This is a genomic window from Saccharothrix xinjiangensis, from assembly GCF_039527585.1.
Classification (GTDB): Bacteria; Actinomycetota; Actinomycetes; order Mycobacteriales; family Pseudonocardiaceae; genus Actinosynnema; species Actinosynnema xinjiangensis.
In genome coordinates this window covers 533013-577611 of sequence record NZ_BAAAKE010000002.1, presented here as the reverse complement: position 1 = coordinate 577611, position 44599 = coordinate 533013, and the positions used below count along the sequence as shown (strand labels likewise).

The window sequence follows — 44599 nt, the reverse complement described above, 5'->3', positions numbered from 1 at the left end:
CGAACCGGCGCCCTCGACGAACCGGCGCCCTCGACGAACCGGCGCCCTCGACGAACCGGCGCCCTCGACGAACCGGCGCCCTCGACGAACCGGCGCCCTCGACGAACCGGCGCCCCCGGCGAACCGGCCCTAGTCCGGCAGCACCACCGACACGATCCCGGCCAGGTGCGCCAACCGCGCCACCTCCGCCGCCCGGAACATCGGCCCCCCGGGCCGCCCCACCAGCAGCACCCGGTCCGGCTTGCCCAGCGGCGTGGCGGCCAGCTCCGTCCCCAGCTCGCGCCAGGTCTCCGGCACCCAGTCCTCGTCGCCGTCGAGCACGGTCGCCCGCGCCAGCGGCAGCCACGGCGGCGACGGCAGGCCCGCCTCCGGCGCGGCGGACGACGCGGTCAGCAGGCGCAGCGCCGCGCCGTCCCACGACACCACCACGGCCCACCCCGCCCGGATGATCTTCGGCACGCCCTCGGTGAACACCGCCAGCCCGTGCGCGGGCTCCTCCGCGACCTCCTCGACCAGCTCCAGCTCGCGGTGGGTGTCCAGCACACCCGCGTACGGCCGCACCGCGTCCACCTCGACGCCCTCGATGGACTCCGCCGCCGTGATGAGCACGTCCGGCAGCCTGCCGGACGGCAGCTCGACCACCAGGTCGTCGATGGCCAGCCCCGCGCCGCGCTCCACCACGTCCACGCTGAGTATGTCGGCCCCGATCTCGCCGAGCGCGGAGGCGACGGCTCCCAGGGTGCCGGGACGGTCCGGGAGTTGGACCCGGATCAGGAAGGACACGGTGCACGCCTCCAGGCTGGAACGGACTTGCCGGCCGCTGATTCTCGCAGACGCAGCTTCGCTTTCCGACCCACCAGGGGCGTTGCGCACCGGTAAAATCGCGCCCCCACGCGCGCGAGCGCGGGCAACCCGGTACGAGGCCGCCCTGACCAGCCAATAGACTCGGCAGGTCCAAAATCCGAGAAAACCAGACCCCCGGGGGTTGACGAGGTGCCCAGCATCTCCCGCGACGAGGTCGCGCACCTGGCCCGACTGGCGAGGCTCGCCGTCACCGACGACGAGCTGGACCTGTTCGCCGGCCAGTTGGACGTGATCCTCCAGTCGGTGGCCACGGTGGGCGACATCGCCACCGCGGACATCCCGCCCACTTCGCACGCCGTTCCGCTGACCAACGTGTTCCGCGAGGACGTGGTGCGTCCCAGCCTCGGTCAGCAGCAGGTGCTGGCGGGCGCCCCCGCGGCCGAGGAAGGCCGCTTCCGCGTCCCCCGCATCCTGGGTGAGGAAGCATGAGCGACTTGATCCGCAGCACCGCCGCCGAGCTGGCGGCCAAGATCGCGGGCCGCGAGGTCTCCGCGGTCGAGGTCGCGCGGGCCCACCTCGACCGGATCGGCGAGGTCGACGGCGCGGTGCACGCGTTCCTGCACGTCGACGCCGAGGGCGCGCTGGCCGCCGCGAAGAAGGTGGACGACGACGTCGCCGCCGGCGTCGAGGTCGGCCCGCTGGCCGGCGTGCCGCTGGCCCTGAAGGACGTGTTCGCCACCGAGGGCGTGCCCACCACGTGCGGCTCGAAGATCCTCGAAGGCTGGCGTCCGCCCTACGACGCCACGGTCACCCGCCGCCTCAAGGAGGCGGGCATCGTGATCCTCGGCAAGACGAACATGGACGAGTTCGCGATGGGCTCGTCGACCGAGAACTCGGCCTACGGCCCGACCCGCAACCCGTGGGACACCGACCGCGTCCCGGGCGGCTCCGGCGGCGGCTCGTCCGCCTCGCTCGCCGCGTTCGAGGCCCCGCTGGCGATCGGCACGGACACCGGCGGCTCGATCCGCCAGCCCGGCTCGGTCACCGGCACGGTCGGCGTGAAGCCCACCTACGGCGGCGTCTCCCGGTACGGCCTGGTCGCGTTCTCCTCCTCGCTGGACCAGGCGGGGCCGTGCGCGCGGACGGTGCTGGACGCGGCCCTGCTGCACGAGGTCATCGCCGGTCACGACCCGCTGGACTCGACCTCGGTCGACGCGCCGGTGCCGCCGGTCGTCGCGGCCGCCCGCGAGGGCGCGAACGGCGACCTGTCGGGCGTGCGCGTCGGCGTGGTCACGCAGTTCAGCGGCGAGGGCTACCAGCCGGGCGTGCTGCGCAGCTTCGAGGCGGCCGTGGCCCAGCTCAAGCAGCTCGGCGCGGAGGTCGTCGAGGTCTCCTGCCCGAGCTTCGACTACGCGCTGCCCGCCTACTACCTGATCGCGCCCAGCGAGGCGTCCTCGAACCTGGCCCGCTTCGACGCCATGCGCTACGGCCTGCGCGTCGGCGACGACGGCACGCGCAGCGCCGAGGAGGTCATGTCGCTGACCCGCGAGGCGGGCTTCGGGCCCGAGGTGAAGCGGCGCATCATGATCGGCACCTACGCGCTGTCGTCGGGCTACTACGACGCCTACTACGGGTCGGCGCAGAAGGTGCGGACGCTGATCTCGCGCGAGTTCGACCAGGCGTTCGCCACGGTGGACGTGCTGGTCTCGCCGACCACGCCGACCACGGCGTTCCGGATCGGCGAGCGCACCGGCGACCCGATGGCCATGTACAAGGCGGACCTGTGCACGATCCCCGCCAACCTGGCCGGCAACGCCGCCATGAGCGTCCCGAGTGGACTGTCCGACGAGGACGGGCTGCCGGTCGGCCTCCAGATCATGGCGCCGGCGCTCCAGGACCACCGCATGTACCGGGTGGCGGCGGCCTACGAGGTGGCCCGGGACGCGGCGGCCGGTTCGCCGCTGATCCTGGGCGCGCCGGAACCGGCGGGCGCGCGATGAAGAGGGCGCGGACGGTCCTGTCGCTGGTCGGCGCCGCGGGCGCGGCCACCAGCGCGTTCTCCACGTTGAAGTCCGCCCGCGGCAAGAACGACAAGCTGGCCCTGGCCAACGCGGCGGCGAGCATCCTGGTGGCGATCACGGGCGCGGCGCTGGCCGCGCGGGATCTGCGGAAGGGCGGGAAGGCATGACGTCGGTGGACGAGCTGATGGACTACGCCGAGGTCATCGAGCGCTTCGACCCGGTGCTGGGGCTGGAGGTGCACGTCGAGCTGCACACCAACACCAAGATGTTCTGCGGGTGCGCGAACCTGTTCGGCGGCGAGCCGAACACCCACGTGTGCCCGACGTGCCTGGGCATGCCGGGTTCGCTGCCGGTGGTCAACGGCAAGGCGGTGGAGTCGGCGATCCGCATCGGCCTGGCGCTGAACTGCGAGATCGCCGAGTGGTGCCGGTTCGCCCGGAAGAACTACTTCTACCCGGACATGCCGAAGAACTTCCAGACCTCGCAGTACGACGAGCCGATCGCCTTCAACGGCTGGCTCGACGTGGTGCTGGACGACGGCGAGGTCGTGCGGGTCGACATCGAGCGCGCGCACATGGAGGAGGACACCGGCAAGTCGCTGCACGTCGGCGGCGCGACGGGCCGCATCCACGGCGCCGAGCACTCGCTGCTGGACTACAACCGGGCGGGCGTGCCGCTGATCGAGATCGTCACCAAGCCGATCACCGGCACGGGCGAGCGCGCGCCGGAGGTGGCGCGGGCGTACGTGAGCGCGCTGCGCGACCTGCTCAAGGCGCTGGACGTGTCGGACGTGCGGATGGACCAGGGTTCGCTGCGGTGCGACGCGAACGTGTCGCTGATGGCGAAGGACGCGTCGGAGTTCGGCACCCGCACCGAGACGAAGAACGTGAACTCGCTGCGCAGCGTCGAGCGGGCCGTGCGGTTCGAGATGACGCGGCAGGCGGCGGTGCTGGCGGCCGGCGGCTCGATCACCCAGGAGACCCGCCACTTCGACGAGTCGACCGGCGGCACGTCGTCCGGTCGCACCAAGGAGACGGCCGAGGACTACCGGTACTTCCCGGAGCCCGACCTGGTGCCGATCGCGCCGTCGCGGGAGTGGGTCGAGGAGCTGCGCGGCACGCTGCCCGAGCTGCCGTGGGAGCTGCGCAGGCGCGTGCAGCAGGAGTGGGGCCTGACCGACGCCGAGCTGCGCGACCTGGTCAACACCGGCGCGCTGGACCTGGTGGCGGCGACCGTCGCGGCGGGTGCGACCCCGGTCGAGGCCCGGTCGTGGTGGGTGTCCTACCTGCCGCAGCAGGCCAACAACCGCGGCGTGGAGCTGGTCGGGCTGGCGATCACCCCGGCGCAGGTGGCGCGGGTGGTGGCCCTGGTGAACTCCGGTGAGCTGACCAACAAGCTCGCCCGCGAGGTCGTCAACGCGGTGCTCGACGGCGAGGGCGAGCCGGAGGCCGTGGTCGAGGCCCGCGGCCTGAAGGTGGTCTCGGACGACTCGGCGCTGGAGAAGGCGGTGGACGAGGCGCTGGCCGCGCAGCCGGACGTGGCCGCCAAGATCCGCGACGGCAAGGTCGCGGCGGCGGGCGCGATCGTCGGCGCGGTGATGAAGGCGACGAAGGGCCAGGCGGACGCCAAGCGCGTGCGGGAGCTGGTCATCGCGCGCTGCTCGTGAGCGGCGCCTCGTGAGCGGTGCGCGGAGGGGGCGGGACCCGACCGGGTCCCGCCCCCTCCGCGTCCCCGGCCGGGCCCCTTGGGACCCCGGCCCGCGGGCGGCGGGATTCCAGGCCGCGTGGGCCGGCCGGAGTACCCGTATTGCGGCTTCAGCACCACTGCATTCTGTTAACGCATTACACCGTTAGAGTGGTAACGCTTGCGGAACTTGGTTTCCGCTGCTGGTCAGACGTGGGCTTGATCACTAACTTTGTCGCTCTCGGTGAAGTTTTTCCTCCCGGCTGCGTCCGTCTGTGTCAGGCTTGGGCCCGTTCGGCCGGTCGGGGAGGACCGCCGGACATCCGCCGCCGGTGCCCCGTCCCGAGGGGCCGTTGCAGGGGAGGACAACGTCATGTCTGGTACCGATCCCAAGCTCATCGCCGAGATCAACGCCATCGAGGACGCGATCGAGGACGAGATCATCGACGCGGTCGTCGAGGAGGAGTTGCCGCCGGCGCCCGTCGTCGACGACCTCGACCCGCGGCTGCCGGACGAGGACCCCGTCGTCCTCCCGACCGGCGGGCCCTACAAGCCGACCGGCGACCCCGTGGTCACCCCGATGGGCGGGCCCTACAAGCCCACCGGCGACCCGGTCGAGACCAACGGCGGCCCGTACAAGCCGACCACCGACGAACCGGCGGCGGCCACCACCGTCAAGTGACGCCTCGGTGAAGGCGCGGCGGGCGCCCCCGGTCAGCCGGGGGCGCCCGCTTGCTCTGTGTGATCTCATATGAACGTGCCTGCGCATTCATCCGAGAGCGGAAGAAGCGGGAAGCGCGATTCCGACGACCCCGACAGAGCCGTCGCGGCCGCCCGCTCGCTGCACCGCGCCGCGCTGGACGCCGCGACCGCGGACCGCCACCCCTCCGCCATCCGGTGGATGCGCCGGGGCCTGGCCCTGCTGGAAGTCCCCGGCATCGACCCGCAGGAACGCCTCGAAGTCCGCATCCGGCTGCTGAACACCCTCGCGTTCTGCCTGGCCGAGACCGGCAACGTCGACGACGGCCTGACCCAGCTCGCGGGCGTGGACCAGGAACTGGCCGGCCTGCGCGACGAGGCGCTGCGGAGCGGGCTGTCCACCAAGGTCAACCTCAACCGCGCCGCCCTGCTGTGCCGCGTGGGCCGGGTCGACGAGGGCATCGCCCAGCTCGACCTGGAGGTCGAGCGCAGCGAGCGGAGCCTCGCGCGGCGCGCCGACCCCGACACCGAGGCCGTCGACCTGCTCGCGCTCGCGCTGTCCAACCGCGGCAACGCGCACGGCGAGGCGCACCGCGTCGACAAGGCGGTCCGCGACCTCGACCGCGCCGTGGCCCTCGCCCGCACCCACGACCTGCCGATGCGCGCGGCCATCGCCAAGCACGCCCTGGGCAACGTCGTGCAGCGCGCCGGCGACATCCCCGCCGCCCTGCGCCACTACGAGGAGGCCGGCCGCGCCTTCCAGGAGCTGGAACCCGGCCTGCTGCTGCGCCTGCGCATCGACCAGGCCGAGGCCATGATCAGCGTCGGCCTCGCCGACGAGGCGGGCCGGCTGCTCGACGAGGTGCTGCCGGAGCTGCGCCGCCAGCGCATCGGGCAGGACGTCGCCGAGGCCGAGCTGTTCCGCGCCGCCGCGGCCCTCCAGGACGGCGACCTCGTGCTGGCCAAGCGGACGGCGTGCGCGGCCCAGCGCAAGCTGCTGCGGCGCGGCAGCCCGGCGTGGGCGGCGGTGGCGGGCCTGATCGCGCTGCGCGTGGACGTGTCGCGGGCGCTGGAGTCGCGGCGGCCCTCCGCCGCGGTGGTGGCGCGGGCGGTCGCCCTGTCCGCCGAGCTGGCCGCGCTGAAACTGGCCGACCAGGCCGCGTTCGCGCTGGTGCTGGCCGCCCGCGTGGAGATCCGCCGCGGCGCGCCCGACCGCGCGGAGGAACTGCTCCGCGGCGTGCCGAAGACCCGCCGGATCACGCCGATCGACCACCGGATGCTGCTGCGGCTGTGCCGCGCCGAACTCGCCCTCGCCCGCGGCAACCCGCGGGTCGCGCTGGCGCAGGCCAAGGCCGGGCTCGCCGAGCTGGGCCGGGTGCGCGACCGGCTGGGCGGGCTCGAACTCGTGTCCGGCACCGCCGTGCACGGCCGCGAACTGGGCGAGCTGGCCGTGTGCCTGGTGCTCGCCGGCGGCGACTCCACCGCCAACGCCAGGCGCCTGTTCACCTGGCTGGAGCGCACCCGCGCCCAGCTCTACCGGTACGACCCGGTCGAGTCCACCACCGACTCCGAGCTGGGCGAGCGGATCGCCGAGGTGCGGCGGCTGAGCCGCGCCCTGCTGCGCGCCCGCCTGGACGGCCTGCCGACCGAGCGGCTGGAGGCGCTGCTCAAGGCGGGCAGGCGCGCCGCCAACCAGCTCGACTGGAGCGCCACACCGTGGGGCACGCCCCGCCCGGTCGTCACGGCCGCGGAGGTGCTGCCCCGCCTGGCCGGGCGCGCCATGGTCAGCTACGCCACCGCGGGCGACGAGCTGACCGCCGTGGTGCTGGTCGACGACCGGGTGCGGCTGGTGCGCCTCGGCTCCGCCGCCGCGGCCACCGAGGGCGCGCGCCGCCTGCACGCCGACCTCAACGCCCTCGCGCCCGACCACCTCCCGGCCCCGCTGGTCCAGGTCATCTCGGCGTCCGCGCGGCGCGAGGCGGAGAAGCTCGACCAGGCGCTGCTGCGCCCCCTGGCCCCGATGCTCGGCGACCGCGAACTGGTCGTCGTGCCCACCGGCGCGCTCTACGCGGTGCCGTGGGGCGTGCTGCCCACGTGCGCCAACCGCCCCACCGCGGCCGTGCCGTCGGCGACCGCCTGGGTGTCGGCCACGCGCGAGGACCGGCCGCCCGCGGGCGGGGTGCTGCTGGTGCGCGGCCCCGGCCTCCAGGCCGCGCAGGGCGAGATCGACCTGCTCGCGAGCTACCACGGCGACGCCGAGCTGCTCGGCGTCGCCGAGGCGAAGGTCGGCGCGGTGCTGGACGCGCTCGACGGCATCCGGCTCGCGCACATCGCCGCGCACGGCGAGCACGAGCCGGAGAACGCGCTGTTCTCGCGGCTGGAACTGGTGGACGGCGCGCTGTTCGCGCACGAGGTCGGCCGCGTGCGCCGCCCGCCGCACCAGGTGGTGCTGGCGGCGTGCGAGCTGGCGCTCAACCGCGTGCGGCCCGGTGACGAGCCCCTGGGGTTCGCGGGGGCGCTGCTGGCCAGCGGGGCGCGCACGGTGATCGCCGCGTCCAGCAAGGTGGGGGACCAGCCGTCGGCGGCGGCGATGGCCGACTTCCACCGCAACCTGTCGGGCGGCGCGTCACCCGCGGTGGCGCTGGCGGACGCGGTGGCCGTGGACCCGCTGCGCCGCCCGTTCGTGTGCCTGGGCTCCGGCTGACGCGTTCACGCGCCCCGGTCTCCCACCCGCCGTCGCGCCTGCCCGCCTTGGTGCCCGACCTTCTGCCCTCCCTCCTCCCTCTTTCCAGCCCTCGGCCCTTTGTCCCCTCGGCCCTTCCTCCTCCCGGGTCCCCTCCCCTCGATGCCGCCGTCTCCTCACCCTTCCCCTCCCTCCCGTCACTCCGTCGTGGACCTGACCAGCCTTTCGAACGGTTGACCGGCGAAGCGCCCACCCACTACCCAGGGAGGAGGTGAATTTCCCCGGTGATCGGAGGGCTCGGTGCGCTCACTGCTGCTGCTGCTGCTGACGGTGGTGTTGCTGGCCACGATGACCACACCCGCCACCGCCGCGCCCCCGGTCGGCCGGGGCGGCGAACCGGGCAACGGCCCGGAGCGCCACCTGGTCGCCGCCGTCGACCTGCCCCCGGCCACCACCGCCGCGCGGGGCGAGAACCGGCCCGAGGCCGTCCAGGGCTACCCGCGCCGCACGCTGCTGCGCGAGTTCCCCGAGCACCCCACCGACAGGTCGATCAAGCTCGGCCTCGCGCCGTACCACTCGCTCGCGCCGCGCCTGAACGACCTCCAGCGCCGCAGCGACCGCATCTCCGTCGAGGTGGTCGGCCAGTCCGCCGCGGGCCGCGACCTCTACCTGGTGACCCTCACCGCGCCCGAGACCCCGGCCGAGGCGCGGCGCCAGGACGCGTGGCGCGAGAAGATCGAGGACAACCCGGCGGCCGCGAGCCGCGACGTCCTGCTCCGCCACGCCTACAAGGCGCCCATCTGGATCAACGCCAACATCCACGGCGACGAGTGGGAGGGCACCGACGGCGCCCTGCGCGTGGTCGAGGACCTGGGCCTCACCCGCGACCGGTGGGCGCTGGAGCTCCTCAACCGCCACCGCGTGCACGTCAACCTCACCGCGAACCCGGACGGGCGCGTGGCCGGGACGCGCGCCAACGCGAACGGGTTCGACCTGAACCGGGACTTCGTGACCTCGTCGCAGCCCGAGTCGCGGGTGATGCGGGACCTCGTGCGGCGCGTCCAGCCCGTGCTGGTGCTCGACCAGCACGGGTACGTGGAGAACACGCTGATCGAGCCGACCACGCCGCCGCACGGCCAGAACTACGACTTCGACCTCTACATCGAGCACGGTTACGCGGGCGCGCTGCGCATGGAGCAGGCCGTGCGGGCCCTCGGCCACCCCGAGGCGGCACGTCCCGAGATCCCGTTCCGCGACTACGAACCGGGCGTGTGGGACGGCTGGGCGCCGATCTACACCGCCCAGTACGCGATGTACCACGGCGCCGTGTCCTACACGATCGAGATACCCATGAGGGTGAACCGGGGTGACTACGACTCACAGCCGGTGACCGAGCTGCGGCGGCGCTCCGGCATCAACACCGACGTCGTCGAGGCGACCATCCGCGGCGCGTTGTCGTACGCGCGCGACAACCGGGCGTCGATGGTGGACAACCAGGTCGAGGTGTTCCGGAGAGGGGCGGCGGGCGAGCCGCAGCGGCACGTGCCGGACGGGATCGTGCCGGGCTTCGGGCCGGAGGACAGGTACACCACCGAGTTCCCGCGCGCGTACGTCATCCCGGCAGGGGACCGGCAGCGCTCCGGCCCCGCCTCCGCGAGGCTGGTGGATCACCTGGTGGCGCACGACGTACGGGTGAAACGTGCCGACCACTCCTTCACGCTCAGTGGTCACCGCTACCCGGTCGGGACGTACGTGGTGGACATGCGCCAGCCGAAGCGCGCGCTGGCCAACGTGATGCTGGAAAGAGGACGGGACCTCTCCGCCGACGTGCCGACGATGTACGACATCTCGGCGTGGAGCCACCGACTGCTGTGGGGGGCGTCCGTGGACGTGGTCCGCTCGGGTCGGCTGGACGTGCCGGGCCGCGACGTGGTCGCCGCGTCACCCACCGGATCGGTGCCCGCCACCTCCGCGGCCGGCTTCGCCCTCACCCTCGTGGACGGCGAGGACGCCGCGGCCGCGAACGACCTCCTGGGCCACGGCGTCGAGCTCCGGCGGCACGACGACGGCACGATCGTGGCGCCGGCGGCGGCCCGCGCGACCGTGGAGGAGGTGGCCGACCGCCACGGCGTGCGGTTCACCCCCGGGAGGCCGGGAGGAACCCCGCTGCGCCCGGTGGCCGTGGCCGCGGCGGTGGCGGCCGACGAGCTGAAAGCACTGCGCGACATGGGTTTCAACGTCCGGCCGGTGTCGACCACCCTGCTCAACGACGGCTTCGACCTGTCGCGCGTGGACGTCCTGTTCGTGTCGTCGGGGTTGAGGTACGACCAACTGGACCAGGAGGCGCGGGCGGGGGTCGACGCGTTCCTCTCCCGGGGCGGCGTGGTGACCAGGGGCGCGACCGGCGCCCGTTTCGCCGCGGACACGGGCGTGCTCCCGGTCCGGGCGGTGGCGGGCAAAGAAGACGCGAACGGAGTGGTGGAGGTGAAAGACCCGAAGGGCCACCAATCCCACACGTTCGTGTACGCCCCGCACTGGTTCACCGACCCGGGGCCGGGCGTCGAGGTGGTGCAGCGCTACGGAAGCTTGGTGGCCGGGCACTGGACGACCCGCCCGGACGGCTCCGGCGGACAGGGAGAGGCGGAAGGACAAGCCGCAGTGGTGGCCGGCACATCACCACGCGGGACGAGGGCAGTGCTGTTCGGCACGGAACCCCTGTTCCGAGACCACCCGAAAGGGTTGTACCGGCAGGTGGCCGACGCCATCTACCGCACGGCACAATGATCTTGCACAACCCGCAGCCAGAACGGCTCCCACCAGCCGTCCCGGCACATGCCCGCCCCGCACTTTCGGGTGAAGATGGCCCGAAAATGTACGAAAACACCGTCACCGATCATCGGTTGGAAATGAAATGGAGCCGCCGACCACAACCACACCGACCCCCGCACCACCACTTCGACCTCTGCCGGCTCGGCCCCTGCCGGCTCGATCTCCGCCAGCCCGATCTCCGCCAGCCCGATCCCTGCCGAGCCCGAGCCCTGTTCAGCTCAACCCCTGCCGGCCCAGTCCTGGCTCGACTCCTGCCGCCGGCTCGACCCTGCCGGCTTGACCCTGCTAGCCCAGTCCCGGCTCGACTCCTGCCGCCGGCTCGACCCTGCCGGCTTGACCCTGCCGGCCCAGACCCGGCTCGACCCCTGCCAACTCGACCCTGCCGGCCAGTCCTGGCTCGACCCTTGTCGGGTCAGTCCCGGCCGCCGTTGCCGCCGCCCGTTTGGCGCACGAGGATCGCCACCCGGTCGTCGCTGGACACCGGTGAGCCGCCGGGGGCCTTGTTCACGGTGCCCACCAGCGCGGTCTGGTCGTCCAGCGCCACCATCGGACCGAGCCGCCCGAAGCCGTCCTCGCCGTCCATCGCCGCTTCCGGCTTGCCGGTGAAGCTGCCGTCGGGGCTCATCGGCAGGGAGAGGGTGCCCGGTGTCGCGGACGTCGCCAGCCACACCACGTCCGTCATCGCCGCGCACCCGCCCACGCCGGGGCGTTCGGGCCAGGACCACGCCGGGTCGCCCAGGGGCTTGCCGGCTTCCACGCGGTAGAGCAGGTCGGCTGACGTGCCGGCGTCGGTCACCCAGGTCTTCGTGCCGTCGCCCGACACGCAGAGGCCGCCGGGTGAGCGCAGGCCGCCGGTCAGCACCCGGGATCCCGCCGTCGGGTTGCCGCGCGCCGGTTGGCCGGAGCCGTCGATGCGGAGGACCTTCCCGGCCGGCGAGTTCGGGTCGGCGGCCAGCGCCGGGTTGCCCGCGTCGCCGGTCGCGACCAACAGCGCGCCGGTGCTGTCGTGGGCGAGGACGCCCCGGTTGCCCGACGGGCCCTTGGGGATGCCGGTCAGCACCGGTTTCGGCACGTCGCCCGGCGCCACCCGCATCACCCGGTTGTCGGTGGCGGTCGTCACGTAGACGTAGACCAGCTGGTCCTCGGAGTAGGTCGGCGACAGGGTCAGGCCGGTCAGCCCGCCGCCGGTGGTGGCGTCCACGTCGAACCGCGCCAGTTCGACCGGGTCCACGTCCTTGGTCACGCGCAGCAACCTGCCGGTCGCCCGTTCGGTCGCCAGGGCTGTCACCACACCGGTGGACTGGTTCACGTCGATCAGCGCCACGCCGGACAGCGGGTCCAGGCACGTCGCGACCACGGCCGGGCTGAAGTCCTTGCAACCCTCCGGCGGGGGCACGGGCGTCGCCGACTGGCCTGGTTGCTGGTCCTGGGGGCTGCGCGGCAGCTCGCCGGGCAGTTCGGGGCGCGGCCCCGCCTGCGGCGTCAGCTGCTGGGCCGCGCTCCACTCCGCCGGTGCGGGCTGCTCGGGGAAGCTCGCGCAGCCCGAGGCCAGCAGGCCCAGGGCCGAACCGATCAGCACTCCACGCAGTCGCGACACGCCACCCAGCCTAGGTGCGCGCTCGTGAACGCGAGGTGAGTGACCCGGAGAGCCCACAGGTGAACCGCCAGGAGAGGCGAACGACCGGGAGAGCGAGGAAGAGGGGGGAGGTGCGTGGCCACGAGAGGGCGGTCGAGGGGAGCCGACGTGCCGTAACGTGCCTGGTGTGACGCTGCTCCACCGTGGGACCGACAACGAGTTGACCGTGCTGGTGCCCGACGACCTGGGTGTTCGCGCGCTGTCCGAGGTGGAGGGCGTCCGGCCCGTCCGCTACGAGCCCGGCCACCCGCTGCCGGACGAGGCCGCGCGTGCCGAGGTGCTGGTGCCGAAGTTCCTCCAGGGCACCGACCCGACCGAGGTGTTCGCCCAGCTGCCGGCGCTCAAGCTGGTCCAACTGCTGTCGGCGGGCGCCGAGCGGTTCATCGGGGTGGTGCCCGACGGGGTGCTGCTGTCGACCTGCCGCGGCGCGCACGGCGGCAGCACGGCGGAGTGGGCGATCGGCGCGCTGCTCGCCGTCTACCGGGACTTCCCGGTGTTCGAGCGGGCCCGGCAGGAGCGGCGCTGGGACTACCACCGGACGGAGACGTTGCAGGACAAGGAGGTGCTCGTGGTCGGTGCGGGCGACCTCGGTGAGCAGTTCCGCCGCCGGTTGGAGCCGTTCGGGGCGACCGCGACCATGGTCGGCCGCACCGCCCGGCCCGGTGTGCGCGGCGTGGACGAGCTGCCCGACCTGCTGGGCGGTTTCGACGCGGTGCTGGTCGTGGTGCCGCTGACCGCGGAGACCACCGGGATGGTCGACGCGAAGTTCCTGTCCCGGATGAGGGACGGCGCGATCCTGGTCAACGCCGCGCGCGGGCCCGTGGTCGACACCGACGCGCTGCTGCCCGAACTCGTCTCGGGCCGGTTGCGGGCGGCGCTGGACGTGACCGACCCGGAACCGCTGCCCGCCGACCACCCGCTGTGGTCCGCGCCCGGCCTGTTCCTCACCCCCCACGTGGCGGGCAGCTGCACGGGTCACGCCGAGCGTGCCTACGCGGTCGTCGCCTCCGAGGTGGCCAGGTTCGCGCGCGGTGAGGAGCCCGCCAACCTGGTCAGGGGAGATTATTAACCCGTTCGGCCTAACGCGGGCTGCGGAACGGACGCTCGCGGTGGTCGGCCGAACCTCCTAACGTGCGGGTGCGTGGCTACTCACGACGACCGCTCCGGTGCTTCGGGCGGCTACTCCGGCGCAGGGTCCTACCCGACCGGAGGGGCGCACCACTTCGACGACGGCACCCGGTCGTTCGGTCGGGACGCCTTCCGCGAGGACGCCTTCCGCGAGGACGCCTCCGGCAGGGACGTCTTCGACAAGGACACCCAGAGCTTCGACACGACCGGGTACACGCCGGTCGCCGACCTGGACCCGGAGCCCGCGCACTACGACGACGAGGACGAGCGCAAGCCGTTCGGGTGGAGCGGCAGCGCCGACCTGGGCCTGCTCGTGCTGCGCCTGGCGCTGGGCGGCGCGTTCGTCGCGCACGGGCTCCAGAAGGTGTTCGGCCTGTTCGGCGGGCCGGGCATCGACGGGTTCGAGCGGTACCTCCAGGCGGCGGGGTTCCGGGAGGCGCGGATCCTGGCGTGGGTCACCGGCGTCACCGAGCTGGCGGGCGGCGGCCTGCTGGTCCTGGGCCTGTTCACGCCGCTGGCGGCGGCCGGGGTGCTGGGGGTGATGGCGAACGTCGTTGCGCTCAAGTTCCGGGGCGGGTTCTTCGCGCCCAACGGCGTGGAGCTGGAGGTCGCGTACGCGGCGATGGCGTTCGGCCTGCTGTTCGCCGGACCGGGCCGGGCGGCGCTCGACTACAACCGCGCCTGGTTCCGTCACCCGTTGGTGTCGGGTTTCCTGTGCCTGGTCCTCGCGGCCGGGGCCACCACGGCGACCCTGTACGTGTTCCGCTGACCTGCCCGACCGGGGGAACAGGCCCTGAACGGCGAGGACCGGCCGACGGGAACCCGCCGACCGGTCCTCGAAACCGGCCAAACGAACCAAAAGCGACCTACTTGTTCACGTCCCGCACCGCGCCGGTGGACGCGTCGGTGGCCATCCGGGCGTACGCGCGCAGCGCCGAGGTGACCGGCCGCACCCGGTCCACCGGCTGCCACGGCCGCTCCGAGGCGTCCATCTTCGCCCGCCGCTCGGCCAGCACCGCCTCGTCGACCAGCAGCTCCAACCGCCGCTCGTGCACGTCGATCAGGATGCGGTCGCCGTCCTCGACCAGGCCGATCAGGCCGCCGCCCGCCGCCTCCGGCGAGACGTGCCCGATGGACAGGCCGGACGTGCCGCCGGAGAACCGGCCGTCGGTGATCAGGGCGCACTTCTTGCCCAGGCCGGCGCCCTTGAGGAACGCGGTCGGGTGCAGCATCTCCTGCATGCCCGGACCGCCCGCCGGCCCCTCGTAGCGGACCACGAGCACGTCACCGGGCTGGATCTCCTTCTTCAGGATCACCGAGACCGCTTCCTCCTGGGACTCGACCACGCGGGCCGGCCCCTCGAAGCGCCACAGCTCCTCCTCGACGCCCGCGGCCTTGATGATCGCGCCGCGCTCGGACAGGTTGCCGCGCAGCACGGCCAGGCCGCCGTCCCTGGTGTAGGCGTGCTCGACGTCGCGGATGCAGCCGCCCGCCGCGTCCGTGTCGAGCCTCGACCAGCGGTTCGAGGTGGAGAACGCCTGCGTGGTGCGCACGCCGCCGGGCGCGGCGTGGAACAGCTCGACCGCCTCCGGCGACGGGTCGGCGGCGCGCACGTCCCACTGCGACAGCCACGACGCCATGTCGGGGCTGTGCACGGTGCGCACGCCCTCGTTGAGCAGGCCGGCCCGCCACAGCTCGCCCAGCAGGGCCGGGATGCCGCCGGCCCGGTGGACGTCCTCCATGTGGTAGTCCGAGTTCGGCGACACCTTCGCCAGGCACGGCACGCGCTTGCTCAGCCTGTCGATGTCGTCCAGCGTGAAGTCGACCTCGCCCTCCTGCGCGGCGGCGAGGACGTGCAGGACGGTGTTGGTGGAGCCGCCCATCGCCATGTCCAGCGCCATGGCGTTCTCGAACGCCTGGCGGTTGGCGATCGAGCGCGGCAGCACCGACTCGTCGTCGTTGTCGTAGTACGCCCGGCACAGCTCGACCACGGTGCGGCCGGCCCGCGAGAACAGGTCGCGGCGCGCGGCGTGCGTGGCCAGCGTGGAGCCGTTGCCGGGCAGCGCCAGGCCCAGCGCCTCGGTGAGGCAGTTCATGGAGTTCGCGGTGAACATGCCCGAGCACGAGCCGCAGGTCGGGCACGCCGAGCGCTCCACCTCGGCCAGGCCGGCGTCGTCGACGTCCGGCGAGGCGGACGCCGAGATGGCGGTGATCAGGTCGGTCGGCGCGACGGCGACGCCGTCCACCACGACCGCCTTGCCCGCCTCCATCGGCCCGCCGGAGACGAACACGACCGGGATGTTGAGCCGCATGGCGGCGTTGAGCATGCCCGGGGTGATCTTGTCGCAGTTGGAGATGCACACGATCGCGTCGGCCTGGTGCGCGTTGACCATGTACTCGACGGAGTCGGCGATGATCTCGCGCGAGGGCAGCGAGTAGAGCATGCCGCTGTGGCCCATGGCGATGCCGTCGTCGACCGCGATGGTGTGGAACTCGCGCGGCACGCCGCCCGCCTCGCGGATCGCCTCCGCCACGATGTCCCCGAGGTCGCGGAGGTGCACGTGACCGGGCACGAACTGCGTGTAGGAGTTGGCGATGGCCACGATGGGCTTGCCGAAGTCCGAGTCGGTCATGCCGGTCGCACGCCACAGCGAGCGAGCGCCCGCGGCGTTGCGGCCGTGGGTCGTGGTGCGGGAACGGAGCGGTGGCACGGCTCCTCCAGGAAGTCTGCGTGGAAGCTGTTCGCGAACGGCGCGGGGGTGGGCGCCGGTGGTGGGAGCGGTGCCTTAGAGGCTACTCCGTCGCAACGCCCCCGTGACCAGCACAGCCGCGAGCGCGAGTGTGATGACGTGCACGGCGGTGCACCACAGGCAGATCTTCCCGATCAGCAGGAACTCGGCGGCCACCAGGTAGACGACGAACAGCACGCCCACGCCCGCCGCCGCCAGCCGCGCCCAGTGCAGCGCCTCCACCCGCCACGCGAACGGCAGGGTGGCGACGGTCAGGAACGCGAAGAACGCGAGGCCGAGCACGGCGACCGGGACGCCCAGCAGCTCGGACTGGTCACTGGTGGTGACCGTGCCGCAGTCGATGACCTCGCCCTCGGCGCACAGCAGGGCGCCCTGCCGGAAGTGGGCGACCGTGAGGTAGGTCGAGACGGCCAGGCCGGCCAGGGACAGCAGCAGGCCGGCCACCGGCACCCGGCCCAGCTCGCGGGTGGTGTTCTGGCTCACTCCTCGGACTTTACGGGCGGGGGCGTTGCCTCCTGGTCAGGCGCGACGCCCTCGGCCACACCCTCGGCCACGTCCTCGACCTCGACCTCCGGCGTCGCCGCCACCGCGGTCGGGTCGGCCACCCGACCGCCGCTGACCGCCGACAACGCCGGCAGGTGCCCGACCCGCACGGCGGGCAGCCGCACGAGGGAGTCGTCCTCCAGCACCGCCGACAACCACCCCTTCGGGTCAACTTTGATGGCCTTCACGTCCGTCCACGGCAGCACGCGCTTGCCGAACGTGCTCCGCGCCACGATCCGCTCGCCGTCCACCGCGGTCCGGTTGCGCACCACCCACAGCGCGAAGGCCAGCGGCAGCAGGTAGAGCGCCTGGAGACCGGGCGCGGCCCACGCCACCGGCGTCACGCAGATGAGGGCGAGGCCCGCGGCGAGCAGGGCGGGGGTGGGGATGCGGAACACGACTTTCTGCACTTCCCGATGGTCCCACCTCGCCTTTCGGCGCCTTCGGGCCGCCCCGGTGCCCCCGTCCGCGTTTCCACCATCCGGGAGTGCCGTCCCGCACAGTTGACGCTCGCCGGGCTTGACGGTTAACGTCAGGGCCATGCAGCGCAACCTCGTCCTCGTACTTCCCAGGCGCGTCGACGCCTAGGCAGTCCGAGTTTGCGTCGACGCGCGACCCTCGTCCCACCCGTCCGGGTTGGCGAGGGTTTTTTCGTGCCCGGACCGTGCACCCTTAACCACGAGGCAGAAGATGACCAGCGCAACCTCGCGACCGGCTCCCGGCGAGTCGTCGCCCCGCCCCGGACCCCGGCCGAAACCGGCCCCGCCGAGCGGCGCCCCGGTCCGCGTGACCGGCGCCCAGTCGCTCGTCCGCTCCCTCGAAGCGGTCGGCTGCGAGGTGGTCTTCGGCATCCCCGGCGGCACGATCCTGCCTGCTTACGACCCGCTCCTCGACTCCACCAAGGTGCGCCACGTGCTCGTCCGCCACGAGCAGGGCGCGGGCCACGCCGCCACCGGGTACGCCCAGGCCACGGGCAAGGTCGGCGTCTGCATGGCCACCTCGGGCCCCGGCGCGACGAACCTGGTCACGCCGCTGGCCGACGCCAACATGGACTCCGTCCCGGTGGTCGCCATCACCGGCCAGCAGTCCCGCCCGCTGATCGGCACCGACGCGTTCCAGGAAGCGGACATCTGCGGCATCACCATGCCGATCACCAAGCACAACTTCCTGGTCACCGACGCCGCCGACATCCCGCGCGCGATCGCGGAGGCGTTCCACCTGGCGGCCACCGGCCGCCCCGGTCCCGTCCTGGTGGACATCCCCAAGGACGTGCTCCAGGAGATGACCTCGTTCTCCTGGCCGCCGGAGCTGCGCCTGCCCGGCTACCGGCCGACGACCCGGCCGCACGGCAAGCAGGTGCGCGAGGCCGCGAAGCTGATCGCCGCCGCCCGCAGGCCCGTCCTCTACGTCGGCGGCGGCGTCATCAAGGCCGAGGCGTCGAACGAGCTGATGGCGCTCGCCGAGTCCACCGGCATCCCGGTGGTGACCACGCTGATGGCGCGCGGCGCGTTCCCCGACTCGCACCCGCAGCACCTGGGCATGCCCGGGATGCACGGCACGGTCGCCGCGGTCGCCGCCATGCAGGCGTCCGACCTGCTGGTCGCGCTGGGCGCGCGGTTCGACGACCGGGTCACCGGCCAGCTGTCCACGTTCGCGCCGGACGCGCAGGTCGTGCACGCCGACATCGACCCCGCCGAGATCTCCAAGAACCGCCGCGCGGACGTGCCGATCGTCGGCGACTGCAAGGAGATCATCAGCGACCTGGTCGAGGCCGTCCGGGTGGAGAAGGAGAACTCCCAGCGCGTGGTCGACCTGGCGCCGTGGTGGGCGCAGCTGGACACGTGGCGCGAGACGTTCCCGGTGGGCTACGACTGGCCGGACGACGGCACGCTGTCACCGCAGTACGTGATCGAGCGGATCGGCGTGCTGACCCCGCCGGACACCCTGTTCACCGCGGGCGTCGGCCAGCACCAGATGTGGGCCGCGCAGTTCGTGAAGTACGAGTCGCCGCGCACCTGGATCAACTCCGGCGGCCTGGGCACGATGGGCTACGCGGTGCCGGCCGCGATGGGCGCCAAGGCGGGCGTGCCGGGCGTGCAGGTGTGGGCCATCGACGGCGACGGCTGCTTCCAGATGACCAACCAGGAGCTGGCCACCTGCGCCATCGAGAACATCCCGATCAAGGTCGCGGTGATCAACAACGGCAACCTGGGCATGGTCCGCCAGTGGCAGACCCTGTTCTACGGCGAGCGGTACTCCAACACCGACCTGGGCACGCACAAGCACCGCATCCCCGACTTCAAGATGCTGGCCGAGGCCATGGGCTGCGCCGGGCTGCGCGCCGAGTCGAGGGAGCAGGTCGACGCGGTCATCGAGCAGGCCATGGGCATCGACGACCGGCCGGTCGTCATCGACTTCGTGGTCGGCAAGGACGCCCAGGTGTGGCCCATGGTCGCGGCCGGCACCGGCAACAGCGAGATCATGGCCGCGCGGGGCATCCGCCCGCTGTTCGACGAAGACGATGTGTAGCGCCCGCCGCCCGACGGGCGAGAGTTGCCACGACGAAGACGACGTCTAGGACTGACTGATGATGACGAAGCACACCCTGAGCGTTCTGGTCGAGGACAAGCCCGGCGTCCTCGCCCGCGTGGCGGGCCTGTTCTCGCGGCGCGGCTTCAACATCGAGTCGCTCGCCGTCGGCCGCACCGAGCACCCCGACATCTCCCGCATGACCATCGTCGTCTCGGTCGACGAGCTGCCGCTGGAGCAGGTCACCAAGCAGCTCAACAAGCTCATCAACGTCATCAAGATCGTCGAGCTGGAGACCTCCGCCTCGGTGCAGCGGCAGCTCCTGCTCGTCAAGGTGCGCGCCGACGCGACGGTGCGCAGCCAGGTCCTCGAAACGGTGCAGCTGTTCCGCGCGAAGGTCGTCGACGTCTCCCCGGAGGCGGTCACCGTCGAGGCCACCGGCACGTCTGACAAGCTCGACGCGCTGTTGCGGATGCTGGAGCCCTACGGGCTCCGCGAGATCGTCCAGTCCGGCATGGTCGCCATCGGCCGTGGCGCCCGTTCCATCACCGCGACCGCGGTGCGCTGAAACCCGCTGTAGGAAAGGGAGTACCAACCAGTGAGCGTCGAGATCTTCTACGACGACGATGCCGACCTGAGCATCATCCAGGGGCGCAAGGTCGCGGTCATCGGCTACGGCAGCCAGGGTCACGCGCACGCGCTGAGCCTGCGCGACTCGGGCGTGGACGTGCGCATCGGCCTGCGCGAGGGCTCGAAGTCCGCGGCCAAGGCCGAGGAGGAGGGCCTGCGGGTCCTGAGCAACGCCGAGGCGGCGGCCGAGGCCGACGTGATCATGGTCCTGGCGCCGGACACCGCGCAGCGGCACATCTACGCGCAGGACATCGCGCCGAACCTCAAGGACGGCGACGCGCTGTTCTTCGGCCACGGCTTCAACATCCGCTACGGCCTGATCGAGGCGCCGTCCAACGTGGACGTGGCCATGGTCGCCCCGAAGGGCCCGGGTCACCTGGTGCGGCGGCAGTTCGTGGACGGCAAGGGCGTGCCCGCGCTGATCGCGATCGAGCAGGACGCGACCGGCAACGCCCAGGCGCTCGCGCTGGCCTACGCCAAGGGCATCGGCGGCACCCGGGCGGGCGTCATCAAGACGACGTTCAAGGAGGAGACCGAGACCGACCTGTTCGGTGAGCAGGCGGTGCTCTGCGGTGGCGCGTCGGCGCTGGTGCAGGCCGGTTTCGAGGTGCTGACCGAGGCGGGCTACGCGCCCGAGGTGGCCTACTTCGAGTGCCTCCACGAGCTGAAGCTCATCGTCGACCTCATGTACGAGGGCGGCATCGCGCGGATGCGCTACTCGATCTCCGACACCGCCGAGTTCGGCGACCTGACCCGCGGCCCGCGCGTGATCACGCCCGCGGTCAAGGACGAGATGCGCAAGATCCTGGGCGAGATCCAGGACGGCACCTTCGCCACGGAGTGGGTGAACGAGGACGACGCCGGCCGCGGCAACTACAAGAAGTTGCAGCAGGAGGGCGAGCAGCACCCGATCGAGGAGGTCGGCAAGAAGCTGCGCGGCCTCATGTCGTGGGTCGACCGCCCCATCACCGAAACGGCGTAATACCAGCGGTTTTTTCACCGGGGCCCGTGGTTTCGACCGCGGGCCCCGGTATATCTAGGCCCCATGACCGACAGTGCGCCGATCTACGACGACAAGGCCCACGTCCGGGGCAACCTCGATCTCACGGGCGTCGAGTGGATCCGCAGCGACGAGGGCGCGGAGGACGAGGAGGAGCACGTCGAGATCGCGTTCGTCGAGCACGCCGACGGCGTGACCTACACGGCGATGCGCAACTCCGCCCACCCCGAGGGCCCGGTCCTGGTCTTCACCCCGCCCGAGTGGGAGGCCTTCATCCTCGGCGTCAAGGACGGCGAGTTCGACGAGCCCTGGGCCGAGTAGAACCACCGAGCACGCGGCCCCGGCGGTCTCCAGCGCACGACTCGCGACCCCACCGCACGACTCGCGATGCCCCAGTGCACGACACGCGATGCCCCAGTGGACGACACGCGATGCCCCAGTGGACGACACGCGATGCCGGAGTGGAGGACACGCCGGGTTTTCGGGTTCGGGTTCCGCGTGTCCTCCGGTCGGACGTCGCGTGTCCTCCGGTCCGGCACCGCGTGTCCTCCGGTCGGACATCCCGGGTTGGTCCGGGCGCGGTGGGGGTGCCGGTCTAAACGGGACGTGCGTACCGCGTTCCAGCAGGTGAAACGGGGGACCCGCCGTTCTCGCCGGCGGGTCGGCTGACTATGCTCGTTAACAACCCGGACACATTGCCGTGGCCGGCCGGCGCGGGTGACGACCGGCAACGACACGGCCCCGCGCTCCCCACCAGACCAAGACCGCTGGGAGCGACGTCCGTGACCAAGCCCGTTGTCCTGATCGCCGAGAAGCTCGCACCGTCCGTTCTCGACGTCTTCGGCGAAGGCATCGAGGTGCGCCACGTCGACGGCACCGACCGTCCCGCGCTGCTCGAAGCCGTCGCCGACGCCGACGCCCTCCTGGTCCGCTCCGCCACCAAGGTCGACGCCGAGGTCCTCAGGGCGACCACGAAGCTGAAGGTCGTCGCCCGCGCGGGCGTGGGCCTGGACAACGTCGAGGTGCCCGCCGCCACCGAGCGCGGCGTGATGGTGGTCAACGCGCCGACCTCCAACATCGTCAGCGCCGCCGAGCACGCCGTCGCCCTGCTGCTCGCCACGGCCCGCCAGATCCCGGCCGCGCACGCCACGCTCCAGGACCACCAGTGGAAGCGCAGCAAGTTCAACGGCGTCGAGGTCAACGGCAAGACCGTCGGCGTGGTGGGCCTCGGCAAGATCGGCCAGCTGTTCGCGGCCCGCATCGCCGCCTTCGGCACCACGGTCATCGCCTACGACCCGTACGTGTCGGCCGCCCGCGCCGCCCAGCTCGGCATCGAGCTGGTCACGCTGGAGGAGCTGCTGGAGCGCTCCGACTTCGTCTCGATCCACCTGCCGAAGACCCCGGAGACCAAGGGCCTGATCGGCGCCGAGCAGCTGGCCAAGGCCAAGCGCGGCGTCATCATCGTCAACGCCGCCCGCGGCGGCCTGGTCGACGAGGAGGCGCTGGCCGAGGCGGTCAAGGAGGGCCAGGTCGGCGGCGCCGGCATCGACGTGTTCTCCACCGAGCCGACCACCGAGAGCCCGCTGTTCGGCGTCCCGAACGTGGTCGTCACGCCGCACCTGGGCGCGTCCACCACCGAGGCGCAGGACCGCGCGGGCACGGACGTGGCCAAGTCGGTCCTGCTGGCCCTGGCCGGCGACTTCGTGCCGGACGCGGTGAACGTGCAGGGCGGCGGCGTGGTCGGCGAGGAGGTCCGCCCGTACCTGCCGCTGGCGCAGAAGCTGGGCACCGTCGTGGCGGCCCTGTCCGCCAAGGCGCCGACCTCGGTCACGGTCGAGGTGCGCGGCGAGCTGTCCAACGAGGACGTCGCGGTGCTGCCGCTGGCGGCGCTGCGCGGCGTGTTCTCCAGCGTGGTCGAGGAGCAGGTCACCTTCGTCAACGCGCCGGCGCTGGCCGGCTCGCTGGGCGTGCAGGTGGAGCTGGTGAAGGAGGCGGAGAGCGCGAACCACCGCAGCCTGCTCACCGTGCGCGCGGTGCAGGCGGACGGCGCGGTCATCACCGTCTCGGGCACGCTCACCGGTCTCGACCAGGTGCAGAAGCTGGTCGGCGTCAACGGCCGCGGTTTCGACCTGCGCGCCGAGGGCAACGTGCTGCTGCTGGAGTACCCGGACCGGCCGGGTGTCATGGGCACCGTCGGCACCCTGCTGGGCGAGGCGGGCGTGAACGTCGAGGCCGCGCAGATCAGCCAGACCAAGGACGGCCAGGACGCGTTCATGCTGCTGCGCGTGGACCGCCCGGTGGACGCCGCCGTGCTCGACCCGATCGGCGCGGCCGTCGGCGCCCGCACGGTGCGCTCGGTCAACTTCGACTGATCCCCGAGAAGGACATCCCCGAAACGGGTTAACGCCGTCGGGACCTGTCGATGTATATCGTCGCAGGTCCCGGCGGCGTTCCAGTTAACCGTTGATTGTCAAATCTGTGGGTGTCGTCACTCGTTCGGTCTAATTGATCGACACGATCGAGGGATTAGGTTCCCTCCCACGAGGTTGACCGGTGCCGTAGAGGGCACGGCACCACGCGGGCTGCTGTCCCCTTGAAAACGTCGCGACGCCGCCCGCCCGGTCGAATCCGACCTCGGTTGGGGCACGTTGTGAGCCGATCTCGCGTTTTCGCCAGATCAGCCGTACCGCTGTTCGCCACGATCCTCCTCGTGGCGTCCACCGGCACGGCACTGGCGGCGGAAGATCCGCCGGCGCCGTCCGTCGCCGCCGCGCGCGGGCTGGACGCCGGCAAGTTGCAGTTGAAGGTCTCCCAGCGGCTGACCGCCGCCAAGGGCCGCGTCACCGCGTTCGTCGAGCTGGAGGCCAAGCCCGCCGTCGACGCCTACGCGGAGAAGACCAACCAGGGCGCGAGCAAGCAGCAGGCCAAGGAGGCCGCCAAGGCCACCAAGAACGACACCGGCAAGGTCGTCGACCGCGTGGTCGGCGACCTCAAGGGCCGGGACCGCGCCACCAAGGAGCTGTACCGGACCGCCAACGGCGTGCCCGGCGTGGTCGTCCAGGCCGACGCGGCCAAGGTGAAGGAACTGGCGCAGCGCGCGGACGTGAAGTCCATCCGCACCGTGGTGCCGAAGACCCGCCAGAACTCCAGCGCCGTGCAGCTGACCAACACGCTCAAGGCGTGGCAGCAGTACGGCAAGCTCGGTGACGACACCCGCGTCGGCATCATCGACACGGGCATCGACTACACCCACAGCGACTTCGACGGCCCCGGCACCATCGAGGCGTTCGAGGCCATCGACGAGACGAAGGTCGACGCCTCGTACTTCCCGACCGCCAAGGTCGTCGGCGGTTACGACTTCGTCGGCAACGCCTACGACGGCGGCAGCGACGACCCCGCGCTCAACACCCCCAAGCCGGACCCCAACCCGCTCGACTGCAACGGCCACGGCTCGCACGTCGCCGGCACCGCGGCGGGCTTCGGCGTCAACGCCGACGGCAGCACCTTCAAGGGCGACTACACCAAGCTCACCCCCGAGTCCCTCGACGCGATGCGCATCGGCCCCGGCACCGCGCCCAAGGCCCTGCTGTACGCGCTGAAGGTCTTCGGCTGCGACGGCTCGACCAACGTCACCGCGCAGGCCCTGGACTGGTCCCTCGACCCCGACGGCGACGGCGACTTCTCCGACCACCTCGACGTGGTCAACCTGTCCCTGGGCTCCGACTACGGCGCGCCGGACGACCCCGACAGCCTGTTCGTCCGCAAGCTCAACGCCTCCGGCGTGCTCACCGTCTTCTCGGCGGGCAACGGCGGCGACCTGTACGACATCGGCGGCTCGCCGGGCAGCACCCCTGAGGCGCTGACCGTGGCCAGCACCCGCGACGCGTACGTGCTGCGCGACGCGGTCGAGGTGACCGCCCCGGCGAACCTGGCGGGCCCGAAGCCCGGCCAGTACAGCCAGAGCTTCAACCTCGAAGGCGTGAGCACCACCGGCCAGGTCGTGAAGCTGAGCGACCCGGCCAACCCCGACGGCTGCCTGCCGTTCTCGGCCGCCGACAGGGCCGCCGTGGCGGGCAAGGTCGCGTGGCTGGAGTGGGACGACAACGACGCCACGCGCCGTTGCGGCTCGGCCGGCCGCGCCAACAACGCCTCCAACGCCGGCGCGATCGGCGCGCTGTTCACCTCGCGGCTGGAGCACTTCAACGCCGGCATCGCGGGCAACGCCGTGATCCCGGTGCTCCAGCTGACCGGCACGGCCACCGCGCAGCTGCGCCCGGCCGTGGACGCGGGCACCCTCGTCGTCCGCTTCGGCGGCGACCTGGCGACCTCGCTGCCGACCTACGACCCGTCGATCACCGACACGCCCAGCTCGTTCACCTCGCGCGGCGTGCGCGGCCCGGCCGTGAAGCCGGACGTGGCGGCCCCCGGTGACACCATCACCTCGGCGCTCGTCGGCTCGGGCAGCAAGGCGTTCGTCAACTCCGGCACCTCGATGGCGGCCCCGCACGTGGCCGGCGTCGCGGCGCTGGTCCGCCAGGTCCACCCGGACTGGACGCCGGCCGAGGTCAAGGCCGCGGTGATGAACTCCGCGGGCTCCGACGTCAAGGCCGACGGCGAGACCTACGCCCCCAACCGCGTCGGCTCGGGCCGCGTCGACGGCAAGGCCGCGGTCGAGAACCAGGTGCTGGCCTTCGTCGAGGACGCCCCGGGCGCGGTCTCCGCGTCCTTCGGCGTGGTCGAGGTGGCCGAGCCGGTGTCGCTGACCAAGACGATCAAGGTGGTCAACAAGTCCACCAAGTGGGTCGACTACACCGTCGGCTACGAGGCCCTGACCCAGATGCCGGGCGTGCGCTACGAGCTGTCGGCGAACACCGTGCGGGTGTCCCCGCGCGGCGTCGCCCGGGTCAAGGTCACGCTGAAGATCGACGACCCGAAGGCGCTGCGCAAGACCGTCGACCCGACGATCGAGCCGCTGCACCTGGACGTGCCGCGCCAGTTCCTGGCCGACGCGTCGGGCCGCGTGGTCCTGACCCCGAAGGCGGGCTCCTCCGTCGCGCTGCGCGTGCCGGTGTACTCGGCGCCGAAGCCGGTGGCCGACATCAACGCGCCGAGCAGCGTGAAGGCCGGCAACAGCGGCCAGGCGGTGCTGAACCTGACCGGCAAGGGCCTCAACCAGGGCGCCTACCAGTCGCTGGTCAGCGCGCTGGAGCTCCAGGCCTCCTCGCCGAGGCTGCCGGAGTGCCGCCGCAACGTCACCACCAACTGCGTGCTCAACGACACGGCCAAGGGCGGCGACCTGCGCTACGTCGGCGCCGCGTCCACCGCGCCGCTGGCCAAGCTCCAGGGCAACCCGGACGAGGCGCTGCTCGCGTTCGGCATCGCCACCTGGGGCAACTGGTACAACCTGGGCAGCAACACGGTGCCGTTCGTCGACATCGACACCAACGGTGACGGCGTGCACGACTACGAGGTCTTCGCGACCAAGCTGACCGACACCGACCTGCTGGTCGCGACCACGGTGGACCTGAGCACGGGCGCCACGGTCGACATCCAGGGCGTCAACGGCCAGTTCGGCGACGTCGACACCAACGTGTTCGACACCAACGTGGTGGTGCTGCCGGTGCTGCTCTCGGCGCTCGGCATCGACGCCTCGGCGGACACCTCGCGGATCTCGTACCAGGTGGGCGTGGCCGGGTTCTACCTGGCGCCGGGCGCGAGCGACGGCCTCGTGGACTCGATCCCGAGCCGGCTGTCGTTCGACCCGCTCAAGCCGGGCCTGTGGGTGCAGGGCGGCGGCGACGCCGCGCTCTCCTACCAGGCGCGCCCGGGCACCGCGCTGGTGGTCAACCGCGACGCCGCGGCGCTGGCCGCCGACGGCGCGGACAGCCTGCTGCTCCTGCACCACCACAACGCGACCGGCGACAGGGCCGACGTGGTGAAGGTGAAGGGCAAGTCGGGGAACCGCTCAGCGGACTGATGCGGGCGGACTGATCGACGTACCACGCTCTGGCCGGTCGGGGGTTGCCCCGGCCGGCCAGAGCCTTTTAGGCGGTTCGGGTGACACCCGTTCGGACGCCTTGAACCGTTCGGGTGTCCCGCAGTCCGGGAGACATCGCCCCGTAGGTGTGTTCCGAGTGCGTTTTCACGCTCCGCGCCCGGTAGCCTTTCGCATTGAGAACTAGTCCCGCGAAATGGGACTGATACCTGGGAGGTGTGTGGATGCGGCTCGCAGTGATCCCAGGGGACGGGATCGGGCCCGAGGTCGTCGCCGAGGCCCTGAAGGTGCTCGGTGAGGTCGTTCCAGCGGCTGAGATCACCCGCTACGACCTCGGCGCGGCGCGCTGGCACGCCACAGGTGAGTTGTTGCCGGAATCGGTGCTCGGTGAGCTCCGCCAGCACGACGCGATCCTGCTCGGCGCAGTGGGCGACCCCTCCGTGCCCAGCGGCATCCTGGAACGGGGCCTGCTGCTCCGGCTCAGGTTCGAACTCGACCACCACGTGAACCTGCGCCCGGCCCGGCTCTACCCCGGTGTCCGCAGCCCGATCGCCGACCCGCCGGAGATCGACATGGTGGTCGTCCGAGAGGGCACCGAGGGGCTGTACGCGGGCAACGGCGGGCTCCTGCGCAAGGACACCCCGCACGAGATCGCGACCGAGGTGTCGATCAACACCTCGTTCGGCGTGGAGCGGGTGGTGCGCGACGCGTTCGCCAGGGCGGCCAACCGGCCGCGCAAGCACCTGACGCTGGTGCACAAGACCAACGTGCTCACCCACGCCGGCTCGCTGTGGTCGCGCGTGGTCGAGGAGGTGTCGCTCCAGCACCCGGACGTGACCGTGGCCTACCAGCACGTGGACGCGGCCACCATCCACCTGGTCACCGACCCGGGCCGGTACGACGTGATCGTCACCGACAACCTGTTCGGCGACATCCTGACGGACCTGGCGGCGGCCGTGACCGGCGGCATCGGCCTGGCGGCGTCGGGCAACCTCGACGTGACCAGGCGGAACCCGAGCATGTTCGAGCCGGTGCACGGCAGCGCGCCGGACATCGCGGGCCAGGGCATCGCCGACCCGACGGCCGCGGTGCTGTCGGTGGCGCTGATGCTCGACCACCTGGGCGAGTCGGAGGCGGCGCGGCGGATCGAGGCCTCGGTGGCCTTCGACCTGGCCACCCGCGACCACTCGTCGCCGGGCGCCACCTACGCCGTGGGCGACCGCCTGGCCGCCCTCGTCTCGTCCAACGTCCGCACGGGAGCCTGACGAACCCCCGCACGTGATCAGGGCCACCACGACGCCGTCGTGGTGGCCCTTCGCGTTAAGGTCGCCGGTGCCGCCCGTGGGGGAAGTCCGGTGAGAGTCCGGCGCTGACCCGCAACGGTAAGCCGAAGTCGTGCTTCGGCGAGCCCGATCACCCGTGGGCGGTGGGAAGAAGCTCCACTCCTGCCGTGGTCTGCGGGACGGGTGCGCACCGGTCCGCCGCGGCCCGGGGCGCGACCGGTCGCGGCCACCCGCCCGGAAGGCGCCCGGTGACCGCGACGACCATCAGGCCCGCGAGGCCACCCAGTTCGAGGCGTTCCACCGCCGCCGCCTGCGCCGTCCTGGCCGTCGCGCTGGCGTTCTCGGTGGTGTGCGGCGTGGCCCTCGGCCCGGTCGGCGTGCCGTTCGACGACGTGGTCCGCCACCTGCACGCGGCCGTCACGGGCGGGGTGGTCGAGGCCGCCGAGGCGGGCCACTACCGGATCGTGTGGGACATCCGGCTGCCGCGCGTGCTGCTGGCCGCCGTGGTGGGCGCGGGCCTGTCCGCGGTCGGCGTGGCCGTCCAGGCGATGGTCCGCAACGCCCTGGCCGACCCGTACGTGCTGGGGATCTCCTCGGGCGCGAGCGTCGGCGCCACGGCGGTCGCCACCACCGGCCTGTTCGCCTCCCTCGGCGTCTACGCCCTGTCCACGGCCGCGTTCCTGTCCGCCCTGGCCGCCATGGCCCTGGTCTACCTGGTGGCCGGCCGGGGCGGCCTGACGCCGCTGCGCCTGGTCCTCACCGGCACCGCCCTCGCCTACGGCTTCTCCGCGATCGCCATGCTGCTGGTCTTCCAGTCGCCCCGCGGCGAGGCGGCCCGCGCCGCCATGTTCTGGCTGCTGGGCAGCCTGGGCGGGGTCACCTGGGCGTCGGTGCCGGTCGCGGCGGCCGTGGTCGTCGCGGGCACCGCCTACCTCACCGCCCGCGCCGGGCACCTCAACGCCCTGGCCATGGGCGACGAGACCGCCACCACCCTCGGCGTCGACGTCGCGCGCACCCGCCGCGCCCTGTTCCTGGTCACCGCCGCCATGACCGGCGTGCTCGTCGCGGTCAGCGGCGCGGTCGGCTTCGTCGGCCTCATGCTGCCCCACCTGGTCCGCCTGGTCGTCGGCGCGGACCACCGCCGGGTGCTCGCCGTGGCGCCGCTCGCGGGCGCCTGCTTCCTGATCTGGGTGGACGTCGTCGCCCGCCTGCTCGCCGCGCCCGAGGAGCTGCCGCTGGGCGTCATCACCGCGGCCCTGGGCGTGCCGTGCTTCGTGGTCCTGATGCGCCGCCGCGGCTACGTGTTCGGCGGCCGCTGATGGAGCTGCGCATCGAGGACCTGGTCGTCGACGGCATCCTGCGCGGCGTCGACCTGACCGCCGGCACGGGCGAGGTGCACGGCATCGTCGGCCCCAACGGCAGCGGCAAGTCCACCACGCTGCGCTGCGCCTACCGGGCGCTGAAGCCGCACGGGGGAGCGGTCCGCCTCGACGGCCGCGACATCACCGCCGCCCGGGTCCGCGACACCGCCCGCGAGCTGGCCGCGCTCACCCAGGACAGCCACGTCGAGTTCGACTTCACCGTCACCGAGGTCGTCGCCCTGGGCCGCCTGCCCCACGGCACGGGCCCCGGCGACGAGGCGATCGTGCGCGAGGCGCTGTCCCGGGTGGACGCGGCCCACCTGGCGCACCGCGGCTTCCTCACCCTGTCGGGCGGCGAGCGGCAACGCGTGCTGATCGCCCGCGCCCTGGCCCAGCGGCCGCGGGTGCTGGTCCTCGACGAGCCGACCAACCACCTGGACATCAGCCACCAGCTGGCCGTCCTCGCCCTGGTCCGGAGCCTGGGCGTGACCGTCCTGGCCGTGCTGCACGACCTCAACCTGGCCGCCGCCCACTGCGACCGCCTGCACGTGCTCGACCGCGGCCGGGTGGTGCGCAGCGGCACGCCCGCCGAGGTGCTCACCCCCGAGCTGCTGGCCGAGGTCTTCCGCGTCCGCGCCCACGTCGTGCCGCACCCCACCACCGGGGCGCCCCAGCTGCTGTTCGAACACCAGGAGGCAACACCGTGCTGAGGAAGCCCACCGCGCTCGTCGCGCTCACCGCGGCCCTGCTCGCGACGGCGTGCGGCGCGCGGATCGACGAGGGGGCGCGGGCGGCGGGGACCGCGACCGTCACCAACTGCGGCCGGGAGGTCGAGTACGCGAGGCCCTCGCGCGTGGTCACCAACGACACCGGCATCACCGAGCTGATGTTCGCGCTCGGCCTGGCCGACCGGATGGCCGGCTACACCGTCTCCTCCTCCGCCAAGACCGGCGACGTGGCGTCCTCCCCGTGGCGGGCCGACTTCGGGCGCGTGCCGCACCTCGGCGAGAAGGTCACCAAGGAGCTGGTCCAGGGCGCGAACGCGGACCTCGTGTTCGCGGGCTGGAACTACGGCTTCTCCGAGAGCACCGGGTTCACCCCGGACGCGCTCGCCGAGCTGGGCATCGCCACCTACCAGCTCACCGAGGCGTGCCGGAACGGCGTGGGCGAGCAGCGCGGCATCATGCCCCCGCTGGAAGCCCTCTACACCGACCTGCGCAACCTCGGCCGGATCTTCGGCGTCGAGGACCGGGCCGAACGGCTCGTCACCGGCTACCAGGAGCAGGTCGCCGCCGCGCAACGGCTCGTCAAGGGGGAGCGCCCGAGGGTGTTCCTCTACGACAGCGGCCTCGACCAGCCGTTCACCTCCGGCCGCAACGCCGCGCCGCAGGACGTCATCGGCAAGGCGGGCGGCGACAACATCTTCGGCGACCTCGACGACAGCTGGACGACGGTCGGCTGGGAGGCCGTGGTCGACCGCGCGCCGGAGGTCATCCTGATCAACGACTACGCCGACGGCGACGCGACCACCCCCGAGCAGAAAAGGGCGTTCCTGGAATCGTACGAACCGCTCAAGGACGTGCCCGCCATCAAGGACAAGAGGTTCTTCGTCCTGCCTTACGCGGCGTTGGTCGAATCGCCGCGCAACCCGGCCGCCATCGAGGCGTTCGCCAGGTTCCTGGCCGGTAGCTGACACTCACCATGTGGGACAACCCGTCCGTGGCTTGGTCAGCGCGGGCGGGGTGTGGCACTATCGCCGACGTGGCTCTCCACACCGTGATCATTATTTCCCAGCGCGTCGGGTAGGTGCTCCGCCGGAGCAGCCGACGCGCAGACCTCTCGCATCCCGCGGGGGGTCTTTTTGTTTTCCCAGATCCCAAGGAGCCCCCTCGTGACCCCCCTCGGCGACAGCTTCCACGTCTACGACACGACCCTGCGGGACGGTGCCCAGCGCGAGGGCATCTCGTACTCGGTCACCGACAAGCTGGCCGTGGCCCGCCTGCTCGACTCGCTGGGCGTGGGCTTCATCGAGGGCGGGTGGCCGGGCGCGCTGCCCAAGGACACCGAGTTCTTCGCCCGCGCCGCGGCGGGCGACCTCACGCTCAAGCACGCGCAGCTCGTCGCCTTCGGCTCCACCCGCAAGGCCGGGGTCCGGGTGACGGAGGACCCGCAGGTCAGGGCACTGCTGGACAGCCGGGCGCCGGTGGTGACGCTGGTCGCCAAGTCCGACCGCAGGCACATCGAGCGGGCCCTGCGCACCGACGTGGCGGAGAACTGCGCCATGGTCCGAGACACCGTCCGCCTCCTGGTCGACGAGGGCCGCCGCGTCTTCCTCGACGCCGAGCACTTCTTCGACGGCCACGCCTTCGACCCGGACACCTCCCTGAGGGTGTTGGAGTCCGCTGTGGAGGGTGGCGCGGACGTGGTCGTGCTGTGCGACACCAACGGCGGTCAGCTGCCCCTGGGCCTGGCCGAGACCGTCGCCGACGTGATCGCCCGCACGGGCTTCCGCGTCGGCATCCACTGCCAGGACGACACGTCCTGCGCGGTGGCCAACACCGTCGCCGCGGTGCAGGCGGGGGCGACCCACGTCCAGTGCACCGCCAACGGCTACGGCGAGCGAGCGGGCAACGCGGACCTGTTCGCCGTCGTCGGGAACCTCGTGACCAAGCTCGGCCTCCAGGTGCTACCGCACGAGTCGCTGGCCGAGCTCACCCGCGTCTCCCATGTCCTCGCCGAGATCGCCAACATCGCACCCGACACCCACCAGGCCTACGTCGGGTCGTCGGCCTTCGCCCACAAGGCGGGCCTGCACGCGAGCGCGATCAAGGTCGACCCGGAGCTGTACAACCACATCGAGCCGGGGACCGTCGGCAACGACATGCGGGTGCTGGTCACCGAGATGGCGGGTCGGGCCAGTCTCGAGCTCAAGGGACGTGAGCTGGGGATCGACCTGACCCGTCGGCCCGAGGCCCTGACCAGCGCCGTGCGCAAGGTCAAGGAGCTGGAGGCGGGCGGCTGGTCGTTCGAGGCCGCCGACGCCTCCCTGGAGCTGCTGCTCAAGGCGGAGCTGTCCGAACTGGACGAGGCCCCGTTCGAGCTGGAGTCCTACCGCGTGGTGCTCGACCACCGCCAGGACGGCGTCATCGTGTCCGAGGCCACGGTCAAGGTGCACGTGGCGGGCGAGCGGGTCATCGCCACCGCCGAGGGCAACGGGCCGGTGCACGCGCTGGACGCCGCGCTGCGGAAGGCGCTGCTGCCCCACCTGTCCTGGCTGGACGCGGTGGAGCTGAACGACTACAAGGTCCGCATCCTCCCCGGGACCCGCCACAACTCTGTCGAGCACGGCACCGACGCCGTCACCCGCGTGCTCGTGGAGTCCACCGACGGCGAGCGCGAGTGGACCACCGTGGGCGTGCACGGCAACATCGTCGAGGCCTCCTGGCTCGCCCTGTGCGACGCGCTGGTGCACAAGGCGACGCGGGTCAGCCCGTCACGAGCGTGAAGCCCTCGGCCGACAGGATCGCCCGGAGCGGCTGGTAGTAGCTGGAGCCGCCGGTCGTGCAGTTCCCGCTGCCGCCCAGGACGTGCCCCTGGGCCTGGGAGCCGCTGAACACCGGGCTCCACAGCTCACCGGGTTCGGTGCACAGGGTGGTCCGGGTGAGCCCGGAGACTGACCCGGTCGGGTAATGGACCGTCACGTTCTTGGCCTGGAGGGTGCCGCACCTCAGCCCGATGGTGCGGCCGACCGTGCACACCCTTCCACCAACGGGTGACTCCATGGCGCCGGTGATGACCCCGGAGTGGCCGACGATGGTCGGCCGCTGGACCCACGCGGCGGTGTTGGTGATCCGCACCACCGCGTAGGTCTGGCGGACGGCCACGACCGGACCGACGTCGACGCCGCCGGGGCCGCGCACGACCGTGCCGACGGGGCCGCAGCCCGGCGGGACCAGCAGGTGCCCGCGGACGTTGTAGCCGTTGACGCACCGACTCGTGGCGGAGTGGGTGCTGAGGTGGGTGCCCGCTTCCAGGGGCACGGGGGCGGCGGCCGCGGGGGTGGCCGTGCCCAGCAACAGGGTGAGTGCGATCAGCAGGGTTCGCATCCCTCGACGCTAGGCACGCGAGGTGCGCTTTCAAGCCGCCGGTTAGGGTGAACTCCGTGCGCATTGCCCGTATCGCCCAGCCAGACGGCCTCGCCTTCGCCGCGATCGAGGGCGAAGGCGACGACCTGACCGCGGTCGAGATCGCCGACGACCCCTTCGCGAACCCGACGTTCACCGGCCGGCGCTGGCCGCTGGCCGACGTCCGCCTGCTCGCACCGTTCCTGCCGCCCAAGATCGTGGCGATCGGCCGCAACTACGCCGAGCACGCCGCCGAGATGGGCAACGAGGTGCCCGACGAGCCGCTCATGTTCCTCAAGCCGAACACGGCGGTGATCGGCCCGAACGCCGAGATCAAGCTGCCCGCGGCGTCCGAGCGCGTCGACTTCGAGGGCGAGCTGGCCGTCGTGGTCGGCGTCGGCGGCCGGGACATCCCCGCGTCCCGCGCGCGGCAGGCGGTCCTGGGCTACACGATCGCCAACGACGTGACCGCGCGGGACCTCCAGAAGAGCGACGGGCAGTGGACGCGGGCCAAGGGCTTCGACACGTTCTGCCCGCTGGGCCCGTGGGTGGAGACCGAGTTCGACCCGTCCGACGTGGCGATCCGCACCGAGGTGGACGGGGTCGTGAAGCAGGACTCGCGGACCTCGCTGCTGCTGCACGGCATCCCCGAGCTGATCGAGCACATCTCCTCGGTGATGACCCTGCGCCCGCTGGACGTGATCCTGACCGGCACGCCCGCCGGCGTCGGCCCGCTGGCCGCCGGGCAGACCGTCTCGGTGACCGTGGAGGGCCTGGGCACGCTGACCAACCCGGTCGGCAACCGCTGACCCGCCGGTCCCACCGACCCGCCGGCCCGGTCGACCCCGCCGGTCCCCGTCAGCTCCGCTCGATCCGCTCGGGCGCGCGGCGGGCGAACCCCGGCGCGTGCTCGGGCAGCAGCCCGACACCCGCCAGGTAGGCGGGCACCACCTGGAGCGCCGGGAAGCGCCGCATCAGCCGGACCGGCCGCGGCGGCTTCCCGGCGTCCGCGCCCGGCACGCCCTCCAGGGTCGGCTTGAGGAACCGGTCCTGGATGCGCCGCTGGATCGCCTGCGTCACCGCGGTCGGGAGCCACCGGCGCCGCCGCACCCGCGCCAGCACCCGCGGGGTCAGCTCGCCGCGCCGCAGCGGCGCGGCGACGATGCGCGCCGCGGCCACCGCGTCCTGCACGGCCAGGTTGATGCCGACGCCGCCGATGGGCGACATGGCGTGCGCCGCGTCGCCGATGCACAGCAGCCCGTCGGCGTGCCAGCGCCGCAGCCGGTCGAGCTTGACGTCCAGCAGCTTCACGTCGTCCAGCGACCCGATCGCGCCGACCCGGTCCGCCAGCCACGGCACCAGCGCCACGACGCGCTCGCGGAACGCCTCGACGCCCTCCTGCCGCAGCACCCGGTCGGTGCCCTTGCGGATCAGGTAGGCGGTCTGGAAGTAGTCGCCCCGGTTGATCAGTACCAGCGCGTTGCCCCGGCTGAACCGGCCGGTCGCGCCGTTGAGCTCGTCCGGGTTGCGCGGCAGGCGGAACCACCACACGTCCATCGGCGCGCCGAACGCGCGCACCGGCAGCCCGGCCTGGTCGCGCACCAGCGAGTGCCTGCCGTCGGCCGCGACCACGAGGTCGGCCGCCAGCTCGCCCGTGCCGCCGTCCGCCGCGCGGTAGCGGACGCCGGTGACCCGGTCGCCGTCCCGGAGCAGGCCGACGACCTCGGTGTCCATCCGCAGGGTGAACGCGGGCTCCCGCCTGCCCGCGTCGGCCAGCAGGTCCAGGAAGTCCCACTGGGGCACGAACGCGATGTGCTTGTGCGGACCGGGGATCCGCGACAGGTCGCCCATCGTCTGCAACCCGCTGTCCAGCATCACCTGCACCCGTTCGACCAGCTGGTGCGGCACCTCGGCGAACGAGGGCCCGAGGCCCAGCTCGTCCAGCAGCGTCAGCGTGGACGCGTGCACCGTGTCCCCCCGGAAGTCGCGCAGGAAGTCGCCGTGCTTCTCCAGCACCGTCACCTCGACCCCGGCCCTGGCCAGCAACAACGCGCACACCATGCCCGCCGGTCCGCCCCCGACCACGACAACGCCCGTCCGTTCCACGATCGCCCCTCCTCTTTTCAACACGAGTTGAATAACTTCAGGATGCTCCCGGGGGACGCGTTGGTCAAGCCGGATAGGCTGATCGGGTCATGAGCGCATCAGCAGCCACCCCAGAAGCGGCCGGCACCGGGGTCCGCGTCAGGTTCTCCCCGTCGCCGACCGGCACGCCCCACGTGGGCCTCATCCGCACCGCCCTGTTCAACTGGGCGTACGCCCGCCACGCGGGCGGCAAGGTCGTGTTCCGCATCGAGGACACCGACGCGGCCCGTGACTCCGAGGAGTCGTACCTCTCGCTGCTGGAGGCCATGCGCTGGCTCGGCCTCGACTGGGACGAGGGGCCCGAGGTCGGCGGCCCGCACGCGCCGTACCGGCAGAGCCTGCGGCGCGAGCTGTACGACGACGTGGCCAGGCGCCTGTTCGAGGCAGGTGAGCTGTACGAGTCCTTCTCCACCGCGGAGGAGGTCGAGGCGCGCCGCAAGGCCGCCGGCCAGGACCCGAAGCTCGGCTACGACGGCTACGACCGCGACCTCACCGACGAGCGGAAGGCCGCCTTCCGCGCCGACGGCCGCGCGCCCGTGCTGCGGCTGCGGATGCCCGACGAGGACATCTCCTGGGTCGACCTGGTGCGCGGCGAGGTCACCTTCAAGGCGGGCAGCACGCCCGACCCGGTGCTGGTGCGCGCCAACGGCGACCCGCTGTACCCGTTCGTGAACCCGGTCGACGACGCGCTGATGGGCATCACCCACGTGCTGCGCGGCGAGGACCTGCTCCCGTCGACGCCCCGCCAGATCGCCCTGTACCGGGCGCTGACCCGCATCGGCGTGACCGGCTCCACGCCGGCGTTCGGGCACCTGCCGTACGTGACGGGCGAGGGCAACAAGAAGCTCTCCAAGCGCGACCCGCAGTCCAACCTGTTCCTCTACCGCGACCGCGGCTTCCTGCCCGAGGGGCTGCTGAACTACCTGGCGCTGCTGGGCTGGTCCATCGCCGACGACCGCGACATCTTCTCGATGGCCGAGATGTTCGAGGCGTTCGAGCTGGGCCGGGTCAGCGCCAACCCGGCCCGCTTCGACCTGAAGAAGGCCGAGGCGATCAACGCCACGCACCTGCGCGCGCTGCCGGTGGAGGAGTTCGTCCGGCGCGTGGTGCCCCACCTGGTCAAGGACGGCGTGCTGCCGCCCGAGCCGACCGACGAGCAGCTGGCGCTGCTGGGCGGTGTCGCACCACTGGTGCAGGAGCGCCTGGTCGTGCTGTCCGAAGCGTCCGGGATGGTCCGTTTCCTGTTCGTGCCGGAGCAGGACTTCGCGCCGGAGGAGGACTCCGCGGCCAAGGCCCTCGGCGAGGACGCGCGGCCGGTGCTGGAGGCCAGCATCAGCGCCCTGGAATCGCTTCCGGAGTGGACGGCCGGCGCGATCGAGGAAGCCCTGAAGGTGTCGCTTGTGGACGGAATGGGTCTCAAGCCCCGCAAGGCGTACGCCCCGGTGCGGGTTGCCGTGACGGGCCGTACCGTCTCGCCACCCCTGTACGAATCGATGGAACTCGTGGGCCGGAGTCGCTCGATCGGGCGATTGCGCCGCGCGCTCGGGGCAATCTGAGTGGTGCTATCGGGGGGTTCTCCGGTGCTTGACCGTGCAAGAACCCCCAGATATCACCTCTCTGGCTGAGTCGGACGGGGGGTGGGCGCACCTAGCCTCTCAGGGTGACAACCGCAGCCCCGACTTTTACCCCTCGGAGAACCGGCGAAATCCGGGCCGTGTGCCTCGACGTCGACGACACCCTCGTCGACTACAGCACCTCGTCCCGGGCCGCCCTGGCCGCGATGGTCGGCAACGCCGACGCCTGGTCGCTGTGGCAGCGCATCACCGACGAGCACTGCGCCCGCCTCCTCGCGGGCGAGCTCGAGTACGAGACCATGCGGAACATCCGCACGCGCGCCTTCTTCGCGGCGCTGGGGGAGGACCTGGACCAGGAGGAGGCGACGCGGCGGGAGCTGCGGCGCCAGGAGGTCCTGGCGTCGGGGTGGCGGCTGTTCCCGGACGTGGTGCCGTGCCTGGAGTGGCTGCGGGCCACCGGCCTGCCCCTGGCCGCCGTGAGCAACGCCTCGGGACGCCACCAGCGGGCGAAGATCTCCATGCTGGGGCTGGCCCCGTACTTCGACACGGTCCTCATCGCGGGCGAGGTCGGCGCCGCGAAACCGGACCGGGTGATCTTCGACACCGCGTGCGCCGACCTGGGCGTGGACGTCGAGGACGCGGTGCACGTCGGCGACCGGTTGCACGCCGACGCGATCGGCGCCCGGGACGCGGGCATGAAGGGCGTGTGGCTGAACCGCCAGGGCCCGCGCGAAGGCTCGCTGCCGTCGGGCGTCGCGGCCATCAGCAGCCTGTCTGAGCTGCCCGAACTCCTCGTCTGCGAGCTGGCGGCCACCTCCGCGTGACCCCCGATTTCCGTTCCGCCGGGCACGTGGTCTAGTATTCTCCCCGGCGGAACGGAGAGCCCCCCGAAACCCCGAGGACAAGATCCCGGGAGGACGGGTAAGCTAGCCGGGAAACCAATGGGGTATGGTGTAATTGGCAGCACGACTGATTCTGGTTCAGTTAGTCTAGGTTCGAGTCCTGGTACCCCAGCTGCAACGGTGGAAAGAAAGACGTGCTAGGCTGCCGGAGCAGACAGGAAAGCGGATTTTGCAAGAATCCGAAGACCTGCTAAACTGAATACGAGCGAGTTACCTAGGGCCCCGTCGTCTAGCGGCCTAGGACGCCGCCCTCTCAAGGCGGTAGCGAGGGTTCGAATCCCTTCGGGGCTACAGATCCGGGAGATCCCTGTTTCGTTGACGCGAAACAGGGATCTTTCGCATTCACACCGGGGGTCCGACCCCCGGACCCCGGGCAGGTGGGGCTTCGCCCCCCTGCACCCCCGGTTGGTTGGCCTTCTCCCCGGTTGGTGGCCTCACCTGTGTTCACGTTCCGCGGTGGTTGGGCCTCCGCTGCACGTCCTGCTGTGGTGGCCTTTTCCCTGCGCCCCCGCGTTGGTTGACCTCGGCGGGGGCGCAGGAGGGGTGGCTAGAGGCGGGATTGGAGGGCCTCTGCGGCTGCCAGGAGGTCCGCCGCCCACCTCGCGCCCGGGCGGCGGCCCATGCGGTCGATGGGGCCCGAAACGGAGACGGCCGCTACTACTGCGCCGGTGCTGTCGCGGACCGGGGCGGAAACGCTCGCCACGCCCGGTTCGCGTTCTGCGACGCTTTGCGCCCAGCCTCGGCGGCGGACTTCCAACAATGTGCGTTCGCCGTAAACGGCGTCGGCCAGGACTGAGCGTTGGGTGCCCGGGTCGGACCACGCCGCCAATACTTTGGCGCCGGAGCCGGCGGTCATCGGCAAACGCGCGCCGATCGGCACGGTGTCGCGCAAACCGCTCGGGGGTTCCGCGGAGGAGACGCAGATGCGCTGCATCCCGTCCCGCCGGTAGAGCTGGACGCTCTCGCCGGTGATGTCGCGCAGCCTCGGCAACACCGAGGACGCCGCGTCGAGGAGGGGGTCGGTCGCGCCGCCCGCCAACTCCGCCAGTGCCGCGCCCGGACGCCAGCGGCCGTCGGAACCCCGTCGCAACAACCGGTGCACCTCCAGGCCGACCGCCAACCGGTGCGCGGTAGCCCTCGGCAAGCCCGTCCGGTTGCACAACTCGGCGAGCCCACACGGATCCTTTGCGACGGCGTTCAAGACGGCCACTGCCTTGTCCAGCACGCCGATCCCGCTATGCTGTCCCACAAGCCGATACTAACTTCCCACTGTCTGGGAAGTCCAGATCTATCGACTGTCCAGATCTTGGGAGAGTTGCGATGAGCCGCACGCTCGCGGAGAAGGTGTGGGAAGCACACGTCGTGCGCCACGGCAGTGGCGCGGAGCCGGACCTGCTCTACATCGACCTCCACCTGCTGCACGAAGTGACCAGCCCGCAGGCCTTCGACGGGCTGCGGTTGGCGGGGCGCCGGATCCGCCGGCCCGACCTCACCATCGCCACCGAGGACCACAACGTCCCGACGGTGGACATCGAGCTGCCCATCGCGGACCCGGTGTCCCGCACGCAGGTCGAGACGCTGCGCAAGAACTGCGCCGAGTTCGGCGTCCGGCTGCACCCGATGGGCGACGCGGAGCAGGGCATCGTCCACGTGGTGGGTCCGCAGCTGGGCCTGACGCAGCCCGGCATGACGGTGGTCTGCGGTGACAGCCACACGTCCACCCACGGCGCGTTCGGCGCCCTGGCGTTCGGCATCGGCACGTCCGAGGTCGAGCACGTGATGGCGACCCAGTCGCTGCCCCTGAAACCGTTCAAGACCATGGCGATCACCGTCGAGGGCGAGCTGCGGCCCGGCGTGACGGCCAAGGACGTCATCCTCGCGGTGATCGCGAAGATCGGCACCGGCGGCGGGCAGGGCTACGTCCTGGAGTACCGGGGCAGCGCGATCGAGGCGCTGTCCATGGAAGCCCGCATGACCGTGTGCAACATGTCGATCGAGGCCGGCGCGCGGGCGGGCATGATCGCCCCCGACCAGACGACGTTCGACTACCTCCGGGGCCGCCCGCACGCGCCGTCCGGCGCGGACTGGGACGCCGCCGTGGAGTACTGGAAGACGCTGCGCACCGACGACGACGCCGAGTTCGACGCCGAGGTGCGCCTGGACGCCGCCGAGCTGACGCCGTTCGTCACCTGGGGCACCAACCCCGGCCAGGGCCTGCCGCTGGGCGACCGGGTGCCCGACCCGGAGGCGATCGCGGACGAGAACGAGCGCGTGGCCGCGGAGAAGGCGCTGGCGTACATGGGGCTGGAGCCGGGTACCCCGCTGCGCGACGTGCGGGTCGACACCGTCTTCCTCGGCTCGTGCACCAACGGCCGCATCGAGGACCTGAGGGTGGCCGCCGACGTCCTGCGCGGCCACAAGGTGGCCGAGGGCGTGCGGATGCTCGTCGTCCCCGGTTCCATGCGCGTGCGCGCCCAGGCGGAGTCCGAGGGGCTGCACGAGGTGTTCCTCGGCGCGGGCGCCGAGTGGCGCCAGGCCGGTTGCTCCATGTGCCTCGGCATGAACCCGGACCAGCTCAAGCCCGGTGAGCGCAGCGCCTCCACGTCCAACCGCAACTTCGAGGGCAGGCAGGGCAAGGGCGGTCGGACCCACCTGGTCTCGCCGCTGGTGGCCGCCGCCACCGCCGTCCGCGGCACCCTGTCCTCGCCCGCCGACCTGGTCTGAGGGAGATCGATCCGAATGGAAGCGTTCACCACCCACACCGGGGTCGGGGTGCCCCTGCGCAGGTCCAACGTGGACACCGACCAGATCATCCCGGCCGTCTACCTCAAGCGCGTCACCCGCACGGGCTTCGAGGACGGCCTGTTCGCCGCCTGGCGCGGTGACGAGCACTTCGTGCTCAACCAGGAGCCGTACCGGGCCGGCAGCGTGCTGGTCGCCGGACCCGATTTCGGCACCGGCTCGTCCCGCGAGCACGCCGTGTGGGCGCTCATGGATTACGGCTTCCGGGTGGTCATCTCGTCCCGGTTCGCCGACATCTTCCGGGGCAACTCGGGCAAGCAGGGGCTCGTGGCGGCCCAGTGCGAGCAGTCCGATGTCGAATTGCTCTGGAAGGTCCTGGAGAACGAGCCCGGCACCCCGGTGACCGTCGACCTGACGAAGAACACGGTTGTGGCGAAGGACTTCACCGCCCCCTTCACCATCGACGAGTACACCCGCTGGCGCCTGCTGGAGGGATTGGACGACATCGCCCTGACCCTGCGGCACGCCGATGACATCACCGAGTTCGAGCAGCGCAGGCAGGGGTGGCTGCCGACCACCGATCCAGTGCCCGCGAAGTGACCCGAAGGGGCCGGATTTCCCCCTCTAGCAGCGGAAATCCGGCCCCGGTCTTTCCCTCAGGGGCCCCGGGGAGTGTCCCTCGACAGGACGTAATCGCCCACGCCACAACGAAAAGTTTGGCGTGGCGATTGGTATTTCCTTGCATATGGGCTTACCGTGACTCATCAGTCGGCCCGACTAGGGCCGTGAGCGTCCTGGGAGGGACTGAAGGTGAACAAGGCCCAGCTCATCGAGGCGCTCGCCGAGCGCCTTGGCGACAAGAAGAACGCCGCTGCCGCCGTCGACGGCATCGTCGACGTCATCGTCCGCAGCGTCCACAAGGGCGAGAAGGTCAACATCACCGGCTTCGGTGTCTTCGAGAAGCGTGCCCGCGCGGCCCGCACCGCTCGCAACCCGCGCACCGGTGAGACCGTCAAGGTCAAGAAGACCAACGTGCCCGCGTTCCGCGCCGGTTCGACGTTCAAGGACGTCATCAGCGGCACCAAGAAGCTGCCTCGCGTGACGGCCGCGAAGCCCGCTGCCGCTGCCGCCGCGGCCGCCAAGCCGGCCGCGGGCACCAAGGCACCGGCGACCCGCAGCACCACCGCGCGCACCACCACGGCGCGTTCCACGGCGCGCAGCACCAGCTCCACCACGCGCGCCGCTGCGGCTGCCACGAAGGCCCCGGCCACCCGCAGCCGGTCCACCACGGCGGCGGCCAAGCCGGCCGCCACCGCCACCAAGGCCGCGCCCGCCAAGAGCGCCGCGACCAAGACGACGGCAGCGAAGTCGACCGCCACCAAGGCGGCGGCGGCCAAGCCGGCGGCTGCTGCGGCGGCGACGACGCCGAAGAAGGCGAGCACGACGAAGGCGTCGACCGCCAAGGCCACCACCTCGGCGGCCGCCAAGCCGGCGGCCGCGAAGAAGGCCACCGCGGCGAAGACGTCGGCCGCCGCCAAGACGGCGACCCCGGCCAAGGCCACGTCGGCCGCGGCCAAGACGTCGGCGGCGAAGAAGAAGTGACCCGGGGCCGGCAACCCCGGCCCAGCTCCACCCGGGGCCCGGTGCGGACGCGCACCGGGCCCTACCCGTACCCCCTCCCGCCCAACCCCCGAACACCCACCCCGCTCCGCGTGTCCTCCACTCGGACACCGCGTGTCGTCCAGTCCGGCATCGCGTGTCGTCCACTCGGACACCGCGTGTCGTCCAGTGGGGCATCGCGTGTCGTCCGGTCCGGCACCGCGAGTCGCGCGGTCGAGCACGCCGGACCCACCACTTGGCCGCACCGGCGTGAGCGCACGGTTCCGCGCCGGTGCCGATCGTGACCCGACCGGCCCAACCACGACCCGGGCGGCCTACTCGTGACGCGCCACCGGCAGGTTCGCGGTGCCGGAGTGGAGGACACGCGATGCCCGAGTGGAGGACACGCGCGGGTTCAGGGGGTGGGCAGGGCGGTGGGGAGGTAGTGGGCCGCGACCAGGCGGGGCCAGCCGGTGGACGAGTCCGATGTGGACCAGCCCGGGGCCGGGCGGCGGAAGGCCAGGAGCCAGGCGCTGCCCTTCTTGCAGGGGGTGCCGTCCAGGGGGAGGCCGCCCAGGTCGGCGAGGGTGGAGACGATGTCCGGGATGACGCCGCCCTGGCTGGAGACGACCGAGGCGCCCGTGCCGTCGGCGATCTCCAGGAAGCGGACCAGGGCCGCCTCCCGGTCGGGCCAGTAGCCCTCCTCGGACAGCCGCGGCTCCAGGAGGACGGCCGCGCCGAGGTCGTCCGCGACGCCCCGGACGGTGTCCACGCAGCGCACGCGCGGCGCCGAGTGGACGCGTGAGGGCGCCCAGAGCGGCAGCAGCGAGCGCAGGCCCGCGGCCTGCCGCCACCCGGCCGCGCTGAGGGGGCGCAGGTCGTCGTCGCCGGGCCAGTTGTCCCGCTTGCCCGCCTTCGCGTGCCGCACCAGCAGCACGTGCGCCAGGTCGGCGGGCTCGGCCAGGAAGTCCTCCAGCACGACCCGGTCGGTGTCGCGGCTGACCAGGTCCGAGGCCTCCGCGAACGGCACCCAGCGCAGCTCGTCCACCTCGTCGTTGGGCGAGAACGCGCCCGACGCGGCCCACGCGCTGAAGTAGTCCACGACCTTCGGCCCGGCCGCCACCTCGTACGACACCCGGCGCAGGTGCCGCCCCAGCACGGCCCGGAACCCCGTCTCCTCCCGCACCTCCCGCACCGCCGCGGCGGGCACGGTCTCGCCCGGGTCCAGCTTGCCCTTCGGCAACGACCAGTCGTCGTACCGCGGCCGGTGCACGACCGCCACGGAACCCTCGCGCCACAGCACGGCGCCGGCAGCCCTGATCAACGGTTCACCCCAGCGAGCGGTGGCGGCGGAGCAGTTCGGTCTGGTGGTCGCGCACCCGGCTGCCGTCCGCCGGCCACGCCTCCCACTCGCCGTCGGGCTGGAGCACCCAGCACCTCGTGGTGGGCTCCAGCGCCGACTCGAACATGGCGTCCAGCTGCCCGGTCAGCTTCGGGTCGGTCACCCGCACGCACACCTCGACCCGCCGGTCCAGGTTCCGGTGCATCATGTCGGCGCTGCCGATCCAGTGCTCGCCCGCCCCGGCGAAGTGGAACACCCGCGAGTGCTCCAGGAACCGCCCGAGGATCGAGCGCACGTGGATGTTCTCCGACAGCCCCTCGATGCCGGGCTTCAGCGTGCACACCCCGCGCACCACCACCTCCACCGGCACGCCCGCCTGCGACGCCCGGTACAGCGAGTCGATGACCTCCTCGTCCACGAGCGAGTTCACCTTGATGCGCACGCCCGCGGGCAGCCCGGACCGCGCCAGCTCGATCTCGTGCCCGATGCGCTCCACGATGCCCCGCCTGACGCCGTACGGCGCCACCAGCAGGCTGCGGTAGTGGTCCTGCCGCGCGTACCCGGTGAGCACGTTGAACAGGTCCGTCAGGTCCGCGC

Annotated in this window: 36 protein-coding genes, 2 tRNA genes and 1 riboswitch (1 of these 39 running past the window's edge); of the genes, 28 read left to right on the top strand and 10 right to left on the bottom strand. The window is 72.2% G+C overall.

All coding sequences use genetic code 11. The annotated features are described in order from the left end of the window. Positions 1 to 129: 129 nt before the first annotated feature. Positions 130 to 783, bottom strand: a complete 654-nt coding sequence (locus tag ABD223_RS08015; protein ID WP_344035295.1) for an ACT domain-containing protein — start codon at positions 781 to 783, stop codon at positions 130 to 132. Positions 784 to 993: 210 nt separating this feature from the next. Here ABD223_RS08015 and gatC point away from each other — a divergent pair, with 210 nt between their 5' ends. The 7 genes from gatC (at position 994) to ABD223_RS07980 (ending at position 10674) form a co-directional block, all read left to right on the top strand. Next, positions 994 to 1293, top strand: coding sequence for an Asp-tRNA(Asn)/Glu-tRNA(Gln) amidotransferase subunit GatC (gatC, locus tag ABD223_RS08010; RefSeq protein ID WP_344035294.1), 300 nt, complete (start codon positions 994 to 996; stop codon positions 1291 to 1293). Beyond that, a complete protein-coding gene (gatA, locus tag ABD223_RS08005; protein ID WP_344035293.1) occupies positions 1290 to 2804 on the top strand; it encodes an Asp-tRNA(Asn)/Glu-tRNA(Gln) amidotransferase subunit GatA in 1515 nt (504 codons plus the stop codon). The genes gatC and gatA overlap by 4 nt, the downstream gene beginning before the upstream one ends. Continuing rightward, a complete protein-coding gene (locus ABD223_RS08000) occupies positions 2801 to 2992 on the top strand; it encodes a hypothetical protein (protein WP_344035292.1) in 192 nt (63 codons plus the stop codon). The genes gatA and ABD223_RS08000 overlap by 4 nt, the downstream gene beginning before the upstream one ends. Further along, positions 2989 to 4491: an Asp-tRNA(Asn)/Glu-tRNA(Gln) amidotransferase subunit GatB gene (gene gatB / locus ABD223_RS07995; protein WP_344035291.1), complete on the top strand. Its 1503-nt coding sequence runs from the start codon at positions 2989 to 2991 to the stop codon at positions 4489 to 4491. The genes ABD223_RS08000 and gatB overlap by 4 nt, the downstream gene beginning before the upstream one ends. A 390-nt stretch (positions 4492 to 4881) precedes the next feature. Next, positions 4882 to 5190: a hypothetical protein gene (locus ABD223_RS07990; protein WP_344035290.1), complete on the top strand. Its 309-nt coding sequence runs from the start codon at positions 4882 to 4884 to the stop codon at positions 5188 to 5190. 75 nt (positions 5191 to 5265) lie between these two features. Next, on the top strand, positions 5266 to 7911 hold the full coding sequence (locus ABD223_RS07985) for a CHAT domain-containing protein (RefSeq protein WP_344035289.1): 2646 nt from the start codon (positions 5266 to 5268) through the stop codon (positions 7909 to 7911). Positions 7912 to 8190: 279 nt separating this feature from the next. After that, positions 8191 to 10674: a M14 family zinc carboxypeptidase gene (locus ABD223_RS07980; protein ID WP_344035288.1), complete on the top strand. Its 2484-nt coding sequence runs from the start codon at positions 8191 to 8193 to the stop codon at positions 10672 to 10674. A 457-nt stretch (positions 10675 to 11131) separates the two neighbouring features. On the opposite strand, the gene ABD223_RS07975 is transcribed toward ABD223_RS07980, so the two are convergent. Then, on the bottom strand, positions 11132 to 12316 hold the full coding sequence (locus tag ABD223_RS07975) for a PQQ-dependent sugar dehydrogenase (protein WP_344035287.1): 1185 nt from the start codon (positions 12314 to 12316) through the stop codon (positions 11132 to 11134). Positions 12317 to 12482: 166 nt separating this feature from the next. On the opposite strand from ABD223_RS07975, the gene ABD223_RS07970 reads away from it, so the two are divergent. Both ABD223_RS07970 and ABD223_RS07965 read left to right on the top strand, forming a co-directional pair. After that, a complete protein-coding gene (locus tag ABD223_RS07970; RefSeq protein WP_380645709.1) occupies positions 12483 to 13424 on the top strand; it encodes a 2-hydroxyacid dehydrogenase in 942 nt (313 codons plus the stop codon). A gap of 72 nt (positions 13425 to 13496) precedes the next feature. After that, on the top strand, positions 13497 to 14252 hold the full coding sequence (locus ABD223_RS07965; protein WP_344035286.1) for a DoxX family protein: 756 nt from the start codon (positions 13497 to 13499) through the stop codon (positions 14250 to 14252). A gap of 97 nt (positions 14253 to 14349) precedes the next feature. On the opposite strand, the gene ilvD is transcribed toward ABD223_RS07965, so the two are convergent. The 3 genes from ilvD to ABD223_RS07950 form a co-directional block, all read right to left on the bottom strand. After that, a complete protein-coding gene (gene ilvD, locus ABD223_RS07960) occupies positions 14350 to 16194 on the bottom strand; it encodes a dihydroxy-acid dehydratase (RefSeq protein ID WP_344035285.1) in 1845 nt (614 codons plus the stop codon). Positions 16195 to 16269: 75 nt separating this feature from the next. Further along, a complete protein-coding gene (locus tag ABD223_RS07955; RefSeq protein ID WP_344035284.1) occupies positions 16270 to 16716 on the bottom strand; it encodes a vitamin K epoxide reductase family protein in 447 nt (148 codons plus the stop codon). Then, complete coding sequence (locus ABD223_RS07950) at positions 16713 to 17186, bottom strand: PH domain-containing protein (protein ID WP_344035282.1); 474 nt, start codon at positions 17184 to 17186, stop codon at positions 16713 to 16715. The genes ABD223_RS07955 and ABD223_RS07950 overlap by 4 nt, the downstream gene beginning before the upstream one ends. 280 nt (positions 17187 to 17466) lie before the next feature. On the opposite strand from ABD223_RS07950, the gene ABD223_RS07945 reads away from it, so the two are divergent. From ABD223_RS07945 to cimA, 11 genes are all read left to right on the top strand, one after another. Continuing rightward, entirely contained in the window at positions 17467 to 19305 is a 1839-nt protein-coding gene (locus tag ABD223_RS07945; protein ID WP_344035281.1) for an acetolactate synthase large subunit, read from the top strand. A 61-nt stretch (positions 19306 to 19366) separates the two neighbouring features. After that, positions 19367 to 19873 carry an acetolactate synthase small subunit gene (gene ilvN / locus ABD223_RS07940; RefSeq protein ID WP_344035392.1) on the top strand — a complete coding sequence of 169 codons (507 nt, stop codon included), beginning with the start codon at positions 19367 to 19369 and terminating at the stop codon, positions 19871 to 19873. Between the two features lie 30 nt (positions 19874 to 19903). Further along, positions 19904 to 20917: a ketol-acid reductoisomerase gene (gene ilvC / locus ABD223_RS07935; RefSeq protein ID WP_344035280.1), complete on the top strand. Its 1014-nt coding sequence runs from the start codon at positions 19904 to 19906 to the stop codon at positions 20915 to 20917. Positions 20918 to 20980: 63 nt separating this feature from the next. Beyond that, positions 20981 to 21256, top strand: coding sequence for a DUF397 domain-containing protein (locus ABD223_RS07930; protein WP_344035279.1), 276 nt, complete (start codon positions 20981 to 20983; stop codon positions 21254 to 21256). Positions 21257 to 21717: 461 nt separating this feature from the next. Next, positions 21718 to 23307 carry a phosphoglycerate dehydrogenase gene (gene serA, locus ABD223_RS07925; protein WP_344035278.1) on the top strand — a complete coding sequence of 530 codons (1590 nt, stop codon included), beginning with the start codon at positions 21718 to 21720 and terminating at the stop codon, positions 23305 to 23307. 278 nt (positions 23308 to 23585) lie between these two features. After that, the gene (locus ABD223_RS07920) at positions 23586 to 26912 is read left to right on the top strand and encodes a S8 family serine peptidase (RefSeq protein ID WP_344035277.1); all 3327 of its coding nucleotides are present in this window, start codon (positions 23586 to 23588) and stop codon (positions 26910 to 26912) included. A 242-nt stretch (positions 26913 to 27154) separates the two neighbouring features. Next, the gene (locus ABD223_RS07915) at positions 27155 to 28195 is read left to right on the top strand and encodes a 3-isopropylmalate dehydrogenase (RefSeq protein ID WP_033431525.1); all 1041 of its coding nucleotides are present in this window, start codon (positions 27155 to 27157) and stop codon (positions 28193 to 28195) included. A gap of 57 nt (positions 28196 to 28252) precedes the next feature. Beyond that, a riboswitch (cobalamin riboswitch) is annotated at positions 28253 to 28369 on the top strand. Positions 28370 to 28476: 107 nt separating this feature from the next. Continuing rightward, on the top strand, positions 28477 to 29532 hold the full coding sequence (locus tag ABD223_RS07910) for a FecCD family ABC transporter permease (protein ID WP_344035391.1): 1056 nt from the start codon (positions 28477 to 28479) through the stop codon (positions 29530 to 29532). Further along, positions 29532 to 30284: an ABC transporter ATP-binding protein gene (locus ABD223_RS07905; RefSeq protein ID WP_344035276.1), complete on the top strand. Its 753-nt coding sequence runs from the start codon at positions 29532 to 29534 to the stop codon at positions 30282 to 30284. Before ABD223_RS07910 ends, ABD223_RS07905 begins: the two co-directional genes overlap by 1 nt. Next, positions 30278 to 31267 carry an ABC transporter substrate-binding protein gene (locus ABD223_RS07900; RefSeq protein ID WP_344035275.1) on the top strand — a complete coding sequence of 330 codons (990 nt, stop codon included), beginning with the start codon at positions 30278 to 30280 and terminating at the stop codon, positions 31265 to 31267. Before ABD223_RS07905 ends, ABD223_RS07900 begins: the two co-directional genes overlap by 7 nt. 198 nt (positions 31268 to 31465) lie before the next feature. Further along, entirely contained in the window at positions 31466 to 33079 is a 1614-nt protein-coding gene (gene cimA / locus ABD223_RS07895) for a citramalate synthase (RefSeq protein WP_344035274.1), read from the top strand. Here the strand turns inward: cimA and ABD223_RS07890 are convergent. Next, a complete protein-coding gene (locus ABD223_RS07890; protein WP_344035273.1) occupies positions 33060 to 33680 on the bottom strand; it encodes a S1 family peptidase in 621 nt (206 codons plus the stop codon). The two genes, cimA and ABD223_RS07890, sit on opposite strands and share 20 nt — an antisense overlap. A 56-nt stretch (positions 33681 to 33736) precedes the next feature. Between ABD223_RS07890 and ABD223_RS07885 the strand changes: the two genes are divergently transcribed. Beyond that, positions 33737 to 34507: a fumarylacetoacetate hydrolase family protein gene (locus ABD223_RS07885; protein WP_344035271.1), complete on the top strand. Its 771-nt coding sequence runs from the start codon at positions 33737 to 33739 to the stop codon at positions 34505 to 34507. A gap of 49 nt (positions 34508 to 34556) precedes the next feature. Here ABD223_RS07885 and ABD223_RS07880 read toward each other — a convergent pair whose 3' ends face one another. Next, entirely contained in the window at positions 34557 to 35807 is a 1251-nt protein-coding gene (locus tag ABD223_RS07880) for an FAD-dependent oxidoreductase (RefSeq protein ID WP_344035390.1), read from the bottom strand. An 86-nt stretch (positions 35808 to 35893) separates the two neighbouring features. Between ABD223_RS07880 and gltX the strand changes: the two genes are divergently transcribed. From gltX to ABD223_RS07860, 4 genes are all read left to right on the top strand, one after another. After that, complete coding sequence (gene gltX, locus ABD223_RS07875) at positions 35894 to 37399, top strand: glutamate--tRNA ligase (RefSeq protein ID WP_344035269.1); 1506 nt, start codon at positions 35894 to 35896, stop codon at positions 37397 to 37399. Between the two features lie 158 nt (positions 37400 to 37557). Continuing rightward, positions 37558 to 38241 (top strand): HAD family hydrolase, encoded by a 684-nt coding sequence (locus ABD223_RS07870; protein ID WP_344035268.1) that lies wholly within the window; start codon positions 37558 to 37560, stop codon positions 38239 to 38241. 118 nt (positions 38242 to 38359) lie between these two features. Beyond that, positions 38360 to 38431: transfer RNA gene (locus ABD223_RS07865), tRNA-Gln, on the top strand. Positions 38432 to 38537: 106 nt separating this feature from the next. Then, a tRNA-Glu gene (locus ABD223_RS07860) sits at positions 38538 to 38610 on the top strand. Between the two features lie 256 nt (positions 38611 to 38866). Here ABD223_RS07860 and ABD223_RS07855 read toward each other — a convergent pair. Then, positions 38867 to 39568, bottom strand: a complete 702-nt coding sequence (locus ABD223_RS07855; RefSeq protein WP_344035267.1) for an IclR family transcriptional regulator — start codon at positions 39566 to 39568, stop codon at positions 38867 to 38869. A gap of 71 nt (positions 39569 to 39639) precedes the next feature. Between ABD223_RS07855 and leuC the strand changes: the two genes are divergently transcribed. The 3 genes from leuC to ABD223_RS07840 all read left to right on the top strand — a co-directional run bounded on the left by leuC (position 39640) and on the right by ABD223_RS07840 (position 42663). Next, the gene (gene leuC, locus ABD223_RS07850; RefSeq protein ID WP_344035266.1) at positions 39640 to 41043 is read left to right on the top strand and encodes a 3-isopropylmalate dehydratase large subunit; all 1404 of its coding nucleotides are present in this window, start codon (positions 39640 to 39642) and stop codon (positions 41041 to 41043) included. A 15-nt stretch (positions 41044 to 41058) separates the two neighbouring features. Then, positions 41059 to 41661 (top strand): 3-isopropylmalate dehydratase small subunit, encoded by a 603-nt coding sequence (gene leuD / locus ABD223_RS07845; protein ID WP_344035265.1) that lies wholly within the window; start codon positions 41059 to 41061, stop codon positions 41659 to 41661. A 210-nt stretch (positions 41662 to 41871) separates the two neighbouring features. Beyond that, a complete protein-coding gene (locus ABD223_RS07840) occupies positions 41872 to 42663 on the top strand; it encodes an HU family DNA-binding protein (protein WP_344035264.1) in 792 nt (263 codons plus the stop codon). 412 nt (positions 42664 to 43075) lie between these two features. Here the strand turns inward: ABD223_RS07840 and ABD223_RS07835 are convergent, their stop codons facing one another. After that, the gene (locus ABD223_RS07835; RefSeq protein WP_344035389.1) at positions 43076 to 43981 is read right to left on the bottom strand and encodes an NUDIX hydrolase; all 906 of its coding nucleotides are present in this window, start codon (positions 43979 to 43981) and stop codon (positions 43076 to 43078) included. Between the two features lie 7 nt (positions 43982 to 43988). Continuing rightward, positions 43989 to 44599: the end of an RNA degradosome polyphosphate kinase gene (locus tag ABD223_RS07830; RefSeq protein WP_344035263.1), read on the bottom strand. Its footprint extends 1660 nt past the window's final position; the window shows 611 of its 2271 coding nt (coding positions 1661-2271); the start codon falls outside the window, past its right edge — the gene reads right to left on this strand; the stop codon is at positions 43989 to 43991.

What these genes read in the sequence shown, in the direction of transcription:
- gatA (WP_344035293.1), top strand. Translation starts at nt 1,290, where the DNA reads ATGAGCGACTTGATCCGCAGCACCGCCGCCGAGCTGGCGGCCAAGATC.
- ABD223_RS08000 (WP_344035292.1), top strand. Translation starts at nt 2,801, where the DNA reads ATGAAGAGGGCGCGGACGGTCCTGTCGCTGGTCGGCGCCGCGGGCGCG.
- gatB (WP_344035291.1), top strand. Translation starts at nt 2,989, where the DNA reads ATGACGTCGGTGGACGAGCTGATGGACTACGCCGAGGTCATCGAGCGC.
- ABD223_RS07990 (WP_344035290.1), top strand. Translation starts at nt 4,882, where the DNA reads ATGTCTGGTACCGATCCCAAGCTCATCGCCGAGATCAACGCCATCGAG.
- ABD223_RS07945 (WP_344035281.1), top strand. Translation starts at nt 17,467, where the DNA reads ATGACCAGCGCAACCTCGCGACCGGCTCCCGGCGAGTCGTCGCCCCGC.
- ilvN (WP_344035392.1), top strand. Translation starts at nt 19,367, where the DNA reads ATGACGAAGCACACCCTGAGCGTTCTGGTCGAGGACAAGCCCGGCGTC.
- ABD223_RS07930 (WP_344035279.1), top strand. Translation starts at nt 20,981, where the DNA reads ATGACCGACAGTGCGCCGATCTACGACGACAAGGCCCACGTCCGGGGC.
- ABD223_RS07915 (WP_033431525.1), top strand. Translation starts at nt 27,155, where the DNA reads ATGCGGCTCGCAGTGATCCCAGGGGACGGGATCGGGCCCGAGGTCGTC.
- ABD223_RS07905 (WP_344035276.1), top strand. Translation starts at nt 29,532, where the DNA reads ATGGAGCTGCGCATCGAGGACCTGGTCGTCGACGGCATCCTGCGCGGC.
- ABD223_RS07890 (WP_344035273.1), bottom strand. Translation starts at nt 33,680, where the DNA reads ATGCGAACCCTGCTGATCGCACTCACCCTGTTGCTGGGCACGGCCACC.
- gltX (WP_344035269.1), top strand. Translation starts at nt 35,894, where the DNA reads ATGAGCGCATCAGCAGCCACCCCAGAAGCGGCCGGCACCGGGGTCCGC.
- leuC (WP_344035266.1), top strand. Translation starts at nt 39,640, where the DNA reads ATGAGCCGCACGCTCGCGGAGAAGGTGTGGGAAGCACACGTCGTGCGC.
- leuD (WP_344035265.1), top strand. Translation starts at nt 41,059, where the DNA reads ATGGAAGCGTTCACCACCCACACCGGGGTCGGGGTGCCCCTGCGCAGG.